This window comes from Brenneria sp. L3-3C-1 (genome assembly GCF_016456245.1).
Classification (GTDB): Bacteria; Pseudomonadota; Gammaproteobacteria; order Enterobacterales; family Enterobacteriaceae; genus Brenneria.
In genome coordinates, this window is the sequence record NZ_JAEMHF010000003.1 from 1 (window position 1) to 57671 (window position 57671).

Here is a 57671-nt window from a genome sequence, read left to right on the forward strand (position 1 = left end):
AAGTCAAGTGATTATTGCCTGACTCCTTACCGTCACCCCAACCGCGTAACCGCCGTTGCCGTGTCAGTGGAGGCGCATTATAGGCACTTCCCCGCGGCTTACAAGCGCTAAATGCAAAAAAGCGACCAACCGCCTACTATTTATCCATAACTGTATTAAAGCGGCAGTTTTTCCAGCGAATAAAAACCATAACGCTGTAATACCGGCCAAAGCGTGGCGACATTAGGCGTGATCTTCAGACAATACACTAGGTTCTTTTCTGTCGAGAGCGGCGGCTGTTCAAGATTCGCCACCAGCCATACGGTTCTTCTCGCAATCGCTGCGCCTGAATCCACAAACCGGGTGCCGTCAGGTAAAGCTAGTTGCAGTTCATTCGTTAATAACGGGAAATGTGTACAGCCGAGCACAACCGTATCGGGAGGCTCCGGTAAACGCAGCCACGGACGCAGGGTTTTCCGCAACTCTTCTATCGGGATCATTTCCCCTTGCAGCTTAGCTTCAGCCAGTTCAACCAGTTCGGAAGACCCAAGTAAAAGTATCTGGCAGTCATTGGCGAATCGAGCGATAAGCTCATGCGTATAAGACCGTTGCACAGTGGCCCGCGTAGCCAGCAGACCAACAATACCGTTACGCGTCAGTTTGGCGGCAGGCTTAACGGCAGGCACCACGCCGACGACCGGAAAAGCGAATCGCTCCCGCAAGGCCGGGAGAGAAATGGTGCTGGCGGTATTACAGGCAATGACTACCAGCGCCAGCTGGTGACGTTGCTGAACCGCGGTAACAATTTCAACGACGCGTTCGATAATGAACTGCTGCGGTTTTTCGCCGTAGGGAAACGCTTCATTGTCGAATGCGTAGATATAGTGGAGATCCGGCAACAACTGCCGAATCTCATTGTAAACAGACAACCCGCCCACACCGGAGTCAAATACCAGAATAGTGGGACGGGCTGGCAGGTCAGAAAGTATAGCTTCCGGTGAGATAATATTCTCGTCCTGCCGTTCGGTAGCCATATGCCGTCTCATAATCTTTATCAAACAGGTTGGCGATTCTACCACGAACCGTTAGCTGAGAGGTGACGGGATATGAGGCGGCGAGATCCCACGTGCTATACCCGCCCAGCGTTATGGGTTGAGCGGGAAAAACATCATAATTGGTATCGGGACGCGAACCTTGATATATCCATGTCAGAGACCAATTTACCTTGTCCAGCGTAGTGGAAAGCTCGTATTTCGCTTTCTTGTGAGCCCGTCGGGCCAACGCTTTGTTGGTGGTTTTATCCTTGGCGTCCAAATATTCCAGAGTGACGCTATGCGACAACCACCCTGTATCGTAGGCAGCGGTAAATTCCGCTCCCGTCATCACCGCCTTGCCAATATTGTCGTATGTGCCCGTTGTCGCGCTGATGGAGCGATAGTTGATGAGATTATCAACTTCATTACGATATCCGGAAACGCGCCAGTTCACAGGACCGCTCAGCCCCTCCAGCCCAATTTCCCACTGTTTGCTTTCTTCAGGCGATAAATTGGCGTTTCCTTGCGAGTACGCCGTGTCATATATCTTGTCAAACGTTGGCGCTTTAAACGCCGTGCCGTAAGAGCCGATAACCCGATAGCCTTCAATAAATTCCCATGCCGCGCCTGTCTGCCAGGTACCGTGTCGGCCATACTGTTGATTGTCATCGCCCCGAACCGAGCCTTCCAGCGTTACGGAACCAAACTGTTGCTGAGTAGTAAGGTATATACCGGTGTTATCGCGGCTCTGGGCTTGCGTATATGCGGACGTGCCACCCGGTTGAGCCCGTTCATTACGCCAGTCGGCCCCGACGCTCAGGCTGCCGTTTCCGAGATTAAACACGTTACCCCACTGCAGGCTACGCTGTTCAATCTGCGTAATCGTGCCGTTATATTTCCCGATTAAATCGTTGAAATTCAGATCGTCGTACGTTTGGTAACTGGCGATTAACTGACTGGAATATATTCCCTCGTTGAATTTCAATCCGGCATCATAATTTCGCGTATTCAAATAGCGCTTATCATTACCCGGATAGGCGGAGGCGAGGTCATAATCCGTGTTGTTATCATAGCCATAAGCACGGAAAAAGCCGGAGGCGTTCTCGGAAAAACGCTGTTCAAGCATGCCCCAGAAGGATTTGCTGCGATAGCCATCGTCATCCCTATCAATTGTCGACGGCGAGGAAGGATACACATTGAATCCATGGGTCGCTTCATAACTTCCCGCCACGCTGACGATAGTATCGTCGCCCACATGTCCGCGCACGGCGCCGTCATAGTTCTGGTAAGCATGTGAACCATAGCCCGCGTTTAACCTTCCGCCGTCCTGACCGTGTTCGGTAATAATGTTGATGACTCCCCCGATGGCGTCAGAACCATAAACGGCTGAGCGAGGTCCGCGGATATACTCGATACGCTGGATCAGCGACATCGGAATCTGATTGAAATCCACACTACCGGTAACCCCCGGAGAAGACATGCGAATACCATCAATCAAGACAAGTACATGGCTTGAATTGGTTCCGCGGATAAATATTGAACTTGACTGCCCCCGCCCCCCATTTTGCGCAATATCCACCCCGGGCAGACGACGCATTACGTCAGTCAGGCTTTTCGCCTGCCAACGCTCGATATCGTCACGGGTAACGATATCGATTGGCGCGAGAACGGAGGAAACAGGTTGAGGGAACCGGTTCGCCGTAACGACCAGTTCTTCGGCATTCTCTTGCGGTGAATTATTGTCTTGCGCCCAGGCGGAAAAAGCTGTAACAGAGAGCGCCGTCAGCAGCATGGTTTTATTAAACATGAATCGAGCATCCAACCATAGATAAGGATGCCGCATTACCATGATGAATAGCACGCGATGATCATGGTCACTGCGACGTATACCGGCAGGTCTTCGGGCTTGGGGCCGTTGTTACCATGATGCAAAACAGACATGGTGGAACAACAAAGAGCGATGACTTCCCATCTTCAAAAGACAGTGTCTGCATAAATGCTATCGTTCAGGCTACCCTTACCGCTGCGCGTCAGCTCCAGATTCACACTGGATTCCCTTTTAACTCAGATTGCGAGGCCGGACGACCATGCTATGATCGCCTTACGCAGATGTCTAGACTTCCATTTCACGACCAACCGTTCGCGCGACAAAACTGGACATCCCGACCGGATTCCCTACAATTCCGGCCAATAAAACCCTTTTAGATGCCGTTCAGACGAGAAAACCATGACGCCAGAAACCCTGCCCATCGATCAGTACGACGACCAACTCACACAAAAAACGGAACGTCTGTGCGGGATGATGGCGCAGTTTGATGCGCCGGCGCCGGCCGTTTTCCGTTCCCCAACCAGCCATTACCGGATGCGCGCCGAGTTTCGTATCTGGCATGATGGTGACGATCTCTACCACATTATGTTCGATCAGCAGACCAAGCAGCGTATCCGGGTCGATCAATTTCCTGCGGCCAGCGAGTTGATTAACCGACTGATGCCGCTGCTGATTGCCGCATTACGGCCCAATCCGATCCTGCGCCAGAAGCTGTTTCAGATTGACTATCTTTCCACATTAAGCGGCGAAGTGGTGGTTTCCCTGTTATATCACCGGGCGTTGAATGACGAATGGCGACAGCATGCCAGCACGCTGCGGGACGCGTTACGCTCACAGGGTTTTCAGCTCCAGCTTATTGGGCGAGCGACAAAAACCAAAATTTGTCTGGATCGGGATTATGTAGACGAATGTCTGCCCGTCGCAGGACGGAATATGGTTTATCGCCAGGTGGAAAACAGCTTCACCCAGCCTAACGCGGCGATGAATATTCAAATGCTGGAATGGGCGTTGAAAGCCACTGAAGGCGCAACCGGTGATTTGCTGGAGTTGTACTGCGGTAACGGGAACTTCTCACTGGCGCTGGCGCGCAATTTTGATCGCGTTCTGGCGACCGAAATCGCCAAGCCTTCGGTGGCTGCGGCGCAATATAACATTGCCGCCAATCATATTGATAACGTGCAGATTATCCGCATGGCGGCGGAAGAATTTACGCAAGCGATGAACGGAGTGCGTCAGTTTAAGCGTTTACAAGGCATTGATCTGACGGGCTATCGCTGCGAAACCATTTTCGTCGACCCGCCGCGCAGCGGGCTGGATACAGAAACGGTCAAACTGGTACAAGCTTATCCGCGTATTCTCTACATTTCCTGCAACCCGGAAACGTTGTGCCAAAATCTGGAGACGCTGACTGAAACCCATAAAATCAGCCAGTTATCGCTGTTTGACCAATTCCCCTACACCCACCACATGGAGTGCGGCGTGCTGTTGGAGCAACGCCGGTAATCGTTGTCATGCAGGCGGTCTCAACCGCCTGTGTTCATAATTCGGGCGGCTCGCGCTCTTCGGCTGATTTACGGCCCCTCAGCTTAAGACCAATCCAGAATACCAACGCCACGCAAAGAATCGAGGGAACAAAGTTTGAGCCGATGGCGGGGTACTCAACACGTACAATCGCGCTATAGAGTAACAATCCTAACAAGAAACAGGCGGCCGCCAGCATAGGAATACCTTCCGGCATGCTGTGGTGCATATAACGCTGGTGCAGACAATATACGGATAAGACCAGCGCAATCAGGGGGAATATCGAAAAAGGAACGAGGGTGCTGAACAACGCCGCAAATGAGCCGTTAACCGACAAACCGGCGACCAGCGCCAGAAGCAGCGTACCTTTTTCCCGATGATGATGAGGTTGTTCTGTCATGGCCTTTCCTTTCTCATGCCTGTCTACACCTAAAATTTACGACGTACCGGATGTGTTGTCCTGCTCTTTGCGATACCAGTAGTAAGCGCCTTTAGAAATCATACGCAGTTGCAATACCAACCGCTCCTCCAACTGCCTCCGCTGTTCCAGGCCGACATCCAGCGCCTCCGCCCCGGCGCTGAAAACAATGGTGACCATCGCTTCCGACTGCGCTTCCGCAAAACTACGCGGGATATGATTTTCGACTTCCAGATAGTCCGCCAGTTCAGCGATAAAATGCTGGATCTCACGGGCCACCGCCGCACGAAATGCGGCGGAAGTTCCCGAGCGCTCACGTAATAACAGCCTGAAAGCATTTGGGTTATTACCAATGAACTCCATAAAGGTTGAAACGGATGTTTTTATTACGCTGCCGCTTTTGGCAATCCGCTGCCGTGCCTGACGCATCAACTGACGCAACATGAGCCCGCTTTCATCCACCATCGTCAGCCCCAGCTCATCCACGTCACGGAAGTGACGGTAGAAAGAGGTGGGCGCGATACCGGCTTCACGCGCGACTTCGCGTAAACTCAGGCTGGCAAAACTGCGTTCAGCGCTTAACTGGCTGAACGCCGCCTCAATAAGGGAACGACGAGTCCGTTCTTTTTGTTGTGCTCTGACACCCATTATCCTGCCTAAATCATCTGCTTTCCTTTCCAGAAAGGCACTATAGCAAACTTTATTGTCAGCATACTGAGACAAAGTTTGTCATATTAAAAATGTGATAACCGCTTTCCATAATAACAATAAGGATGATTGGGTTCCTTTACGGCAGATGTTACAATTACGTTATTGTTTTGTATAACCCAGGTTTCCCCTACTATGACTATGCAACAGCAATTCGATTATGACGCCATCGTTATCGGTTCCGGGCCCGGCGGTGAAGGCGCCGCCATGGGGTTAGCCAAACAGGGCGCAAAAATAGCGGTGATTGAACGGCACTATAATGTCGGCGGCGGTTGCACCCATTGGGGAACGATTCCCTCCAAAGCGCTGCGCCATGCCGTCAGCCGTATTATTGAATTCAACCAAAACCCGCTATACAGCGATAACGCCCGCGTTATCAGCTCTTCATTCGCCGACATTCTTCGCCACGCAGACAGCGTTATCGGCCAACAAACCCAAATGCGTCAGGGATTTTACGAACGTAATCAGTGCGACCTGTTCTCTGGCGAGGCGCGGTTTATTGATGCGCATACCCTTGCCATTCATTACCCGGACAATACCCACGATACGCTGACCGCGGCCAATATCATTATTGCCACAGGTTCGCGCCCCTACCATCCGGCAGAAGTCGACTTCAACCACGCCCGAATCTACGACAGCGATTCCATACTGCAACTCGATCACGAACCTCGGCACGTCATCATCTACGGGGCGGGGGTAATTGGCTGTGAGTACGCGTCCATTTTCCGTGGTCTTAACGTCAAAGTTGATCTGATCAATACCCGCGATCGCCTGCTGGCCTTTCTCGATCAGGAGATGTCGGACGCTCTGTCTTATCATTTCTGGAACAACGGCGTGGTGATCCGCCATAACGAAGAATTTGAAAACATTGAGGGCGTGGATAACGGGGTCGTCGTTAACCTCAAGTCAGGTAAAAAGATGAAGGCCGATTGCCTGTTGTACGCCAACGGTCGCACCGGCAACACCGAAACACTCGGTCTGGAACAAATCGGCCTGAGCACCGACAGCCGCGGGCAACTCAGCGTCAACAGCATGTATCAGACCGGGCTGGCGCACATTTACGCCGTCGGCGACGTCATCGGCTATCCCAGTCTGGCCTCCGCTGCTTACGATCAAGGTCGCCTTGCCGCCCAGGCCATCATCAAAGGCGATGCCAGCGCCCATTTGATTGAAGATATTCCCACCGGGATTTATACCATTCCTGAAATCAGTTCCGTGGGGAAAACCGAGCAGCAGCTCACGGCAATGAAAGTACCTTATGAAGTAGGCCGCGCGCAGTTCAAGCATCTGGCGCGCGCGCAGATTGTCGGAATGAACGTGGGAAGCCTGAAGATCTTATTTCATCGGGAAACGAAAAAAATACTGGGGATCCACTGCTTTGGCGAGCGAGCGGCGGAAATTATTCATATCGGGCAGGCGATTATGGAACAGAAAGGTGAAGGTAATACTATCGAATACTTCGTTAATACTACCTTCAATTATCCAACCATGGCAGAAGCCTACCGGGTTGCGGCGCTAAACGGGTTAAACCGCCTGTTTTGACACGGATTCCATATAAACTTGCATATGCTCGCGGATGGTATCGGCCAATTGTTCATAGCGTCCGCGCAGCGGCGAGCCGGGGCGATAAACCAGTGCAATGGTGCGCTTCGGCTCGGGTTTATAGCAGGTCAAATAGCAAACGCCGTCGCGCTCGCGCTCATGCGGCACCGATAGCGATGGCAACAGCGTGATCCCGCTGCCTGCCGCCACCATGTTGCGCAGCGTTTCCAGGCTGGTCGCGCGGAAATGCGTATCTTCGTCGGCGCCGGCCTGAAAACAGAACCCCATTGCCTGATCGCGCAGACAATGCCCGTCCTCCAGCATCAGTAGTTTTTCACCGGCCAGATCGGCCATCGCCACCCGTTCCCGATTCGCCCAGGGGTGATCCTGATAAATGGCCAGCTTCATCGGCTCATCAAACAAGGGCACTTCGATAAAGGCTTCGGACTCTTTCACCAGCGCCAATATGGCGCAATCCAGCTTGCCGCTGTCCAGTTGCGCCAAAAGCTGATGGGTCTGTGCTTCATGCAGATACATTTCGAGCTTGGGGAACGTACGGTGCAACATCGGAATGATTTGCGGCAGCAGGTAGGGGCCGACTGTCGGGATCAGGCCGATATGCAACGGCCCCGACATCGTTTCGCCCTGCTGGCTGGCCATCTCTTTCAATACTTTCACCTCGCGTAATACGGTGCGAGCCTGTTCAACCAGCAATAAACCGGCCTGGGTAAACAGGACTTTTCTACTGGTTCGTTCCAGCAGCATAACCCCTAATTCATCTTCCAACTTACGGATTTGTCCACTGAGTGTTGGCTGACTAACGTGGCAAGAATCCGCGGCACGTCGAAAATGACGATGTTCTGCTAACGCCACCAAATACTCTAAATCCCGAATATTCATTTATTATTCTCCTTATCATGATAGCAAACAACGATAGATAGAGTGGCAACGAGAGATTATCCCTATCAATATCTAAAGTAAATAATACCTTCCATCGAAGCATATCTATTTATTTCTACCTAAATAAAACAATATTTTACTATTAATAGGTCGAGTCCGTGTCTATCAGTCAGGAACCGCCGCCAATGACTTCCTAAGCGTCAGAGCGCTCAATGAAATGCGGTCAGAACAGCGAGTTGTTCAGTAATAAACCGTCATGGTTTTCGATTCATCGGCCAACGCTTCCCGCTATCCGTCACGCTATAACGAGTTAGCAGACGTATTCAAGCAATTTGGCATTGATAGCATTTTGTGTATTTCGATTAACAACGCATTTGTGATGAATGCCGGGAAAACAGGCCAACATGCGCATATATCGCATTCATGCGCGACGAAAAAGTGAACTCAATAATGGCATGAATATGCCGATGGTAAAAACCAACTTTGGATTTTTACTCGGTGAAAGGAGGTATTATCCGGGGTGGAGCGCGAAAGGACGGTTCAGTGCAAGCAGGATGGAGCCAGGGAGATTTTTCAGCGGCGTGAAACCCTGCCGCCGCAGGGTTTTCATTCATCCCGTTCAGGCGATAGCGGGGCGCACGCCCAACGTATGACAAATCGCGTAGCTCAATTCAGCGCGATTGAGGGTATAGAAGTGGAAATCTTTTACTCCTTCACGGCTCAGGATTTTCACCATATCCATAGCTATGGATGCGCCGACCATTTTACGGGTCTCAGGATCATTATCCAGACCGTCAAACATCGCCGTCATCCAGTTCGGCACACGAACGTTAGTCAGGGTGGCGAAGCGCTGTAACTGCTTGAAGTTGGATACGGGCAGGATACCGGGCACGATCTCGACATCAATGCCGGTGGAAACGCAGCGGTCACGAAAACGGAGGTAGCTTTCCACATCAAAAAAGAACTGGGTGATCGCCCGATTAGCGCCGGCGTCGATTTTACGCTTCAGATTGATCAGGTCAGCCTGAGCGCTTTTGGCCTCTGGGTGTACTTCCGGGTAGGCCGCAACGGAAATATCAAAGTCGCCGACTTCTTTTAGCAGCGAGACTAAATCGGCAGCATACATTTTCGGTTTGCCGCCGCCTTCAGGTAAATCTCCGCGCAACGCCACGATATGTCGAATACCGCTCTGCCAGTAATCTTGCGCGATTTCACGCAGATGGTCGCGAGATGCGTCAATGCAGGTAAGATGCGGCGCCGCTTCCAGACCCGTGCGTTCTTTAATCGTCTTAATGATGCTATGAGTACGGTCACGCTCACCAGAATTCGCTCCGTAGGTGACGGAAACAAACTTCGGCTTGAGGCTGCTCAGACGGTCAATGGAATTCCACAGCGTTTTTTCCATTTCATTGGTGCGCGGTGGGAAAAACTCAAATGAAACATTAATTTGTCCCTGTAGTTCCGCGAGACTTTGATTCAGCGCTTCCCGCTGGTTTGCGTGAAAAAAACTCATCCTGCCACCCCATCAACCGTTGCCGTGATTATTATTTGCAAACGTCTATACGTTTAGACGTCTATATAGAAAATGACGCAATCTGCCTAAAGAGTCAATGCTTTTAATCGGGATAGACGGTGATGATTACTCATGTAACGTGAAGGATATTCATGATGGCGCGCGACGGCGGCAACGAACGGCGAGTCGCTCGTTACCGCCGTGATCATTGGCCTTAAAGCAGCTGCGCCAGACGATTTAAATCCGACTGGATAGCCCCGGCCGTTACATCCCGTCCGGCGCCCGGGCCGCGGATTACCAGCGGATTATCCCGATACCAGCGGCTTTCAATGGCAAATACGTTATCGCACGGCAACAACGACGCCAGCGGGTGATCGGGTCTTACCGCCTCAACGCCGACGCGGGCCTTACCGTTGCTGTCAAAGCGGGCGACATGACGCAAGACCAGCCCCATTTCCTGCGCCGCCTCCAATCGTTGCAGCATCTGCTCATTCAGCGATTCGCCATTCTCAAAGAATTGATCGACGGAACCTTGCTCTCCCCCCGCCGGAACCAGTGATTCAACACGAACCTGGCTCGGTTCAATTTCATATCCGGCCTCACGCGCCAGGATCACCAGCTTACGCATGACATCCTGACCTGACAGGTCGACGCGCGGATCGGGTTCCGTCAATCCTTGCTGACAGGCCTGATCGACCAGCTCGGTGAACGGCACTGAACCATCAAATTGCAGGAATAGCCACGACAGCGTGCCAGAGAAAATGCCGCTGATCGCCAGAATACTATCGCCGCTTTCCCGCAGATCCCTGACGGCAAAGTTCACCGGCAAGCCCGCGCCGACAGTGGCGTTGTATAACCAGTGGCGGCCGGTTTTGGCGAAAGCATCCCGGATCTGGCGATAATTATTGCCGCCGGAAGCGCCCGCCAGCTTATTCGCGCTGATCACATGGAAACCGTAGCTGGCGAAATCAAGGTATAAATCGGCAACCGACTCGCTGGCGGTCACATCCAGCACCACTAAATCGTCAAACGGATGCGCGCGCATCCACAGGAACAGATCTTCGCCATCATGCTCCCGCGCTTCATTCTCAAAAAAGGCTAATACCCGGCTGGCATCCAGACCGTCGTAATTCAACAAACTGCGGGTACTGTCCACCACGCCGGCGAGAATAAACTCAAACCCGGTGCGGGCGGAAATATTGGTCTGCTCGCGGGCGAACAGCTCCAGCCAGCGGGAACCGATATTTCCCTTGCCGAACAATACCAGACCAATGCGCTTTTCCGCCCGGAACAACGAATGATGCAGCCCGCGGATCAGGTGTTCTGTCGGCCCGACGCGCAGCACAGCCACCAGACTGATGCCATCTTCCGACTGCCAGATAAACTCGGTCGGCTGATCTTTCAATTGCTGGTAAAAGCGGTGACTATGCAAAGGATTTTTGCAGACGCCGGCGCCCACCATCGCCACCAGCGCCAACCCTTCGCGCATCGTTAATCGCGCGGGCGCCGCAGCCTGGTTGAGTAACCGCCAGGCGCTATCGACCACCTCAGAGGTGTAGCACAGTTGCAGCAGGTTGCGATCGTGATGGATCCCCGTCGCCAACGGTTTTATCTGCGCGCGATTCAGTAGCTGTTCAATCTCTTTTTGTATCAGAGAGAAGTCATGTTCCGTCGGCACCTGAACTTCAATCAGACAAACGTCATCATGGCTGGTGACGATTTTGGCCCCCGTACCGGAGGCCAGTACGCGCTCGATACGGGTAGAACCCTGTTCCGGCTGGTAACTGCAACGCAGTTGCAGATCGATATCGCTGCCGGATACCGGCTGTAACGTGCGGGTATGCAGCACCGGCGCGGCCAATCGCGCCAGTTCGCTGACCTCATCCAGCCGCAGCAGCGGCAGCAGACAGGCATCCTTAACTTTTCGCGGATCCGCGCTGTAAACCCCGGCGACATCACTCCAGATGGTCACACGTTCAACGCCGGCCAACGCACCGATTTGCGTCGCGGAATAGTCGCTGCCATTGCGTCCCAGCAATACCGTTTCACCGGCATCGTTACGACAGATAAACCCGGTAACCACCAGACGCTGCCCCACATGCTGGGTCAGACGCTGTTGCAGCAAAGGCCAGGAACGCCCTTCATCCACCTGCGGCTGCGCCGCTCGCTCCGCACGCAGAAAGTCACGCGCGTCCAGCCAGGACGCTTGCATATCCAGATGGTTGAGCAGCGCGGACATCAGACGGGCCGACCAGATCTCGCCGTGCCCCACCACTTCGGCATACACGGCCTCGCTGATTTTGCCATCCAGAAGCGTCGCTAAACGCTCCAGATCGCGGATAAATTGGGTCGTCAGGGGGTTAGCCGCCTCGGGAGGTAATAACCCGGCGATCAGGTCGCTCTGATAGCGCCGCAACGCCTGCTGAACCTGATGCGCCGACAGTCGATCGCTTTGACTCAGCTTTAACCAGCTGATGAGCTGGTTAGTGGTGCCGCCGGCGGCGGAAACCACCATTAAATCGCCGGGCCGGCTGTATTCGGCCATAATACCGGCGACGCGCTGATAACACTTCACATCAGCCAGGCTACTTCCACCAAACTTATGCAGTTGCCGGCCAGTTACCGTTCCCGCTACTCCTGATGCACTCATTCTTACCTCTTCGCTGCGGCCTGAAATGCACGATCCAGATCGGCAACAAGATCATCACCGTCTTCAATACCGGTTGAAATACGCAATAACGTTTCGGAAATCCCCGCAGCGGCGCGCGCTTCCGGCGCCATACCGGCATGGGTCATCGTCGCGGCATGGGAAATAAGGCTTTCCACCCCACCCAGCGACTCGGCCAGCGTGAAGAACTCCAGCGATTCAAGGAAACGACGCAGAGTGTCTTCATCGCCGTCCAGTTCAAAACTGAGCATCGCGCCAAACCCGGATTGCTGACGACAGGCTATCTCGTGGCCGGGATTCTGCGGCAGTGAGGGATGATATAATTTTTTCACCAGCGGCTGTTGCTGTAAATACTCAACCAACTGTAGCGCATTTTTCTGCGCCGCCGCCACACGCGGAGACAACGTCCGCAGGCCGCGCAGCAGAAGATAACTATCAAACGCGGCGCCGGTTACGCCAATATTGTTGGCCCACCAGGCAAGTTCGGTTACCGTTTCCGGATCGCGGGCAATCACCGCTCCCGCCACCACGTCGGAATGACCGTTCAGGTATTTAGTGCAGGAGTGCACCACCAAATCCGCCCCCAGAGCCAGCGGCTGCTGCAACGCGGGACTCAGGAAGGTGTTATCCACCAGACTGATGGCGCCCGCGGCGCGCGCCGCCTGGCAAATAGCGGCGATATCCACCACGCGCAGCAGGGGATTGCTGGGACTTTCCACCAGCACCAGTTTTGGCTTCTCTTCCAACGCCGCGTTGAGGGCCGCTTCATCTCCCTGATCGACAAACTTGACGCGGAAAGCGCCCCGTTTGTCTAAACTGTCGAACAGGCGATAGCTGCCGCCATAGCAATCATGCGGCGCGACAAGCAGGTCGCCGGGACGCAGAAAAACCGTACATACCAGCATAATGGCCGACATGCCGCTGCTGGTCATGACCGCACCCGCACCGCCTTCCAGTTCGGCCAGCGCGCGCTGAACGACATCGCGGGTAGGATTGCCCCGGCGAGAGTAATCATGCGTTCTTGGCTGATTAAACCCGGTAAAGTTATAGGTGCTGGAAAGATGAATGGGGGGAACAACGCAGCCATACTGTTCATCGTTATTTAATCCGCTGCGAACTGCGATCGTTGCCTGTTTACGCGTCATCTGCTCTTTTCCTGGCTGGAGGCTGAAGATAGGAACTCAAGAGTAAACTCAGTTGACTTGGACGTCAATACATCTAGACTTCTAAACTTCTTTGCGTATAGATTGAGCATAAGCGTAATAACCGCTAGAATCGTGGTATTTCATGACAGATGCTACACCCAATAGATTTCAGGATGCGGAAAGCCCACGCGCCGTCAATCTGAAAGATAACGGGTATATCTCCATTACGACTAATTTTTAAGGTATCCCATGGCTGAGTGGAACGGCGAGTATGTCAGCCCCTACGCTGAACACGGTAAAAAAAGCGAACAGGTGAAGAAAATCACCGTATCTATTCCGCTGAAAGTATTAAAGATACTAACCGATGAGCGGACCCGGCGTCAGGTTAACAACCTGCGTCACGCAACCAACAGCGAGCTGCTGTGTGAAGCCTTTTTACACGCCTTCACCGGCCAGCCGCTGCCCAACGATGAGGATCTGCGTAAAGAACGTAGTGATGAAATTCCAGAAGAAGCCAAAATCATCATGCGGGAAATGGGGATCAACCCGGATACCTGGGAATACTGAGCGGCGACGTAGACGTAAATGATTACACCGGGCGCATTGGCGGTGTTTTTTGGTATTGGAATGACTGATTAAAACAGACGGATGAGAAACAACAAAGGCACCCCGAGGTGCCTTTGTTATCTTTACCGCTCGCCGGGTAAAAAACTTATTTTTTGGCGCCCGGTACGCTGAAACGCTTGTTGAAGCGCTCAACACGACCACCGGTGTCAACAACGCGTTGTTTGCCGGTATAGAACGGGTGGCAAGCGCCACAAACGTCCAGGTTCAGGTCGTGGCCCACGGTAGAGTGGGTTTTGATGACGTTACCGCAAGAGCATGTTGCCGTAACTTCAACATAATTCGGGTGAATACCTTTTTTCATGGGAAACCTCTGTTAAGGCCGTGTCGCTATCCAGCCCTGTTCCGCCAGACACCACACGAAAGTTGAGTAAGAAGTCGAATGCTTCAACCATTATACAATGCAGTATAATGGCGGCGAATCATACAGAAACTAACCACCCGATGCAATCGCATCCACACATTATCCTGCGCAACATGTACACTAGCGCTTTGCGCTATTTCACGCCTATGCCGCGGTTGGTTAAAATCGCCATATTCTGATCCCAGCCGGAGAAGTCATGACTGTCGCTCAGGTCGCACTCGCCGTGCCGTTAGCACGTACATTCGATTATATCCTCCCCGCGGGCGTTGCCCCCCAGGCGGGCGTACGCGTTAGCGTGTCTTTCGGAAACCGCAGGACGATCGGCATTATCGTCGCACTCAGCGAGTCCAGCGAGTTGCCGATGGAACAGCTCAAACCGCTGCACGCCATTCTCGACCAGCAACCGCTGTTTCCGCCCAGCCTGTGGCGCATTTTACTGTGGGCGGCGGACTACTATCACTACCCGATCGGGGAAGTGTTGTTTCATGCTTTACCCATTCTGCTGCGTCAGGGAAAGCCGGCGCACCGCGCGCCGCTGTGGCAATGGTTCGCCACGGAACAGGGTAAAGCGACGCCGCTGGATACGCTGAAACGCGCGCCGAAACAGCAACAGGCGATGGCGGCATTATTTCAGGCTCCGCTTTATCGCCATCAGGTCAGCGAAACCGACCTGACGGAAACGGCGTTACAGGCTTTGCGTAAAAAGGGACTGTGCGATTTAAAAGCCGCCGAACAAGCGGTGCGCGACTGGCGTGAAAATTTCAGCATTTCGGGCGAGCGCCTGCGTCTGAATACCGAACAGGCCACCGCCGTGGGAGCGATCCGCAGTGAAGATAACCATTTTGCCGCCTGGCTGCTGGCGGGGATTACCGGTTCAGGGAAAACGGAGGTTTATCTCAGCGTGCTGGAAAACGTGCTGGCGGAGGGAAAACAGGCATTGGTGCTGGTTCCGGAAATCGGCCTGACGCCGCAGACCATTGCCCGCTTTCGCGAACGCTTCAATGCGCCGGTCGACGTGTTGCATTCCGGTCTGAATGACAGCGAGCGGCTTGCCGTCTGGCTGAACGCCCGCTCGGGCGAGACGGCCATCGTCATCGGCACCCGCTCCGCCCTGTTTACGCCCTTTGCCCGCCTGGGCCTGATCGTGATCGATGAAGAGCATGACAGTTCCTACAAACAGCAGGAAGGCTGGCGTTACCATGCACGCGATCTGGCCGTATTCCGCGCCAGAGAAGAAAATATTCCGATAGTCATGGGCACCGCCACGCCGGCGCTGGAAACGCTGTATAACGTACAGATGGGTAAATACCGGCAGTTGACGCTCAGCAAACGGCCGGGGAACGCCAGACTGGCCAGCCAGCATATTCTTGATTTAAAAGGCCAGCCGCTTACCGCCGGACTGTCACAGCCGTTAATCACCCGCATCCGGCATCATCTGGCTCAGGATAACCAGGTGATTTTATTTCTGAACCGGCGCGGTTTCGCCCCGGTGGTGATGTGCCATGAGTGCGGCTGGATTGCGGAATGCCCGCGTTGCGATCACTATTACACGCTGCATCAGCAGCAGCATATACTGAGCTGCCATCATTGCGATAGCCACCGCCCGGTGCCGGATCAGTGCCCGCAGTGCGGTTCAACCAATCTGGTTCCGGTCGGTATGGGAACCGAACGGCTGGAACAGGTGCTGACGCCGTTGTTTCCGCAAATACCGATTACGCGTATCGATCGCGACACCACCAGCCGCAAAGGCGCGCTCGAACAACAGTTGTCACAGGTGAGGCAAGGCGGCGCCCGCATCCTTATCGGTACGCAGATGCTGGCAAAAGGCCACCATTTTCCCAATGTGACACTGGTTGCGCTGCTGGATGTGGACAGCTCGCTGTTTTCCGCCGACTTTCGCGCCGCCGAGCGTTTCGCCCAACTCTATACGCAGGTTTCAGGGCGCGCGGGCCGGGCGGGGAAAGCGGGAGAAGTGGTGTTGCAGACCCATCATCCGGAACATCCTTTGCTGCAAATCCTGCTGCAACAAGGCTATGACGCCTTTGCCGGTCAAACGTTGAAAGAGAGACAGAGCGTTTTTCTGCCGCCATTCACCAACCATATTTTGTTTCGCGCCGCCGATCATGATAATCAGCAGGCGGCGCTGTTCCTGCAACAGCTGAGGAATCTGCTGGAAAGCAGCCCGCTGCGGGATGAATCACTCTGGTTGCTCGGCCCGGTGCCGGCATTACAACCCAAACGCGCAGGCCGCTTTCGCTGGCAGTTGCTGTTGCAACATCCCTCACGGTCTCTGTTACAACGCCTGGTAAGAACATCAATCCCGTTAATCAACACGCTGCCGCAGTCACGTAAAGTGAAGTGGGTGCTGGATGTCGACCCAACGGACAGTTAGCGTGTCCAACGCTGCCGCTATTGCGAACCGCATCGAGAAACTGACATCTGTCACATTTTCTATGCAAATTAAGCAATGAAAATTGCGCTCAATCTGTTAAGACTGTTCGCGAAAGCAGTATGCTGACAAGAATGGCAACAATAAATACGAAACATAACGAGCGCTGTCATTGATGAATGATGGTTAGTCACCACAGCTGAAGGGGAAACAGACAACCCGGGCTGATAGCGCCAGTTTACGCTGACGCAAGGAGAAAAGCGTTGGAGCAGAAGAGAACCGTTACCACCGCGACGATGAAAGACGTGGCGGATAAGGCCGGCGTGTCAACGGCAACCGTATCCCGTACGTTGATGAATCCGGAAAAAGTATCCGCAACAACACGAAAAAAAGTAGAACACGCGGTTATTGCCGTGGGATATTCTCCCCATTCGTTGGCGCGAAACCTTAAGCGCAATGAATCACGCACCATTTTGACCATTGTACCGGACATCTGCGATCCTTATTTTTCAGAGATATTCAGAGGAATCGAAGAAACCGCGGCCGAACACGGCTATCTGGTGCTGATAGGCGATTGCGCCCACCAGCGCCAGAAAGAGAAAACCTTTGTCGACTTAATCATTACCAAACAGATTGACGGTATGCTGCTGCTGGGCTCCAACCTACCGTTCGATGCGGGCAAAGAAGAGCAGCGGAACCTGCCGCCGATGGTGATGGCCAATGAGTTTTCGCCTGAGTTGGAATTGCCGACCGTACATATTGATAATCTGACGGCCGCCTTTGAGGCTGTGCACTATTTGCATCAATTGGGTCATCAACGCATCGCCTGTATTGCCGGGCCAGAGCATATGCACCTGAGCCAATACCGCTTGCAAGGTTATGTGCAGGCATTGCGTCGCAGCGGCATAACCATTGATAATCAATATATTATCCGGGGCGATTTTAGTTATGAAACCGGGGTGAACGGCTTAATCGCGCTGATGAAGCACCCTCTGCCCCCCAGCGCTATTTTTTGTCATAGCGACATCATGGCGCTTGGCGTACTGTCGCAGGCGAAAAAAATGGGACTGGATATACCGCATGATATCTCCGTGGTCGGTTTTGATGATATCGAGCAAGCGCTATATTGCTCGCCGCCGTTAACCACAGTGGCGCAACCACGTTATCAGATCGGACGCGAAGCAATGCTGCTACTATTAGAGCAACTCCACGGGCACAGGGTTCATACCGGCTCCCGACTGCTGGCCAGCGAGCTGGTGATACGCGAGAGCACCGCGGCGCTGAATTATTCCCGTAGCCGGCTTTAAGACTTCTGGTGCTGGTCAAATATTTTAGGGTTCAGTAACATGGCCTCCTAATTACTTTATTCAATATTCAATTCACAGCGAAACGACAGTGGCACAAAGAGACTATGTCAGCCGGGGGCGCTCAGGCACGCGCCGGAAAAAGACGACCGGCCGGAGAAAGAGCAACACGTCAGGAACGTCCAAAATCATGATAGCTCTCGCTGTCGCCGTTTTGGTCACCTTTGCGGGCGGGTTGTATTTTATCGCCCATAATAAACCGGAAGAGTCGCCGGTATTGCCACATCAAAGTATGGGGAAAGGGAACGGATTGCCTCCCAAGCCGGAGGAGCGTTGGCGTTACATTAAAGAGCTGGAAAACCGCCAGCTTGGCGTTCCTTCCCCCACCGAACCCTCCGCCGGAGGAGAGGTTCAGTCGCCGGTACAGTTGACTGACGAACAGCGCCAACTGCTGGAGCAGATGCAGTCCGATATGCGCCGCCAGCCGACGCAGCTCTCTGAGGTGCCTTATAACGATCAGATCCAGGTGCCGCGTTCACAGGTAATCATCAAACCGCCGACGGAAACACCGGCGCCGGTTTCACGCGCGCCGGTCGCGGCGACGCCGATCGCACCGGTCGCGCCGAAGCAGGAAGCCGTAAAACAACCTGAGACGCCTAAGCCGGAAAAAACGCAACGCTGGATTGTGCAGTGCGGCTCATTCAAAAGCATGGAGCCTGCCGAGTCGGTAAGAGCGCAATTGGCTTTTGCCGGCATTGAAAGCCGGATCGCCTCCAACGGCGGATGGAACCGGATCATGCTGGGCCCCTATAATAATCGTGCGGCCGCCGACAAAATGATCCAGCGTCTTAAGGATGCCGGGACGTCCAGCTGTATCCCGCTTGCCAGCGGGGGTTGAAAAATCCCGCCCCCTCCCCCATCTATAAATTCAATACGCCCCGCCAACCGCGGGGGTCTTTTTATTCGGTAACGGGGATTTACTCGTGACAACAATTGTAAGTGTACGCCGCAACGGCCACGTGGTCATCGGCGGCGATGGGCAGGCCACGCTGGGAAACACCGTGATGAAAGGCAACGTGCGAAAAGTGCGGCGTCTTTATAACGATCGCGTTATCGCCGGTTTTGCCGGCGGTACGGCAGACGCATTTACCCTATTCGAACTTTTTGAGCGCAAGCTGGAAATGCATCAGGGGCATCTTGTGAAAGCCGCCGTAGAACTGGCGAAAGATTGGCGTACCGATCGTATGCTGCGCCGGCTGGAAGCGTTGCTGGCCGTGGCGGATGAAAATGCATCACTGATTATTACCGGTAATGGCGATGTCGTACAGCCGGAAAATGATTTGATCGCCATCGGTTCCGGCGGTCCCTATGCGCAGGCTGCCGCTCGCGCGTTACTGGAAAATACGGAGTTAGGTGCGCGGGATATTGTCGAGAAATCGTTAAGTATTGCCGGCGATATCTGTATCTATACCAACCAGTTCCACACGATTGAAGAATTAGCCTCAAAGGCGTAAGGATCAACTATGTCTGAAATGACCCCGCGCGAAATAGTCAGCGAACTTGATAGCTATATCATCGGTCAACACAAAGCCAAGCGTGCCGTGGCGATTGCGTTGCGTAACCGCTGGCGGCGTATGCAGTTGGAAGAAGTGCTGCGCCACGAAGTCACGCCCAAAAATATCCTGATGATCGGCCCTACCGGGGTGGGTAAAACCGAAATCGCCCGTCGTCTGGCCAAGCTGGCCAACGCGCCGTTCATCAAGGTAGAAGCCACCAAATTCACCGAAGTCGGCTATGTCGGTAAGGAAGTCGACTCGATCATCCGTGATTTAACGGATTCAGCGATAAAAATGGTGCGTCAGCAATCCATTGAGAAGAACCGTCACCGCGCCGAAGAGTTGGCGGAAGAACGTATTCTTGACGTGCTGATCCCCCCGGCTAAAAACAACTGGGGGCAACCGGAAGAGAATGCCGAGCCATCGGCGACGCGTCAGACGTTTCGCAAGAAACTGCGCGAAGGCCAACTGGACGACAGAGAGATTGAAATCGATCTGGCCGCCGCGCCGGTCGGCGTCGAGATCATGGCGCCGCCGGGCATGGAAGAAATGACCAACCAGTTGCAATCCATGTTTCAGAATCTGGCGGGTCAGAAGCAGAAAGCCCGTAAAGTGAAAATCAAGGAGGCCTTCAAGCTGCTGATCGAGGAAGAAGCCGCCAAACTGGTTAACCCGGAAGAGCTGAAGCAGCAGGCGATCGAAGCCGTCGAGCAGCACGGTATCGTGTTTATCGATGAGATCGACAAAATCTGTAAGCGAGGTGAGAGTTCCGGCCCGGACGTGTCCCGCGAAGGCGTACAGCGCGACCTGTTGCCGCTGGTGGAAGGCTGCACCGTCTCCACCAAACACGGTATGGTCAAAACCGACCACATCCTGTTTATCGCATCTGGCGCATTTCAGGTTGCCAGCCCGTCGGATCTGATCCCCGAATTGCAGGGGCGCTTACCCATTCGCGTTGAATTACAGGCGCTGACGACGGAAGATTTTGAGCGTATCCTGACGGAGCCAAGCGCATCATTGACCGAGCAATACAAAGCATTGATGGCAACAGAAGGCGTCGGCATTGAATTCTCCACAGACGGTATCCGCCGCATTGCGGAAGCCGCGTGGCAGGTCAACGAGCGTACAGAGAATATCGGCGCGCGTCGTCTGCATACCGTACTGGAGCGTTTGATTGAAGATATCTCTTACGATGCCAGCGAAATGCACGGTCAAAACGTTACCATTGACGCAGATTACGTACGTAGTCACCTGGATGAATTAGTAGCAGATGAAGATCTGAGCCGATTTATCTTATAATCCGTTTTCACGGATCGTCCTGTTAACTGTCAAGTGGGAGGCCAAGGCCTCCCACTTGTGTTTATAGCACTGTCGTTACAGCAATTTTTTATAAACAGCCATATTCATATTATGGAAATTGAAGCACACCATGACCTCATCAATCCGTAGCAGCAAGACCAAAGCCTGGCTGGACAGTTTACGTCCTAAAACATTGCCATTAGCTTTCGCTTCTATCGTCACCGGCTCGGCGATTGCAAGCTGGCATAGCAGTTTTAAACCGGGAATTGCATTACTGGCGCTGCTGACGGCCGGATTACTGCAAATTCTTTCCAATCTGGCGAATGACTATGGGGATGCGATAAAAGGCAGCGACACCGAAGAGCGTATTGGTCCATTGCGCGGTATCCAGACCGGCGTCATTACACTGCCGCAGCTACGCAATGCGCTGATCGTCACCATCGCCCTGACCATTATTTCCGGCGTCTCGCTGGTGATTGCCGCCTGTGAGAAACCAACCGACATCATCGGTTTTCTGGTGCTGGGGCTGCTGGCTATTCTGGCCGCCATCACCTATACCGTCGGGAACAAACCCTACGGTTATATCGGGCTGGGCGATATCTCAGTGCTGATCTTTTTCGGCTGGCTGAGCGTCGCCGGCTCCTACTATCTGCAAACCGGCCATTTCGACAGCATCGTCATGCTGCCGGCGACCGCCTGCGGGCTGTTGGCGACAGCCGTTTTAAATATCAATAACCTACGCGACATCGACAATGACCGCATCAGCGGGAAAAATACGCTGGCGGTGCGTCTCGGCGCGCAAAAAGCCCGCTGCTATCACACCGTATTGCTGCTGCTGGCGCCGGTTTGCCTCGGCCTGTTTGCCCTACTCTATCTGCATAGCCTGGCGGGCTGGCTGTTCATCCTGACGCTGCCTTTGCTGCTCAAACAGGCTATCTATGTTCTGCGCGAAACCAGCGCCTTCAGCATGCGTCCAATGCTGGAAAAAACCGTCAAGGGCGCGCTGCTGACCAATATTCTGTTTGCCGTGGGCGTTATGCTGAGCTGATAGCGGAAGTGAACGGTACGCAACAGTTTACTGATGCGTATCAAGTTAACATTTGATGATTTTGCCAACATCCGTCAGAAAGGGATATACTCATTACCCCAGCGGCAAACTGACGTAAATCCTATGAAATACGATACTTCCGAACTGTGCGATATTTATCACGAAGAGGTGAATGTTGTTGAACCTCTGTTCTCCAATTTTGGCGGGCGTACTTCATTTGGTGGGAAAATCACCACGGTGAAATGTTTTGAGGATAACGGCCTGCTTTATGACCTGCTGGAAGAAAACGGCAGCGGGCGCGTACTCCTGATCGACGGCGGCGGCTCGGTGCGCCGGGCGTTAATCAACGCGGAGCTGGCGAGGCTGGCGACCCAGAACGAATGGGAAGGCATTGTCATCTACGGCGCGGTACGTCAGGTAGACGATCTGGCCGAGTTGGATATCGGTATCCAGGCGATGGCGGCGATCCCGGCCGGCGCAGCCAGCGAAGGGATTGGCGAAAGCGATATCCGCGTTAATTTTGGCGGCGTCACTTTCTTCTCCGGCGATCATCTTTACGCTGACAACACCGGGATTATTCTGGCGGAAGATCCGCTGGATATTGAATAATCTGGTTCTACCGCCAAACGTATTGAACGGCGAAAAGGGCGAAAGGCCGCCCTTTTCTGAAAGCGTCAGACTTCTTCCATTTTCCCTAACAGGGCCCGCAGGCGCTCCTGCCATACCGTCTGTTCTTCTTTCAACTGCTCGTTCTCGCGCACCAGCGCTTCACGGGAACTGGCGGCAGCCTGCACGTCCTGCGACAAGGCGTTGTTCTTCTCTTTCAGCTCTTCAATTTCCATTTGTAACAGCGTAATCGTATCAATCGCTTGCTGAACTTTCGCTTCCAGCTTTTCAAATACTTCAAATGACATTCTTCAAACCCCTTTTAATCGCAAGGCATAAATTCAGTTAACGCTGACCCACAGCGTCCGCGCGGTCGCTACACGACGACACGCCTGACGCGGTTGCCTGTTTAATACGCCCCTGGACGTAATCCGATGGTGGACCTGACAACAGGTTGACCATAACAGAATTGTATGTAGCCAATGTATCCCTGTCTAGCAGACATCCCACACAACCGAGAGTGTGACACCTTTTATTTACCACCACTATCAGCACAAACTGAAAAAGAACCTTAACCGCTTGCCGCCTGATTGCTTATGTTAAGAAATTTAACCTGGCGCTTAACATGAGACATGCGTTACCAACCATAAAAGGCTAGCGAACTAAGCGAATACGCTCATTTTCTTGACGAACAACACACATTTTAATTTCGATATTTCTCGTTTTCGAACATTAACGATAAATTCACACTATAAATACATCAAAGCAGGGAGCGCTGTATTCAATGTCCCCCTGTAAACCCACCACTCTGTACTCTAGCCAGTAGGAAAATAATTATGAGTCAACTAAAAAGTTCTACCCTCAAAGGCCAGTGTATCGCCGAATTTTTGGGCACCGGTCTGCTGATTTTCTTCGGCGTCGGCTGCGTCGCCGCCTTGGTATTGACAGGGGCCAGCTTCGGGCAATGGGAAATCAGCATCATCTGGGGTCTTGGGGTGGCGATGGCTATCTACCTGACCGCCGCGATTTCCGGCGCTCACCTCAACCCGGCCGTCACCATCGCCCTTTGGCTGTTTGCCTGTTTCGATCGCCGGAAAGTCGTGCCCTATATTCTGTCGCAGATCGCCGGCGCCTTCTGCGCCGCGGCGCTGGTCTACGGCCTGTATCACAACCTGTTCGTCGATTTTGAGCAGACGCATAACATGGTGCGCGGCAGCACGGAAAGCCTGAACCTTGCCGGTATATTCTCGACTTACCCCAATCCCCACATTTCCGTCGGGCAGGCGTTTTTGGTTGAAACCGTGATTACCGCCATCTTGATGTGTCTGATTCTGGCGCTGACCGACGATGGCAACGGTATTCCGCGCGGGCCGCTGGCTCCCTTGTTGATCGGTATTTTAATCGCGGTCATCGGCGCCTCCATGGGGCCGCTCACCGGGTTTGCGTTGAACCCGGCGCGTGACTTCGGCCCGAAATTGTTCGCCTTCCTGGCGGGCTGGGGAGAGGTCGCCTTTACCGGTGGACGCGATATCCCTTACTTCCTGGTGCCGATTTTTGGTCCGCTGGTCGGCGCCTGCCTCGGCGCGTTCGGCTATCGCGCTTTGATTGGCCGTCATCTGCCATGCGATGTGTGTCAGACCGACAGCGAAACGATGACACATACGGAAACCCGCTAAATTTAGCGTTACAGCGATCCTCCTTTTACGGTTAACCATTACAGGATTTGATTTATGAACCCGGAAAAAAAATATATCGTCGCTATCGATCAGGGTACGACCAGCTCCCGTGCCGTGGTACTGGATCACGATGCCAATATCGTCAGCGTCTCACAGCGTGAGTTCAGCCAAATTTATCCGAAAGCCGGCTGGGTAGAGCACGATCCGATGGAAATTTGGGCTTCGCAAAGCTCCACCCTGGTGGAGGTGCTGGCCAAGGCCGGCATCAATGCGGATGAAGTTGCCGGCATCGGTATCACCAACCAGCGCGAAACCGCCATCGTATGGGAAAAAGAGACCGGTAAACCCATCTACAACGCCATTGTCTGGCAGTGTCGCCGGACGGCGGAGATCTGCGAAAAACTGAAGAAGGACGGGCTGGAAGAATACGTTCGCAATACCACCGGACTGGTCGTCGACCCGTACTTCTCCGGCACCAAAGTGAAATGGATTCTGGATCACGTGGAAGGCTCGCGTGAACGCGCTCAGCGCGGCGAATTGTTGTTCGGTACGGTCGACACCTGGCTGATTTGGAAAATGACGCAGGGACGCGTTCACGTAACGGATTATACCAACGCATCCCGCACCATGCTGTTCAACATCCACACCCTGGAATGGGATGAGCGTATGTTGCAGGCGCTGGATATTCCACGTGCCATGCTGCCCGAGGTGCGTAGCTCTTCCGAAGTTTACGGGCAAACCAATATCGGCGGTAAAGGCGGCACGCGTATTCCGATTGCCGGTATCGCGGGCGACCAGCAGGCGGCGCTGTACGGACAGCTTTGCGTTCACCCGGGCATGGCGAAAAACACTTACGGCACCGGTTGCTTCCTGTTGATGAATACCGGCACCGACGCCGTGTTGTCGAAACACGGACTGTTAACCACCATCGCCTGCGGGCCGCGCGGCGAGGTCAACTATGCCCTGGAAGGTTCCGTTTTCGTCGGCGGCGCCTCCATTCAGTGGCTGCGTGATGAACTGAAGCTGATTGGCGAGTCGATGGATTCGGAATATTTCGCCACCAAAGTCAAAGACACCAACGGCGTTTATGTCGTTCCCGCCTTTACCGGACTGGGCGCGCCCTACTGGGATCCCTATGCCCGCGGCGCCATCTTCGGCCTGACCCGCGGCGTCAATGCGAATCACATTATCCGCGCAACGCTGGAATCGATCGCTTACCAAACCCGTGACGTACTGGATGCCATGCAGGCCGATGCTAATACCCATCTGAAAGCCCTGCGTGTAGACGGCGGCGCCGTCGCCAACAACTTCCTGATGCAATTCCAGTCCGATATTCTCGGCACGCGCGTTGAGCGCCCGGAAATCCGGGAAGTCACCGCGCTGGGCGCGGCGTTCCTGGCGGGTCTGGCAACCGGCTTCTGGAACGATCTCGATGAGGTGAAAAGCAAAGCCACGATTGAGCGTGAGTTCCGCCCCGGTATAGAAACGGTCGAACGTAACTACCGCTACAGCGGCTGGAAAAAAGCCGTCGCGCGCGCCCGTAACTGGGAAGAACACGACGAATAATCATTTGCGGGCGCGCCTGGCGCGCCCATTTTACCTCGGTGGAGCAGGGCCTTAGAAACCCAACCGACCGGAGAGAAGATCGCAACGACGAGCGTCGTCCGGGATGTTACAGCAAGCTGTTACCGCTTTCGTGATCGCACTCATGTCGATACGGAGGCAATTCGTCGCCGGAAATAATTCATGCAACAAAAGCCATGCAATCCGCAAAAATCGTACCGATAGGATAAACCGCCATACAATGGCGTATTGAAAAAACCAACTGTCATTTCACCAAGAATGTTACTTTCGTCGCCTGTCGGTAACAGGCTTCACATTTCATCGCTCTACGGTGCATAATCCCACTTTATTGTTACGCTATTCCTTCAGGTCGCTCCCTGCATGAAAAATCAACGCGTCACGTTACAGGACATCGCACAATTGTCCGGCGTCACCAAGATGACGGTTAGCCGTTACCTTCGCACGCCGGATAAAGTTGCGCCTGAAACCGCCAAACGCATTGCCCAGGTGATGGTCGAGGTCAATTACAGCGACGAGAATCAGAAAGAAAGTAAGCCGCCCGTCCTTGCGCCCCGTCTTGGCATACTGGTTCCTTCCTTTAATAACCAAATATTTTCCGATCTGCTGGCAGGGATCGAATCGGTAACGTCGGCCAATGGTTATCAAACGTTAGTCGTGAACTATGACTACGACAAAAACCGTGAAGAAGAGCAGATTATCAGCCTGTTATCGTGTCAAATTTCCGGTTTGATTCTGACCGACTCTGAACATACGCTGCGCGCCAACAAATTTTTGGATTCGGCGGAAATTCCGGTTGCTCAGGTTATGGATCTGGAACCGCTTGCCGGTCGCATTGTGGTGGGATTTAACAACTATCAAGCGGCGTATGATATGACAGGCGCGCTTTTAGCCAGCGGGAAACGTCATATCGTTTACTTCGGCTCCATGTCGGATATTCGCGACCGCAAGCGCTATCAGGGTTATAGCCAGGCGATGCAGGATGCGGGTCTGTCCCCGATGCAAATCACCCCGAATAAGGTTTCCTCGGTGTCGATCGGCTCCGGCATGCTGGCGCTGGTGCGCCAGATGTATCCACAGGTGGACGCGATTTTCTGTACCAATGATGATATTGCCGTTGGCGTGTTACAGGAATGCCTGCGCCTGTCTATTGCGGTTCCGGCACAGATGGCGATATCCGGTTTTCATGGTCTGGACATCGGCCAGGCCACAACGCCGGCCATTGCCAGCGTCGTCACCCCGCGCTTTGAAATGGGTAAAGTGGCGACGGACATTTTAATTAAAAAAATCAATAAACTCCCCACCATAGAGTACGTCGATCTCCATTATCGGCTTTCTCTTGGCGGAACGCTCTGAACCGACTGCAAAGCAATCGCCGGCGGTGGCCGCTCCCCCTTTCCATGATTTTTTCTGTCTGATGGCGACGCGCTGTAAGAATAATTGCAGCGCCGATCACGTTACCGGTAACATCTTTTTTTAACATTATTTACAGTGATCCGAATCACAAACCTGAAACCGAAAAACAGGTCTCATATTTGCATCGGTCAACAACAGAGTATTGCGTTATTTTTTGACGAATAAAAGAGATCATTAACAGCACATCAGGGTAGCGGTTATTTACTACCTTAATTAAAAAAGAACATTATTTCTGAAAATAAAATCAGAGGATAACATGTGGATTTTAATTTTAAAAATCCGCCGTTCTTTTTTTATCTGAAATGCAACGCATATTTGAAAATATTATTTTAAATTAAACAGGTAACCATGATGACAATTAAAAAATTGGCGGTCCGACGTTGGTGGTATTTAATGCCCATCATATTTATTACCTATAGTCTGGCCTATCTCGATCGGGCTAATTATGGATTTGCGGCGGCTTCCGGCATTGAAGTCGATTTAGGCATTACAAAAGGAACGTCCTCTTTAATTGGCGCGCTTTTTTTCCTGGGCTATTTTTTCTTTCAGGTGCCGGGGGCAATATATGCGGTAAAGCGAAGCGTGCGGAAATTAATTTTCTTCAGTCTGATCTTATGGGGAGTTTGCGCGGCCGCTACCGGTCTGGTCAGTAATATTCCGATGCTGATGGTGATCCGTTTTATCCTCGGCGTGGTGGAAGCCGCGGTTATGCCGGCGATGCTGATTTATATCAGTACCTGGTTTACCAAAGCCGAACGTTCTCGCGCCAATACCTTCCTGATTTTGGGAAATCCGGTTACGGTTCTGTGGATGTCAATTGTCTCAGGATACCTGATCAACGCCTACGGCTGGCGCGAAATGTTCATCATTGAAGGCGCGCCGGCTATTATCTGGGCCTTCTGCTGGTGGATTCTGGTACGGGATAAACCCGCCGACGTGTCATGGTTGAGCGCACAGGAAAAAGCCGATTTACAGGCGGTGATGGACAGCGAGCAGAAAAATATCAAACCCGTGCGTAACTATGGCGAAGCGCTGCGTTCACGCAATGTCATTATGCTCTGCGCCGTACACGCTTTATGGAGTATTGGTGTTTATGGTTTCATGATGTGGATGCCATCGATTATCAAATCCGCCGCGTCGATGGATATCGTTTCAGTTGGCTGGCTGTCGGCGCTGCCTTATTTTGCCGCCATTGTCACGATGCTGACCGTTTCGTGGCTGTCGGATAAAATGCAGAACCGCAAATTGTACATCTGGCCGTTGTTGCTGATTGCCTCCGCGGCTTTCTTTACCTCCTACTCAATAGGCAATCACCATTTCTGGCTTTCCTATGCGTTGCTGGTTATCGCCGCAGCCTGTATGTATGCCCCATACGGCCCGTTCTTTGCCCTGATTCCCGAATTGCTGCCGAAAAACGTCTCTGGCGTATCCATCGGATTGATTAATAGTTTCGGCGCACTGGGCGCTTTCCTGGGCGCCTGGCTGGTGGGCTATCTGAATGGCCTTACCGGCAATCCGAGCATGTCATACAGTTTTATGGCCGTCGCGCTCTTGCTTTCGGTGGTGATCATGACCAAAGTTCGTGCGCCCGCTCAGGAAAATCCCGCGATGCCCGTTACAAAGGAAAGCCTTACCCAACGTTAATCGCCGCTATCCGTGCCGTTCCGGCGGCACGGACAACGCCTGGTTCGCCCGCACGGCAGATAGCCGCGCGGCCGCCCGGATCTGTCCGCTGCTTGTCATTTTACGCTTCCCGCCATCGGGTGTGATAAAATCTTCGCCCACCAACTCCCTTCCCCGATTAACAACAGACAGGTATCCATGAAACGTGAATTAGCCATCGAATTCTCACGCGTCACTGAAGCGGCCGCGCTGGCAGGCTATAAATGGTTAGGCCGCGGCGACAAAAACGCCGCCGACAATGCGGCGGTACAGGCAATGCGTATTATGCTCAATCAGGTCAATATCAATGGTCGGATTGTCATTGGCGAAGGCGAAATTGATGAAGCGCCGATGCTATTTATCGGCGAGCAGGTCGGCACCGGTCAGGGCGATACGGTAGATATCGCCGTCGATCCGATTGAAGGCACGCGCATGACCGCCATGGGGCAGGCTAATGCGCTGGCGGTGCTGGCCGTTGGCGAAAAAGGGGCTTTTCTGCATGCGCCCGACATGTATATGGAAAAACTGATTGTCGGCCCTGAAGCCAAAGGCGTGATTGATTTGGCGCTTCCGCTGGCGGACAACCTGCGCAATGTAGCCCGAAAAATGAATAAACCGCTCAGCCGGTTAACGGTCATCACGCTGGCCAAACCACGTCATGACGCGATAATCGCCGAGATGCAGCAGTTAGGGGTAAAAGTCTTCGCCATCCCGGACGGGGACGTTGCCGCCTCCATTCTGACCTGCATGCCGGACAGCGAAGTCGATGTGCTGTACGGCATTGGCGGCGCGCCGGAAGGCGTTATCTCCGCAGCGGTGATTAGAGCGCTCGACGGCGACATGCAGGGCCGCCTGTTGCCTCGCCATCAGGTTAAAGGCGACAGCGAAGAGAACCGCCGTATCGGTATCGACGAGCTGGCGCGCTGCCAACAAATGGGGATTGAAGCCGGAAAAGTGTTGCAACTCAGCGATATGGCGCGCAATGACAACGTGGTCTTCTCCGCCACCGGCATCACCAAGGGCGATCTGTTGGAAGGCATCTCGCGCAAAGGCAATATCGCCACCACCGAAACGCTGCTGATCCGCGGTAAATCACGCACCATCCGCCGTATCCAATCCACGCATTATCTCGATCGTAAAGATCAGGCGTTGCATGATTTTCTGCTTTAAGGCGATGGTGAACGCCTCCGCATCAACCGGCTGAATTGTTTCACAGTTGTTAATAAATAGCGTATCTTAGTGGCGGCCAATTACTGGCCGCGCTGACGCGACGTAGATATCGTCAGACGCTGTAATTCACAGTACCGCCATAGAGACAGGAGCACAGAACGATGGCTGAATGGGTGACAGGCAAGGTTATTCAGGTGGAAAATTGGACAGAGAGCCTGTTCAGTATCCGGGTTCATGCCCCCACCGCGCCCTTCACTGCCGGGCAGTATGCCAAACTGGCGCTGGATGTAGAGGGCGAGCGCGTTCAGCGCGCCTATTCCTATGTCAACGCGCCCAGCGACCATAATCTTGAGTTCTATCTGGTTAACGTCCCTGAAGGGAAATTAAGCCCTCGTTTACACGCACTGCAACCCGGGGCCGACATCATGATAACCAAAGAGGCCGCGGGCTTTTTTGTGCTGGATGAGATCCCGCCGTGCGAAACCCTGTGGATGCTGGCAACCGGCACCGCCATTGGCCCTTTTCTTTCCATTTTGCAGGAAGGCAAAGATCTGGCGCGCTTTAAAAACATTGTGCTGGTTCATGCCGCCCGCTTTGCCCGTGACTTAAGCTATCTGCCGCTGATGCAGCAGTTGCAACAGCGCTACAACGGTCAACTGCATATTCAAACGGTAGTCAGCCGCGAGGAAGAAACCGGTTCGTTGACCGGCCGCATCCCTGCCCTGATCGCCAACGGCACGCTTGAATCCGCCGTGGGTTTATCCATGGATGCGCAGACCGGTCACGTCATGCTGTGCGGTAATCCGCAAATGGTGCGCGATACCCAGCAAATATTGAAAGAAGAACGGCAAATGACCAAACATCTGCGTCGCCGGCCCGGCCATATCACCAGCGAACACTACTGGTAATGACTCTTCAGCGGCGGAATCTTAACGGTTCCGCTTGCGGCCCAAAACGATTGTCGCCGGCGGTGCCGGCAAAAACGCCGCAGTCGAGAAACACCATCACGCAAATTAACGTGGGAATAAAACGGCCGATGCCCCACTGCCAGATAGATGGCAGCATCGACCAGTTACCGGCGGCCAGGATCCATGCCACTATCAACAATAGCGCCCACCAGCCGCTTTTATTACGATCGTGCAGGCGTTTTACCACTATCGCCGACGTTGGCCACAGCAACGCCACGATAGCGAACGCGGTGGATTGCGTATCCAGCCAGTTCTGTCCGGCCAACGTAAACAGCACCATCAACAGCGCCAGCCAGACGCCAAGCCAAATCCAGAAATCACGGCGGCCAATCCGGCCTTTAAATGAGAAACACCATTGTTGTAGCGTCATTAAATACAGAACCCTGAATTGCCATTTAAGCTTCGCCGAGTTTACCCTAACAGGGCGCAACGCCAGCAATCTTTATGTGAATTTTGACAAGCGCTCACGAATACCGCTTTAATCTGACGTATCGTCGTTACCGCCACTGTTGGCCCAATTTAAAATTCACCTGATAAAATGTATCCATGATAAGAAAAAGCCTCGTCTCCCTGTTTATCCTGCCCGCACTGGCGCTGTCTCCTCCCGGCGCATGGTCTGATCCGATTTTTCCGCCGAAAACGCCGGTTGCCGCGCCTTATCTGTTGGTGGGCGCGCCGACCTTCGACCAGACGATTGTGCAGTTTCGCACGCGTTATAACCTGAGTAACCCGACGCTGCCGATTGGCGAGTTTCGGGTGGTCGATACCGGCCACCACTCCACGCTGCTGACCCGTGCCGCCAGTAAAATCAACGATCGCCTGTATGCGTCAACTGCATTGGAGAGAGGAACGGGTAAAATCAAAACGCTGCAAATCACCTGGCTGCCGCAGCCGGAGGATACGGAAACAGAAGCCCGGCGAACGCAGGCCGTTCATTATATGGCGGCGCTGTCGCGGGCTTTTGTGCCTTCGCTGACGGAAGAACAGAGCATCAAAAAAATCAACGAACTGCTGGCGGAAGGTAAAGGGCAGCGTTTTTACCAGCAAACGGAAGGCGCTTTGCGCTATGTCGTGGCGGACAACCAAGAAAAGGGGCTAACTTTTGCTGTTGAACCGATTAAGCTAACGCTATCCGAACCGTGATCGACAGAGGAATTAATGACGAAAAACCGAGCCACGGCAACATTTCGTCTTTATACTGTTGCTAGTTCAAACTGCCGTCCGGCAGTAAAATTTTGATTCATTCGCTATTCCGCCTGGAGGAAAAAAAATGCGACATCCATTAGTTATGGGTAACTGGAAACTGAACGGTAGTACCGACATGGTCATTGAACTGATTGCCGGCCTGCGTCATGAATTGAGCGCGGTTGACGGCTGCGGCGTCGCCATCGCCCCACCGGCAATCTATCTGGATCAGGCCAATCACCAACTGGCCGGTAGCCGTATCGCGCTGGGCGCGCAAAACGTAGACGTGAATCTTTCCGGCGCCTTTACCGGTGAGACCTCTGCCGCCATGCTGAAAGATATCGGTGCGAAATACATTATCATCGGTCACTCGGAACGCCGTACTTATCACAAAGAAAGCGATGAGTTCATTGCTAAAAAATTCGGCGTCCTGAAGGAAACCGGTTTGATCCCCGTTCTGTGTATCGGTGAAAGCGAAGCTGAAAATGAAGCCGGTCAGACTGAAGCCGTCTGCGCCCGTCAACTGGACGCGGTGCTGAATACGCTGGGCGCCAAAGCGTTTGAAAACGCGGTGATCGCCTACGAACCTATCTGGGCTATCGGCACCGGCAAGTCCGCCACGCCGGCTCAGGCTCAGGCGGTTCACAAATTCATCCGCGATCACATCGCTAAACAGGATAAGGCGGTTGCTGAACAAGTTATTATTCAGTACGGCGGTTCCGTTAACGCGTCCAACGCGGCGGAGCTGTTTACCCAGCCGGATATCGATGGCGCGCTGGTTGGCGGCGCATCGCTGAAAGCGGACGCTTTCGCGGTGATCGTGAAAGCCGCGGCGGAAGCCAAACGCGGTTAACCCTATCCCCTAAAGCGTAAAAGGCTCCCTGCAACAGCAGGGAGCCTTTTTTATCGCCGTCGATATTATTCCCCGCGGATTGCGGGAATTTGCTGGGTAATGCAGTGAATGTTGCCGCCGCCCAGCAGGATTTCACGGGCCGGCACCCCGCTTATCGTATAGTCCGGGAACATTTGCTGTAACAGGTCGCGGGCAATACCATCGGTACGCGCATCCAGCAGCGGGAAGATAATTTGCTGGTTGCTGATCAGGAAGTTGACATAGGAACCGGCCAGACGCGCGCCGGCAAGACGTTCAACCGCATTGCCGATATCCACGCCCCGCGCTTCTTCCGGAGTCGTATACAACGGCCCCGGCGCCGGCAGTTTCCAGATTTTCAGTTGGCGGCCCTGGGCATCCTTAACGGCGGAAAGCACCTGCCAGGCAGCCTGTGAACGCGCATATTGCGGATCGTTTTCGTCATCCGTCCAGTGCAGCGCCACTTCGCCCGGCCGCACAAAGCAACACATATTGTCGATGTGGCCGTCGGTTTCGTCGTTATAAACCCCCTCCTCCAGCCAGATAATCGTCGAGACGCCGAGATAATCACGCATCAGTTGTTCGATCTGCGCCTTACTCAGCTGCGGGTTGCGGTTGGGATTCAACAGACACTCCGCCGTGGTCAGCAATGTCCCTTCGCCGTCGGTATGAATCGAGCCGCCCTCCAGAATCAGAGGGGCTTCATAACGCGCGTCTTGATGATAAGCCAGCACCTGCGCGGCAACCTTTTCATCCTGGCGCCAGTCTTCATACAGACCGCCGAGTTCACCGCCCCAGGCGTTGAACCGCCAGTCGATGCCCCGCCGTTCTCCGGCCTGATTCAGCACCATCGTCGGGCCGGTATCGCGCATCCAGGCGTCGTCGCTTTCCATTTCAACCAGCGTGACGTTAGCGGGCATGATACGTTTGGCGTCATCCCTATAACGGGCAGGCACGCCCATGATCACCGGCGTTTTCCGCGCAATGGTTTCTGCTACCTGCGCAAAGGTTTTCTGCGCCGGCAGAGCATCATCCCGCCAGTTATCCCGGCGATAAGGCCACAGCATCCACACGGCATCCTGTGGCGCCCATTCGGCCGGCATGACAAAACCGTCCTGATACGGCGTGGTCAATTGTGACATCAATTATCTCCGCGTCTTGCCGTCGGAACTGGCGATGGCGCCGTACATGTCCGGGCGACGATCGCGAAACAGTCCCCATGACGCGCGCTGCGCGGCAATGGCGTCTAAATCAAAGGTATGCACCAGTACGGTTTCATCGGTTTTGTTGGCTTGTTCCACCAGCGCGCCGGTTTGATCGGCGATGAAAGAGGAGCCGTAAAACGTCATTTCCAGGCCGTCGATGTATTTACTGGCTTCGGTGCCAATCCGGTTGGAGGCAATCACCGGCACCAGATTGGCGGCGGCGTGACCCTGCTGAACGCGAGTCCAGTGCGGTTGGCTGTCGATATCCGGATACGCCGGTTCCGAGCCGATGGCGGTTGGGTAGAAAATCAGCTCGGCGCCCTGCAACGCCAGGCAACGCGCGGTTTCCGGGAACCATTGATCCCAGCAGATGCCGACGCCGATTTTCGCATAGCGCGTCTGCCAGACTTTAAAACCGCTATCGCCGGGGATAAAGAACTGCTTCTCCTGATACGCCGGCCCATTGGGAATATGGGTTTTACGGTACAGATCGAGCACCGAACCGTCGGCGTCGATCACCACCAGCGAGTTGTAGTAAGCATTATTGGCGCGTTCGAAAAAGCTCAACGGCAGAACCACTTCCAGCTCGGCCGCCAGCGCGGAGAAATGTTTAATCAGCGGGCTGGTTTCCAGTTCCTGCGCCAGAGCATAGTGTTCCGGGCTCTGGTCGATACAGAAATAGGGCGCGGCGAACAGCTCCTGAATCAGGATCACCTGCGCCCCTTTGGCATGGGCTTGCCGCACCAGCTTTTCGGCATTCTCAATATTCCTCGGCAAATCCCAGGAACACGCCATTTGTGTGGCGGCAACGGTAACTTTTGTCATGCGAAAACCTCAATAATAGCTATTTATACCCGCCGTCTTTTACCAGGCGGATATCAGCAGTTAGCACTATCACGCAGTTGCACCCAACGGGCGCGACCATAACGAGTTTAGGTCAACAAGCCTTCTAATGCGCGGACGGAAACACCTAGTCAGCGATTCACCGAAATGACACGCGCATTATGCCAGTTAAGGGCGTTTGCGTGCTATCTCAATGAACCTTCAGTTCCAGAAGAATCAATTGATCCGGCTTCCCCAATCCCGACGTGGTGTCGCCGGTCTGCGATCGTTAAAAAAAACCCCCGTAAAAACGGGGGTCGGTCGACAAACGGTAATTTCACCTTGCAGGCGGGACAGGCAGCGTCCGGCGCAGGCGAACTCAGGCTGTGGGCTTAGAACAGCTTCTTAGCCGTTTCCAGCCAGTCGCCCTTGAAAGGACGCTTCATATTCTCGATGGCATCGACGATGTCGTGGTGCACCAGCTTTTCATTCTGGATACCGACACAGCGGCCGCCGTAGCCTTGCAGCAGCAGGTCAATGGAATACGCGCCCATGCGGGAAGCCAGAATACGATCGTAGGCGACCGGAGAACCGCCGCGCTGAATATGCCCCAGCACCGTGGCGCGCGTTTCGCGACCGGTTTCTTTCTCAATATATTTCGACAGTTCGTCAATGTTGCAAATGTGCTCGGTAATCGCCACGATAGCGTGTTTTTTACCCTTCTCGATCCCAACCTTGATTTCCTGAACCAGATCTTCCGGGCTAAATTCCACTTCCGGCAGGACGATAAACTCACAACCGCCGGCAATCGCCGCGGCCAGCGTTAAATCGCCGCAATGACGCCCCATCACTTCGACAATGGAAATACGCTGGTGTGATGAAGAGGTATCACGCAGGCGGTCAATCGCCTCCAGCACCGTTTCCAGCGCGGTGAAGTAACCAATGGTGTAGTCAGTACCCGCGACGTCGTTATCGATCGTGCCGGGTAAACCGATGCAAGGAAAACCCATTTCCGTCAGACGCTTGGCACCCATGTAGGAACCATCGCCACCGATAACCACCAGTGCGTCAATCCCCCGGGCTTTCATATTCTGAATGGCGACTTCACGCACTTTTTCATCGCGGAATTCAGGGAAACGCGCCGATCCGAGGAAAGTACCGCCGCGGTTGATCATGTCTGATACGCTATAGCGATCCAACTGAACCATCCGATTCTCATACAACCCCAGATAGCCATCATAGATACCAAAAACTTCCAACCCTTCTGTCAGTGCACAACGAACCACGCCACGAATCGCCGCATTCATGCCTGGGGCATCACCACCGCTCGTCAACACTCCAATTCTTTTAATCATGACAACCTCTGGACTTGTAGATGTAATTTCGCAGGATTTTTCTATCACATATCGGCCGTCGCCTTTTAGTCGACGGCAACCCTAATCTTTTGTAGGCATATTATATCAAATACCCATAGCTGAATTGATTCAGGTCAGACTAAATTGCGCAATAATTTTTCACAGCCATCACGTTTTAAGCATAAATTGACCAAAAGCAATATCAGTCAATCACCGGGCTATATATTCAATAGCCCTCGCTGCGTTTCCGGCACCGTCGAAACCGGATCCTGATGGATAATAATATCGGAACCGGGAAACCGACTGAGCAGCGCTCGCTCTATGTCGTCGGCAATCTGATGCGATTCAACCAGCGGCAATGAATCGTCCATTTCCAGGTGCAACTGGATAAACCGGGTAGGCCCGGAGCGACGGGTGCGTAAATCGTGCGCGCCACGGATGCCCGGCCAACCCGATATAATCTTGACGATCGCCTCGCGCTCCTCATTGGGCAACGCGCGATCCAGCAAAGACTGCACCGCTTCGTATCCCATACGTAACGCACTGTACAGAATATAGATACCGATGCCCAACGCAAACAGCGCATCCGCATGGGTGATGCCTTTCCAGCTTAACACCAGCGCCAGCAGAATCGCCCCATTCATCAACAGGTCGGACTGGTAGTGAAGCATATCCGCCCGCACCGCCTGACTATAGGTTCGTTTGACCACCCAGCGCTGAAATGACACCAGTAACAAGGTCGACACTAAAGCAATAACGGTTACGCCTATCCCCACCTCCGGCGCATGCAGCGTCTGAGGCGCGAGAGTATGTTGCAATCCCATCAAAATAAGGAACACGGCGGAACCGGAAATGAACATACTCTGCGCCAGCGCAGCCAGCGACTCCGCTTTTCCGTGACCGAAAGTATGTTCGGGATCGGCGGGCTGAAGCGAATAACGAACCACCAGAAGATTCACCAGCGATGCGCCGATATCGACCAATGAGTCCACCAGCGATGCCAGTAAACTTACCGAACCGGTGTACCACCAGGCAAACATTTTCATTATAAACAACAGAAGCGCTACGGTTGTCGCGCCAAACGCCGCCATCGTCACCAAACGTGCATACTGTGAACTCATCACGATCTCACTTAACACAAGAACATATCAGTTCATCACGGTATTGTTTAAAGCCTGAGCGTAACGCCTGAAGATAAAAACACACCACGCCAGCGCAATCAACGCCAGCACCGCGCCGATAAACCCGATTTCCGTCAGATTCAGGCGGGTAATCACCTGATTGCCGAGCAACGCGCCAGCGCCGATGCCAATATTATAAATACCGGAAAACAGCGACATGGCGACATCGGTCGCATCGGGGGCCAACGTCAGGACTTTGACCTGCATACTCAGCCCTATCGCCATGATCGCCGCGCCCCAGGCGCAACATACCAGCGACAGGCTGGCGCTGCTGAATGACAGCGGCAACAGCAGCAGCAGGCATAGCGACAACAGCGCGATAGCCGAAATCATAAAACCCGAAGGATATTTGTTGCTGTATTGGCTGAATAGTATGCTGCCGATAATCCCGGCGCCACCGAATAAAAGCAACAGTGCGGTAATAAATTCATCGCTCATCAACGCCACCTTTTGCACAAAGGGTTCGATGTAGCTGTAAGCGGTAAAATGCGCGGTGACAACCACGACGGTTAAACCATAAACGCAGAGCAGCGCGGGCCGTTTAAGCAGCTCAGGCAGGCTTTTTAACGATCCGGCGTGACTGCTGGGGAGTTCAGGCAACAGTTTCATCATGACCAGCATAATTACGCCGGCGACAACGCCAATCAGCGCAAACGTGATCCGCCACCCCAAATACTGACCAATCACCCGCCCTAGCGGCAGGCCCAGAACCATAGCCAGCGCGGTTCCGGTAGCCAGCAAACTCAACGCCTGCGCCTTTTTATCCTTGGGCGCCAGACGCACCGCTAAAGACGCCGTGATCGACCAGAAAACCGCGTGAGCCAACGCCACGCCAATGCGGGAGATCACCAGGATCCAAAAATTCCACGCCAAAGCGGATAGCAGATTACTGACCGCAAACAGAATAAAAATTTTAATCAGCAGGCGCCTGCGTTCCATATTGCTGGAAAGCAACATACAGGGCAACGACATCAGCCCGACGACCCAGGCATAGATAGTAATGATGAGTCCCACCTGCGCAGCGTTCATCGAAAAGCTGGCGGCGATATCGGACAGCAAGGCGACGGGGGCAAATTCGGCGGTATTGAAAATGAATGCAGCCAGGGAAAGGCTGACAACTCGCAACCAAGCGATCGATCTGGGAGAACGGGTCATTTATGTTGATATCGAAAGTTAAAATAAAAGAATGCGCAAATCGGCTCGGTGAGGGGATTACGCGGAGCGCCAAGACTAATGGGAAAGTATGACGCTAAGGTGCAAAAGTGTAAAACTGAAATCCACCGTCGGTTTTTCCTAACTATCCAAACACTGCGCCCCAGACGCGAGATACCCGCGTCTGGGGCCTCATATTACTGTAGTTTCAACGTATGAATGATGCTTTCCGCTTCACTCTGGGCCTGCTGCTGGTTATCCGCCGGGAGCGTAATTTGCAGCGTCAACAGATGATCGGCCACCTTACCCAGCACAACGGACGAATAGGCCTGCTGGCCGCTACTGGTAATGATGCTGTCCAACTGCTGCAATTTCTGCCCGTCCACCTCAATGGTTTTATTGGTCACCACCTGAAGATTGGCGTCGCGCGTACGCTGCTGGTCTTCCAGACGCTGGGTCAGCACGGTCAGCTCTTCAGTGGTATTGTCGCCCAAAATCACGATCGCCGCTTTTTGCCCGCTCTCATTGGCATAAACGTGCATATTATTGGTCTGTGTACCCAGCTTACCGCTTTGGTCTTTCATATCGGCCGGCAGGGTAAAGGTGACCTTGCCGGACAGCAGTTCGATGTGCTGACCGGCTGATGCTTCCGCCGCCGGCGTGTCCTGTGCCGGTGTTTTCGCGACGTCTTCCGTTTTGCCGTCACAGGCGGCGAGCATGACAACCAACGCACTCATTGCGAGGTATTTCACTACATTCGGCATAGGGTTCCCTTTCTCTTTGGTTAGAACAGATGAAAAACATTATCGCACGCTATTCGGTCGGCAAAACAAGCAGTTTGTTGTCACAAGCCATAAACCCGACCATACGGAACAGTGGCGACAAAATACCTAGCGACGGCTTGCCGCGGACTGATAAGCGCCGCCGAGCGGCAGTTCACTCAGGCGTTTCAGCACCATATTCAGCATAATCCCATACATAGGCAGGAAGAAAAGCAAGCTGATCAACAGCTTGAAAGTATAGTCCACCAGCGCGATTTCAACCCAGTTCGCGGCCATAAAGGGATCGGTGCTGCGGTAAAATGCAATAAAGAAAAAGGCCAGCGTATCACTGAAGTTGCCAAATACGGTGGATACCGCCGGCGCCACCCACCAGGCGTTGCGCTGACGCAACCGGTTGAAAACGTGAACATCCAGAATCTGCCCCAATACGTACGCCATAAAGCTGGCGCAGGCGATGCGGGCCACCACGATATTGAGCTGCCCGAGCGAAGCGAATGACTGCCACTCTCCCTGATAAAACAGGGCTGAAACCCAATAGGAAATCAGCAATGCGGGCACCATTACGGTCAGAATGATACGACGCGCCAGCGGCGCGCCGAAAATCCGCACGGTCAGATCGGTCGCCAGAAAAATAAACGGAAAGGTGAAAGCCCCCCAGGTGGTATGAAAACCGAAAATCGATACCGGGAGCTGCACCAGATAATTACTGGAAGTAATGATCAGAATGTGGAATAACGAAAGCCAAACCAGCGCCGTCAGCCGCTGTCGGGGAGTAAAACGATACATAATGTGACCTTTTTGGTTATTGGGGTGAGGGAACCCAAAAAATAACGTTGAAAAACGCTCCTGGCGTTTTTTTATGGCGGGCTATCCCTGCCCGCCACCCATGAGGGCCGCCGCAAGCGGCGTTGAAAAACGCTCCTGGCGTTTTTTTATGGCAGGCTATCCCTGCCCGCCACCCATAGGGCCGCCGCAAGCGGCGTTGAAAAACGCTCCTGGCGTTTTTTTATGCGGCGCGGGCGCATAATACGCATTTATGCCGGCAATGCAATGGTTGTTTTTTGCGCAAACGTTGTCGTGACTTGCGTCGGGAAATCCCCAGCGTAAACTAAGGCGGTTTTCCTTATTGCCATTCATTACAGAGAACGTTGATGACCGATCCTTTTGCCAATCCCGATAAAACCCTTGATGCCCAGGGACTGCGCTGCCCCGAACCGGTGATGATGGTGCGCAAAACGGTACGCCAGATGGAAACCGGACAAACGTTACTGGTTATTGCCGACGATCCCGCAACGCTGCGTGATATTCCCGGTTTCTGCCGCTATATGGAACATGATCTCTTAGCGCAGGTGACCGGGCAGTTACCCTATCGTTATTTACTGCGCAAAGGCGGTAACGCATAACGCCCCGCCGGCAGGGCGTCAGATCCTGATTAATCCTGCCTTCTGAGCAACCGGAGCGCATTGAGCGTGACCAGCGCCGTGGCGCCGGAGTCCGCCAACACCGCCAGCCACAGGCCGGTAATCCCCATGATGCTGGTGATCAGAAACAACGCTTTCAGCCCCAGAGCGAGAGCAATGTTCTGGCGAATATTATGATATGTCGCCCTCGACAGCCGGATCATGACCGCCAATCCGTCCAGACGACTGTGGGTTAGCGCGGCGTCGGCCGTTTCCAGCGCCACGTCAGTGCCGCTGCCCATGGCAATACCGATGGTCGCCGCTTTCATCGCCGGCGCATCGTTGATGCCATCCCCCACCATCGCCGTTGGCTGCTGCCGATTAAGTTCGCTGACCGCCCTGACCTTATCGGCAGGCAGCAAACCGGCCCGGTAATCAATCCCCAACTCGCCGGCGATAGCGGCCGCCGCCCTGGGGTTGTCGCCCGTCAGCATAATGCAACGGATATTCAGCGCCTGTAGTCTGCCCAGCGCGGATACGGCATCATGGCGCAGCGTATCCCGCAGCGCCAGCAAACCAAGCACGCTGCCGTCTTGCTGCACAACCACCACGGTTTTTCCTTCCTGCTCCAATGCGTCAACGCGTTGTTGCCAGTCCGTATTCAGCGTCCCCGCCGCCAGCTTGGCCGGCGAACTGACCTGAAGACGTTTACCCGCAATCATGCCCTCGACGCCGACGCCCGCCAGCGTCCGGCGGTTGTCCGCGACGGGCAGAAACGCGCTCGCCGCCAGCGCCCGTTGCACGATGGCTTTCGCCAGCGGATGGTGCGATCCTGATTCCACGGCTGCGGTACGCGCCAGCAATGACGTCTCGCTGATGCCTGTCGCGGGTAAAATATCGGTAACCTGCGGCCTGCCTTCGGTTAAGGTGCCGGTTTTATCAAAAGCGACGGTACGGATGCCGCCCAGCGATTCCAACGCCGCGCCGCCCTTAATCAGCGCCCCCTGACGGGTAGCCGCCGCCAAACCGGAGGTGATCGCGGCCGGCGTGGAAATCACCAGCGCGCAGGGACAGCCAATCAGCAACAGCGTCAACCCGCGGTAAATCCACTCCTGCCAGGGTTGCGCCAGTAATAAGGGCGGTATCAGAATAACCAGCAACGACAGCAGCATGATGGCCGGGGTGTAATAACGGCTGAAACGGTCGAGGAAACGCTCTATCGACGCCCGACGCTCTTCCGCTTCTTCTATCAATTGCAAAATGCGGTCAATCGCGCTATTGCCCGGCTGAGAAACCACCCGCAACTGCGCCATCCGGTCGACACACAGGCTACCCGCCGCCACCTTATCGCCCTGCTCCCGTTCAACGGGAATCGACTCCCCGGTCAACGCACTTTCATCAAAACTGGCTTCCGATGTGAGCAGTTGCGCATCGGCCGGCAGCCGACCGCCGGGAGCGACTTCAATCACATCGCCGGGAGACAGGCTGGCGACGGACACCCGAACACGCCGTTCATTTCTGATCACCGTGGCGTCTTCGGGGAGCAGCGCCATTAGCGCGGTCACGCCGCGCCGCGCACGGTTGGCCGCATAAGATTCCAACTGTTCGCCCAGCATAAACAGCAACAAAATAACCGTGGCTTCCGTGGTGGCGCCGATCAGCAACGCGCCGACAGAGGCCACGCTCATTAATGTTTCAATCGCGAAAGGCGTACCCGAGCGGATAAGCTGTAGCGCTTTTTTCAGGATCGGAATGAGTCCGACCACGGTGGTGGCGATAAACGCAATTTGGCCGCCTGACACGCTCACCAGCGAGAGACCCCAACTGGCCGCCGTCAGCGATGCAAAAAGCGCCAGAAAGCCGTACTCATCGACAAAACGACGTGAATCAGGAGAAAGGGGAGTTTGCGGCGCGATATCCTGCAAAGTAAAGCCGATCTGACCAACGGCATGTCGTACCTGTGTCCGGACATCGTCACGGGCATCGACAACCAGTTTTTCGGTTGCGAACAGCACTCTGGCCTGCTCTATTCCGGTAAGTTTTCTTACTGCGTTTTCAATTTTACGCGCGCACCCGGGGCAGTCCATTCCGCTGATTTTCCAGCTAAACCGCTGATGCAACGAAGGTCGGTCGCCGTCGGGGTCGTCGGAATCGGCATTATCGCCACTTTCCGACAGGCTTTGATCCGGGCCGCGGCCGGTATCGGCGACGGCAGCCGCAGTATGTTTTACCGAACAGCAGTTTTTTTCCGCGCCTGATGATTGACGGGCATGTTCATGGCAGCAGGCGGCTTTCCCCGCGCTGGGATGATGGTGCTGATGAGAATGCATATCTTCCTCCCGTGTTGATGATAGTGATTCTCATCGGAAACTTTACACCGTCATATCAGGCTAATCCAGCGTTTCACCTACCCGCCGGCATTAAAAATACAGCGAACGAACGATTAAGAAATGGCCGCCGAAATAACAGGCCGCCACAATGGCCTGATGGGCGCGAAAATTAATGCGGTAATGGTGAATAAGCCAGGCCGCATGGGCGATAAACAGCAACGCGCTGCCCGCCAGCAACGAGAAGTTATAGTCCGTTCCGAGAGCAAAATAACGCTCGCCGGCAATCCAGACCATCAGGGCGGTCATAATGATAAACGCGCATACCGGCCAGCGCTGCGCGTCCAGGCGGCTCCAGATAATCACCATCAACACGGCGGCCAGAATGATCAGCGCCAGCGCCAGCGGCCAGAAAAACGTGAGCGTCATCTGGCCGGTGAAAAAACTCACCGTATACAGCAGATGAGAGAGAAAGTAGGCGCCGAACGCATAGAGGATCCGCTGTGTCGGCAAGAGCAGCAAGGTATCGGCAACCAGCGAGGCCAGCAGCCCGATAACGATCAGATAGCCCGGCGCACTCAGTATCGGCGTTTGCCAGGCCAGCGCCAGCAGTAACAACAGGGTAACGGGTTTGAACAGCCAGCGCTGCCACACCGGCCCACGGTAGCTGGCGTCAACGTACAGCCAGCCGGAAAAGAGCACGGCAATAAACGACCAAAGCATAAATTGTCCTTATTTTGTAGTAGACAAGCCGGAACCAGGCGTCCCGGAATCAATGTTATCTCTTCCTGAGTAATTCATTCTGTCGCCGCGTCCATGCCTTTATTCATTCAGTGTAGGAGATTGTCATGGGGATAAACAACATCGGGCCGGACTGATGCGCATACCGGTGCTTCATGCTATGTTATCGACCCGTTTGAACCGCTGATTGGCGCACGTGATTATCTTGAAGGAGAGTTTGGTCGAATGAGCAATGAATCCGCACTTTATCGTATTCAGTTCATGAATAACGGTAAAAACTATCAGCTTTATGTGCGTGAGTTGGTGCCAAGCAACCTGTTTGGTTTTATTGAAATTGCTGACTTCGTATTCGATAGCCAATCAACGTTACTGGTCGACCCTTCCACAGAAAAACTGAAAACCGAATTTTCAGGCGTCAGCCGCAGCTTTATTCCTTTGCAAGCGGTGATCCGTATTGACGCGGTAACGGAAAAGGGCAGCGCCCGCATTTCCGAGCTGGGCGATAACGTCACGCATTTTCCTTACCTTCCGGGCAAAAAAACCTGACGAATGCGTGAACTCCCGCCGCTTCTGCTGCTGGCCGTCGCGCTGATCCTGACGCTGGCATGGCGCCAATATCGGCGCCAGCGCAATCAGGAGGCATTGAATGATGCCGCGCCGCTGCGAACTCTGTTGACGGAGGTGAAAACCAAACGTGAATTTCTTCGCTCCCGCAGCCGTTCCCGTGAACATCAGGTGATGATGCCGGAAGCGTGGCGTTATGAGGCCACGTTTCGTCCGCTACAGGGTGGCGCCGACATCACGCTCCGGCTCAGCGCGTCGGACTATCATCAGTTGGATAAAGGCATGCGGGGCATGTTGCAGGTAAAAGGCACCCGCTTCGTCGGCTTTACGCCCCGTCTGACATAACGATTATTTCCCGGACGGTTTAGGCTGTTTTTTCTGCCAGGCGAGCAGTTCAAATACGCCAAATAGGAAAATACGCGCCTGAAGGGCGGGACTCAACGGCGGATTTCCCTTCGGCTGGCTGGACTTCAACAGCAGCAGTTGAAAACCATGCATCAGGATGGTGAACACCATCGCCACCGTCATAAAAATATTCAGCGGCCGGGGGAAAGGATGGAACAGATTAAGTACCAGAAATCCCCACACGCCCAGCATCAATAATCGGCCCAGATTAATCCATATCACTGCGTTCCCCTTGTTTTCTCTTGGCGGATATATAAACGATACGCTACCTGACCGGCGATTTTTTCGCGGTGCGGCAGCCAGTTGTCCGGGATCGCCAACTGCCTGTTTTCCGCCTCGGTTTCCACATAGATCCACGCCTCCGGCGCGAGCCATCCTTGCTGTTCCAGCAGCGATAACGCGTCATTCAATAAATCCTTGCGGAACGGCGGATCGAGAAAGACCACGTCAAACGGCTCCCCCGCCTGAGCCAGCCAGCGCAGGGTATCAGTATTAACCACCTGCGCATTTTCTGCCCGGAGCAACGTCAGATTTTGCGTTAATTGCCGCGCCACGCCGCGCTCGGCCTCCAACAGCGTGGCATGGGCGGCATAACGCGATAACGCCTCCAACCCCAAAGCCCCGCTGCCCGCAAAGCAGTCGAGGCAGCGGGACTCCTGGATAACCGGCGCCAGCCAGTTGAACAGCGTTTCGCGCACCCGATCGGCGGTGGGCCGCAAGCCCGGGCTATCGGGAACCGGAAGTTTTCTGCCGCGCCACTGACCACCGATGATTCGGATCTGTCCGGCGGCTGACGATGCGTTTTTTTTAGCCATAGCTCACGTTTTAATTGCCGTGCCGGACAACCTGTCGGCACTTTCGGGGAAATTTAGGCGCTATTCTAACGGCGGTTCAGTACGGAGGGAATGTCAAACATGGCGCCGACATGCCGCGGGGGCGCAAATTGCCGCTTTGACATACCTGGTTACCGAGATGTCCTCGCCGGCCGCGTGTTGCTGTCGACAGGAAAGTGGTAAACTCGTGGTTTATGGGTAACCTGTTTATAATCACAAAGTTTCTTTGATTTCCAATATTTATTCGCCGCAGCAGACGGCGTGGAGCGCGATTGCAACATGACAAAAGAAAAGAAGCGCGGTTTTTTTTCCTGGCTGGGGTTAGGCCGACAGGAAGAAGAACCAAAAGAGCAACCGCAAGATAAATCTGAAATGCCGGATACGTCAGCGGCGGATCCGGTCGCCGATACCGCAGCACATCAGGGCGTTGACCGCGAAACGGCATCCGGTGAAGCGCCCATTCCGCCCGCCGAAATACCTACCGTGCGGGAATTGCCGGAAGAGGCGCCTGCGGAAGCGGAAGAACTGACGCTGGAAACCGCGCCGGCGGCGGAGACGGTAACGAATACCGAACCGTTGGGAGTTGAAGCGATCGCCGCGCAGCCCGATCGGTTGGTTGAAGCCGAGCCGGATGAGCTTCAGTCCGATGACGCCGCGCCGGTGACGCACGAACAGGAGCGTCCGACCAAAGAAGGCTTCTTTGCCCGCCTGAAACGCAGCCTGGTGAAAACCCGCCAGAATCTGGGTTCCGGATTTATCGGATTGTTTCGTGGCAAGAAAATCGACGACGATCTGTTTGAGGAACTGGAAGAACAGTTGCTGATTGCCGACGTCGGCGTCGAAACCTCGCGAAAGATCATTGCCAGCCTGACGGAACACGCCAACCGCAGACAGCTGAAAGATGCTGAAACGCTGGTTGTTAAGCTGAAAGAAGAAATGGCGGCCATCCTTGCCAAGGTTGATGAACCGCTGAATATCGAAGGCAAAACGCCTTACGTGATCCTGATGGTCGGCGTCAACGGCGTGGGTAAAACCACGACGATTGGCAAAATGGCGCGGCAGTTTCAGGCTCAGGGCAAATCGGTCATGCTGGCGGCGGGCGATACCTTCCGCGCCGCGGCGGTCGAACAGCTTCAGGTGTGGGGCCAGCGCAACAATGTGACGGTGGTGGCGCAACATACCGGGGCCGACTCGGCGTCGGTGATTTTCGACGCCATCCAGGCCGCCAAGTCCCGCGGCGTGGATGTGTTGATTGCGGACACCGCCGGCCGTTTGCAGAACAAAGCCCATTTGATGGAAGAATTGAAGAAAATCGTCCGCGTGATGAAAAAGCTGGACAACGATGCGCCGCATGAAGTGATGCTGACGCTGGACGCCAGCACCGGACAGAACGCGGTGAGTCAGGCTAAGCTGTTCAACGAGGCCGTCGGGCTGACGGGGATCGCGCTGACCAAACTTGATGGCACCGCAAAAGGCGGGGTGATTTTCGCCATCGCCGACCAGTTTGGTATTCCTATCCGCTATATTGGGGTAGGTGAAGGTATCGAAGATTTACGGCCATTTAAAGCCGACGATTTTATTGAGGCACTTTTTGCCCGAGAGGATTAAAACGGATGATTCGTTTTGAACAAGTCAGTAAAGCCTATCTCGGTGGACGTCAAGCCTTGCAGGGGGTGGATTTTCATCTGCGCCCGGCAGAGATGGCCTTTCTGACCGGTCATTCTGGCGCGGGGAAAAGCACCCTGCTGAAACTGATTTGCGGCATTGAACGTCCCAGCGCAGGGCAGATTCTGTTTGGCGGGCACAATATCAGTCGCTTAAAAAAGCGTGAAGTGCCCTTTCTGCGCCGCCAGATCGGCATGATCTTTCAGGATCACCATCTGCTGATGGAACGCACCGTTTATGACAATGTGGCGATGCCGCTGATCATCGCCGGCGCCAGCAGCGAAGATATCCGCCGTCGGGTGTCGGCGGCGCTGGACAAAGTCGGTCTGTTGGATAAAGCCAGAAACTATCCCATCCAGCTTTCCGGCGGTGAGCAGCAGCGAGTCGGCATTGCGCGGGCGGTGGTCAATAAACCCGCCGTTTTGCTGGCGGATGAGCCAACCGGTAATCTGGATGACGTGTTGTCCGAAGGTATTTTGCGCCTGTTTGAAGAGTTCAACCGGGTGGGGGTAACGGTATTGATGGCAACCCATGACACCGGGCTGATATCCCGGCGTAATTACCGGGTCCTGACGCTGTCCGATGGACGCATGATTGGGGGAAACCATCATGGCGAATAACAGCCGTAATGTGAAAAAACCCGGTTCGAAAGCCAAGTCGTTGCGCGGCGGCTGGCAGGAACAGTGGCGTTACGCCTGGATGAATACGCTGGCCGATATGCTGCGTCAGCCGCTGGCGACGCTGTTGACCGTGATGGTGATTGCGATTTCCCTGGCGTTGCCGAGCATTTGCTATCTGGTGTGGAAAAACGTCAATCAGGCCGCAGCGCAATGGTATCCCACACCGCAGTTAACCGTCTATCTGGATAAATCCCTGGATGACAATGCCGCCCAGGCGGTGATCGTCCAGCTTCAGTCGGAAGACGGGGTCGAAAAGGTTAATTATCTGTCGCGCAATGAGGCGATGGGCGAGTTCCGTAACTGGTCTGGCTTTGGCGGCGCGCTGGATATGCTGGAAGAGAATCCGTTGCCGGCGGTTGCCATTATCACCCCGAAAATGAACTTCCAGAGCGCCGACACGCTTACCACGCTGCGCGATCGGGTTGCGGCCACGCAAGGCGTGGATGAAGTGCGCATGGACGACAGTTGGTTTGCACGGCTGGTGGCGTTAACCAGTCTGGTCGGGCAAATTTCGGCGACCATCGGCATCCTGATGATCATCGCGGTCTTCCTGGTGATCGGCAACAGCGTCCGGCTGAATATTTTCAGCCGCCGGGAAACCATTAACGTCATGAAGCTGATTGGCGCGACGGATGGTTTTATCCTGCGGCCGTTTCTGAATGGCGGCGCGGTCATGGGATTTGGCGGCGCGGTACTGTCGCTGATTCTGTCGCAGGCGCTGGTGTGGAAACTCAGTTCGGTCGTCACTCAGGTGGCGTCGGTGTTCGGCACCACGTTTACGGTAAAAGGGTTGAGTTGGGATGAGTCCCTGCTGCTGTTGCTTATCGCGGCGATGATTGGCTGGCTGGCCGCCTGGCTGGCAACGGTTCAACATTTACGCCGTTTTACACCACAGTAATCTTTTTTTGCTATACTCTTCCCCTGTGATTCAGGCTGTGAGCACAGGGGAAAAACCCTCAGCCGCTACGTTTCTTTCACCGCCGTCGTCACAGGTTTTCCTCTGTTATTCGTCTTGATATGTTAAATAAAATGGATAAAAATAGAGGAACTTGTGAACGAAATCACAGTCTGAATAAAGAAGGTTATTTTGCCGGGTTGCCGAAATAACGGCAGCCTGAGGCGATGTTAATATCGCGATTTATCTGTGACTATCGCATGAGCGGTCTTCTTCGGAAGCATCGCATACAGAGCAGTAATGAGAGGGGTTGAATGACCAAAGATATGCAAACTTTCACCTTAGTTTCCCAAGGCAGTCTGGAAGGTTACATTAGAGCCGCCAATGCCTATCCGATGCTGACGGCGGAGGAAGAGCGGGCTCTGGCTGAACGACTGCATTATCAGAGCGACCTGGACGCTGCCAAGCAGCTTATTCTTTCGCATCTGCGTTTTGTTATTCATGTTGCCCGTAATTATTCCGGCTACGGCCTGCCTCAGGCGGACCTGATTCAGGAAGGGAACATCGGCCTGATGAAGGCGGTGCGTCGCTTTAACCCTGAAGTGGGCGTTCGTCTGGTTTCCTTTGCCGTGCACTGGATTAAAGCCGAAATTCACGAATATGTGCTGCGTAACTGGCGTATTGTGAAAGTCGCGACCACCAAAGCTCAGCGTAAATTGTTCTTTAACCTGAGAAAATCGAAAAAACGCCTTGGCTGGTTTAATCAGGACGAAGTCGAACTGGTGGCGCGTGAGCTTGGGGTAACCAGCAAAGACGTGCGTGAGATGGAATCCCGCATGGCGGCGCAGGATATGACTTTTGATCCGACGCCGGATGAGGACACTCATGATGGCAAAGCCATGTCGCCGATGCTTTATTTGCAGGATAAATCGTCCGACTTTGCCGATGGCATTGAAGAAGATAACTGGGAAAACCATGCGGCGGATAAGCTCACCTATGCGCTGGAAGGATTGGATGAGCGCAGCCAGCACATTATTCGCGCACGCTGGCTGGACGATGACAACAAGTCAACGTTGCAGGAATTGGCTGACCAGTATGGCGTATCCGCAGAACGGGTACGGCAGTTGGAAAAGAATGCGATGAAAAAGCTGCGCGTGGCGATTGAAGCCTAAGCGAAAGCAGCAACATTTCCACGGCCGGGCATTGCCCGGCCGTTTTGTTTTTACGTTGAAAATTTCTCTCGGAAATTTTTTAATTCTGCTTGCGGATATAGCGCCAGCCGCCGGATACCGGTGAGAAACCGCAGCTAATCATGAATCTCCCCAGCACCGACTCATTAACCGTGGCATGATCGGCGGTTGCCAGCCAACACTCGTTGATATCGGGTAATTGCCTGAGCACCTCTTCGATGAGATATAGCCCCACCCCGCGTCGCCGGGTCTCTACGCGCACCACAAGATCGCTCAGTTGAGCGTATTCCCCTTTGATTTCCACCATTACCCCCGCCAGCAGCCGATCGTTAAAGCGGGCGGCAAATAAACGACGATCCGGCGCCAGTTCCGCTTGCAGCAGATCGAGGTTCTGATGCGGCCAGATTTTAGCCAGATCAATTTTATCCTGGTGGCTGAATTCTGTAAGACACTCAACGGTCAGTTTCATTTACTAGCACTCCATCAAATGAGTGAAGAATAATGTAACAGGGAAAATGTTTTTCTCTTCACTTATTTCCCGAGTAATACATCAACAATTAAGGCGTAAAGCAGCATAACTGACTATATATAAATTAAACACTGACTTTTAAGGCTAGTGTTTTATGCTGACCACATCGTTTGTTTCTGACAATGGAAGTTGATTTGCAGCATAATATTCCTGTTTAATAATATGAAAAATAAAGCCTTATTAGAATTCATTACTAATAATAAACCTAAGCTGTTCTTATGTATAAGAAAAAAGCTTGGTATGACACTGGGCGGTCAATTTTCGGCAATATCCATAATGAAAAATGGGGTAACACGAATGAAATTTAGTAAAGGTAAAGTATTGCTGATGGGATGCATGGCTATCGCCTTGAGCCAGACAGCGAACGCCGCGGATATCAAGGTGGCGGTTGTCGGCGCGATGTCCGGCCCGGTAGCGCAGTATGGCGATATGGAGTTCATCGGCGCGCGCCAGGCCATTGCCGATATCAATGCCAAAGGCGGCGTGAACGGCAATAAATTGGTTGGCGTTGAATATGATGACGCATGCGACCCGAAACAGGCCGTTGCCGTCGCCAACAAGGTCATTAACGACGGTATTCGTTATGTGATTGGTCATCTTTGTTCTTCCTCCACGCAGCCCGCATCCGATATTTACGAAGAAGAAGGCGTGATTATGATTACGCCCGCCGCCACCAACGCCGACCTGACCACACGCGGCTACAATATGGTGCTGCGTACCACAGGACTGGATTCCGATCAGGGTCCCACCGCGGCGAAATACATTGTCGAAACCATCAAACCCCAGCGTATCGCCGTTGTGCATGATAAACAGCAATACGGCGAAGGACTGGCTCGCTCCGTTCAGGATAGCCTGAAACAAGCAGGCGCGAATATTGTTCTGTTTGAAGGTGTGACGGCGGGCGACAAAGATTTCTCAACCCTGGTTGCCCGGTTGAAGAAAGAAAACGTGGACTTCGTTTATTTCGGCGGATACTACCCGGAAATGGGACAGATTCTGCGTCAGGCACGTCAGGCCGGCATGACCACCAAATTTATGGGGCCGGAGGGGGTAGGCAACTCTTCGCTGTCCAATATCGCGGGCGGCGCATCGGAAGGCATGCTGGTCACGCTGCCCAAGCGCTACGATCAGGTGCCGGCCAACCAGCCGGTTGTTGATGCGCTGAAGGCGAAAAAGCTGGATCCGACAGGCCCGTTCGTCTGGACGACCTATGCCGCATTGCAGTCGCTGACGACCGCCATGCAGCGCAGCGGCAGCATGGAACCGGAAGAACTGGTGAGCGATCTGAAAGCAAAACCCGTTGATACCGTTATGGGACCATTAAGCTGGGACGCAAAAGGCGACCTGAAAGGGTTTGAGTTTGGCGTATTTGAGTGGCATGCAGACGGTACTTCCAGCGTCGTGAAGTAATCCCTGCATCTGTATTAATCCCTCAATACCGTTGCCCCCGCGATCGCAAGACGCGGGGGCGGCATTTAAGGTTAAGGTATGTCCGAGCAGTTCCTCTATTTCTCTCAGCAGATGTTCAACGGTCTGACGTTGGGCAGCACGTATGCGCTGATCGCCATTGGCTACACCATGGTTTACGGCATTATCGGCATGATTAACTTTGCCCACGGCGAAGTTTATATGATCGGTAGCTATGTCTCTTTTATCGTTATCGCCGCCCTGATGATGATGGGTATTGATGCGGGCTGGTTATTAATCGGCGTGGCCTTTATCGCCGCCGTGGTGATTTCCAGCGCCTATGGCTGGAGCATCGAACGCGTCGCCTATCGGCCGGTGCGAACCTCCAAACGCCTTATCGCCCTGATTTCCGCCATTGGGATGTCTATTTTCCTGCAAAACTACGTCAGCCTGAATCAGGGTTCACGCGACGTAGCGCTGCCCAGTCTGGTCACCGGGCAATGGACGCTGGGCGAAAGCAACGGCTTTGCCGCGACGATCGGCGCCATGCAGTTGATTATCTGGATCGTGACTTTCCTCGCCATGTTGGCGCTGACGCTGTTTATTCGTTATTCCCGCATGGGGCGCGCCTGTCGCGCCTGCGCCGAAGATCTGAAAATGGCCAGCCTGCTGGGCATCAGCACTGACCGGGTGATTTCCCTGACCTTTGTGATCGGCGCGCTGATGGCGGCGGTCGCCGGGGTGCTGCTGGGGCAGTTCTATGGCGTGATTAACCCCTACATCGGCTTTATGGCGGGCATGAAAGCCTTTACGGCGGCGGTGCTGGGCGGCATCGGCAGCATTCCCGGCGCCATGATCGGCGGGCTGATTCTGGGCGTGGCGGAAGCGCTGACCTCGGCTTATCTGAGCACGGAATACAAAGATGCGGTGTCGTTCGCATTATTGATCGTGGTGCTGCTGGTGATGCCTACCGGCATTCTGGGTCGTCCGGAGGTTGAGAAGGTATGAAGCAGCTCAATCTTATCAATGCATTCGTCTCGGCGTTTATGCTGCTGGTGTTGGCCGCCTTTATCATGGGCATGCAACTGGAGCTGGATGGCACCAGGCTGGTGGTTCGCGGAGCCGATCAGGTTCGCTGGTATTGGATCGGCGCGGGCTGCGTGGTGGTGTTCTTCTTCCAGCTTATCCGCCCGTTCTTCCAGCAAAGTCTGAAAAAATTTTCCGGCCCGTCCTTGGTGTTGCCGAGCTTCGACGGCAGTACGCCGCGGCAAAAATTGCTGGCGGCGGCATTGATTATCGCCGCCGTCTCCTGGCCGTTTCTGGTGTCGCGCGGAACGGTGGATATTGCCACTCTTACGTTGATCTACGTGATGCTGGGGCTGGGGCTTAACGTGGTGGTCGGGCTGTCCGGCCTGCTGGTTTTGGGCTATGGCGGCTTTTACGCCATCGGCGCCTATACCTACGCTTTGCTGAACCACTATTACGGTTTAGGTTTCTGGGAAAGCCTGCCGCTGGCCGGCATGACGGCCGCCCTGTCCGGCTTCCTGCTTGGCTTCCCGGTGTTGCGCCTGCGGGGTGATTATCTGGCGATTGTTACGCTGGGGTTTGGCGAAATTGTCCGAATTCTGCTGCTGAACAATACCGAAATCACCGGTGGTCCGAACGGCATCAGCCAAATTCCAAAACCGACGCTCTTTGGCCTGGAGTTCAGCCGCAGCGCGCGCGACGGCTGGGATACCTTCCATAACTTCTTCGGTCTGAAATACGACCCCAGCGATCGCATCATTTTCCTTTATCTGGTGGCGCTGCTGCTGGTGGTATTAACGCTGTTTGTGATTAACCGCCTGTTGCGTATGCCGCTGGGGCGGGCCTGGGAAGCGTTGCGCGATGATGAAATCGCCTGCCGTTCGCTGGGCCTGAGCCCGACCAGAATCAAACTGACGGCGTTTACCATCAGCGCCGCGTTCGCCGGGTTTGCCGGTACGCTGTTCGCCGCGCGTCAGGGGTTTGTCAGCCCGGAATCATTTACCTTCGTGGAGTCGGCCTTTGTGCTGGCGATTGTGGTGCTGGGCGGCATGGGATCGCAATTTGCGGTGATCCTGGCGGCGATACTGTTGGTGGTTTCCCGGGAGCTGATGCGCGATCTGAATGAATACAGCATGTTGCTGCTGGGCGCGCTGATGGTGTTAATGATGATTTGGCGTCCGCAAGGTTTGCTGCCGATGAAGCGTCCGCAGATGAAACTGAAAGTCAGTAAAAAGGAAGAGCAGGCATGAGTACGCAGCCATTATTATCGGTCAGAGGCCTGATGATGCGTTTCGGCGGCCTGCTGGCGGTCAACAACGTTGAACTGGATATTCATGCGGGCGAAATCGTTTCTCTGATCGGCCCGAACGGGGCGGGGAAAACCACGGTATTCAACTGCCTTACCGGATTTTATCGTCCCACGGGCGGCACGATCATGCTGCGCGATCGGCATCTGGAAGGATTGTCCGGACAAAAAATCGCCCGTATGGGGGTAGTGCGGACCTTTCAGCACGTGCGTTTATTCCGTGAAATGACGGTGATAGAAAACCTGCTGGTCGCCCAGCATCAGCACCTTAAAAGCGGCGTATTCGCCGGGTTGCTGAAGACGCCGGCGTTCCGCCGCGCGGAAGCCGATGCGCAGGATCGCGCCGCGGTCTGGCTGGAGCGTGTGGGTTTGCTTGAACTGGCGAATCGTCAGGCCGGCAACCTGGCCTACGGTCAACAGCGTCGGCTGGAAATCGCCCGCTGCATGGTCACCCGGCCCGAACTGCTGATGCTGGATGAACCCGCCGCCGGTCTGAATCCAAAAGAAACCGAAGAGCTAGACCTGTTGATCGCCGAACTGCGCGATAGTCATCAGGTTTCGGTGTTGTTGATTGAGCATGACATGAAGCTGGTGATGGGGATTTCCGATCGGATTTACGTCGTCAATCAAGGCACCCCGCTGGCTCACGGAACCCCGGCTGAAATTCGTAATAACCCGGATGTTATCCGTGCGTATCTGGGGGAAGGATAAGGTTATGTTGTCATTAAATCAGGTTTCGGCCCATTACGGTAAAATTCAGGCGCTGCATCAGGTTAGCCTGCATATTGAGCAAGGCGAAATCGTTACGCTTATCGGCGCCAACGGCGCCGGTAAAACCACGCTGCTGGGTACGCTATGCGGCGATCCGCGCGCGACGGAAGGCACCATCACCTTTGATGGGAAAGACATCACCCACTGGCAAACCGCGCAGATTATGCGTGAGGCGATCGCCATTGTTCCCGAAGGCCGCCGCGTATTTTCCCGCATGACGGTGGAAGAGAACCTGGCGATGGGCGGATTTTTTGCCGCGCGTGACCAGTATCAGCAAAGAATCGAACGGGTCTACGAACTGTTTCCGCGCCTATTCGAGCGTCGCGCTCAGCGGGCCGGCACCATGTCCGGCGGCGAGCAGCAGATGCTGGCGATCGGCCGGGCGCTGATGAGTCAGCCGCGTTTATTGCTGCTGGACGAACCATCGCTGGGGCTGGCGCCGATTATCATCCTGCAAATTTTTGACACCATCGCGCAGTTGCGTGAAGAAGGCATGACCATTTTCCTGGTGGAGCAAAACGCCAATCAGGCATTGCGGCTGGCCGATCGCGGTTATGTGCTGGAAAACGGCCATGTGGTGCTGGAAGATACCGGTGCGGCATTACTGGCGAATGAAGCGGTACGTTCAGCCTATCTGGGCGGTTGATGGCTAGCAGGCCGATGAACCCGGCCTGCTCAATAAAGGTATAAGAAGATAAATGGCTACTGAAGGGTTACTGGCGCAACGCATCGCGCAGTTGAAAAGCTCCGCTATTCGCGAATTGCTTAAGCATAGCAAGATGGACAATATTATCTCGCTGGCGGGCGGCATCCCGTCCGACGCGCTGTTTGATTTCGACGGCCTGAATCAGGCGACGCAGTTGGCCATTACCGAGCAGCCGAAAACGGCTTTCCAGTATGGATTAACCGAAGGCAGCCACCTATTGCGTGAACGCATTGCCGATCTTTGCGCGGCGCGCGGCGTGAAAACGCAGGCGCAAGACATGGTGGTGACGGCGGGTTCACAGCAGGCGCTGGATTTAATCATGCGTGCGATGATCGATCCCGGCGACGTCTTTGTCGTTGAGCGCCCTACCTACCTTGCCGCTTTGCAAACGCTTGAGCTGGCGCAGGCGCAGGTGATGTCGGTGGCCTCGGACGAACACGGCATGGTGGTGGATGAACTGGAAGCCTTGTTGCAGAAACAGCGCATCAAAGGCGTGTATATCGTGCCGAATTTCGGTAATCCCAGCGGCGTCACCCTGAGCTACGCGCGCCGTAAACAGCTGATCGCGCTGGCGGAGCGTTATGGTTTCGTCATTATCGAAGACGACCCGTACGGCGAATTACGCTTTACCGAAGAACGCCACCCAACGCTGTTCCAACTGGCTCAGGAGGAGCTTGGCAGCACGGAATACGTGCTTTACACCTCGACGTTTTCAAAGATCCTGGCGCCCGGCCTGCGCCTCGGCTGGGCGATCCTGCCGGACTGGCTGTTGCACAAGGTGGCGATTATTAAACAGGCCGCGGATCTGCACGCCAGTTCGCTGTCGCAGACCGTGGCGGAATGTTATCTGGGGTTGGGGCGTCTGGATGCGCAGATTGAAAAAATCCGCCATGCCTACAAGGAAAAAAGCGAGCTGTTGTCCAGCCTGGTGGCGGCGGAGTTGGGCGAGGTGATGACCTTTAACCCGCCCAAGGGCGGGATGTTCCTGTGGGCGAAATTTCGCCACACCTTCAATACCACCGACTGGCTGGAGCAGACGCTGAAACAGGGCGTGGTGTTCGTGCCGGGCGAGTTCTTCTTCCCTGACGCGCCGGACTATTCGACGCTGCGCTTCTCCTTTGCGACCGCGACGCCAGAGCAGATGCATGAGGCGATAGCACGGCTGCGCCGCGCGCTGTAACGGCGACGCGCCCCGCATCCGCCGGATCAACGGCGGATGCGGGAAACGGCGCGATCAGATAATCAGCCACAGCGCCCAGGTAAAGATAAAACCGGCCAGACCGAGCACGGTCGTCAGCACCGTCCAGGTTCTCAGCCCGTCGGCAACGGACAGGCCAAGATATTTGGTCACAATCCAGAAGCCGGAATCATTGACGTGCGAGAGTCCCAACCCGCCGAAACAGGCCGACAGCGTCACCAGCACCAGTTGCATCTGGCTTAATCCGCTGACGGCTTCGCTCAGCAGGCCGCAGGTGGTGAGAATGGCGACAGTGGCCGACCCCTGTGAGGCGCGCAGCGCCAGCGAAAGAATGAATGCGGCCGGCACCAGCGGCAAGTGGATGCTGGTCAGGGTATCCGCCAGCGCTTTGCCGATGCCGGATTCCACCAGCACTTTACCGAAAACTCCGCCCGCGCCGGTCACCATGATGACCATCGCCGCGGCAGGCATGGCGTCGCCCATGACACCGCTGGCTTTTTCCAGCGACCAGCCGCGACGCAGGGCAATCAGCCAGAAGGCCAGCGCCAGCGCAATC

At 54.3% G+C, this 57671-nt stretch carries 55 protein-coding genes and 1 riboswitch (1 of these 56 running past the window's edge); of the genes, 31 read left to right on the forward strand and 24 right to left on the reverse strand.

Features of this window, described 5'->3' with window-relative positions:
* Positions 1-155: 155 nt before the first annotated feature.
* Both murI and btuB read right to left on the reverse strand, forming a co-directional pair.
* Positions 156-1013 carry a glutamate racemase gene (murI, locus tag JG725_RS09300; protein ID WP_199377748.1) on the reverse strand — a complete coding sequence of 286 codons (858 nt, stop codon included), beginning with the start codon at positions 1011-1013 and terminating at the stop codon, positions 156-158.
* Positions 958-2820, reverse strand: coding sequence for a TonB-dependent vitamin B12 receptor BtuB (btuB, locus tag JG725_RS09305; protein ID WP_199377750.1), 1863 nt, complete (start codon positions 2818-2820; stop codon positions 958-960). The genes murI and btuB overlap by 56 nt, the downstream gene beginning before the upstream one ends.
* A 66-nt stretch (positions 2821-2886) precedes the next feature.
* Positions 2887-3110: riboswitch (cobalamin riboswitch) on the reverse strand.
* 130 nt (positions 3111-3240) lie between these two features.
* On the opposite strand from btuB, the gene trmA reads away from it, so the two are divergent.
* Complete coding sequence (trmA, locus tag JG725_RS09310) at positions 3241-4344, forward strand: tRNA (uridine(54)-C5)-methyltransferase TrmA (protein WP_199377752.1); 1104 nt, start codon at positions 3241-3243, stop codon at positions 4342-4344.
* A gap of 34 nt (positions 4345-4378) precedes the next feature.
* Here trmA and JG725_RS09315 read toward each other — a convergent pair whose 3' ends face one another.
* Positions 4379-4762 carry a YijD family membrane protein gene (locus tag JG725_RS09315; protein WP_172290437.1) on the reverse strand — a complete coding sequence of 128 codons (384 nt, stop codon included), beginning with the start codon at positions 4760-4762 and terminating at the stop codon, positions 4379-4381.
* Between the two features lie 36 nt (positions 4763-4798).
* Complete coding sequence (fabR, locus tag JG725_RS09320; RefSeq protein WP_172290653.1) at positions 4799-5431, reverse strand: HTH-type transcriptional repressor FabR; 633 nt, start codon at positions 5429-5431, stop codon at positions 4799-4801.
* 198 nt (positions 5432-5629) lie between these two features.
* Between fabR and sthA the strand changes: the two genes are divergently transcribed.
* Positions 5630-7030: a Si-specific NAD(P)(+) transhydrogenase gene (gene sthA / locus JG725_RS09325; protein ID WP_172290654.1), complete on the forward strand. Its 1401-nt coding sequence runs from the start codon at positions 5630-5632 to the stop codon at positions 7028-7030.
* Here sthA and oxyR read toward each other — a convergent pair.
* From oxyR to metB, 4 genes are all read right to left on the reverse strand, one after another.
* The gene (gene oxyR / locus JG725_RS09330) at positions 7013-7930 is read right to left on the reverse strand and encodes a DNA-binding transcriptional regulator OxyR (RefSeq protein ID WP_172290438.1); all 918 of its coding nucleotides are present in this window, start codon (positions 7928-7930) and stop codon (positions 7013-7015) included. The two genes, sthA and oxyR, sit on opposite strands and share 18 nt — an antisense overlap.
* A gap of 619 nt (positions 7931-8549) precedes the next feature.
* On the reverse strand, positions 8550-9443 hold the full coding sequence (gene metF / locus JG725_RS09335; protein ID WP_172290439.1) for a methylenetetrahydrofolate reductase: 894 nt from the start codon (positions 9441-9443) through the stop codon (positions 8550-8552).
* Between the two features lie 214 nt (positions 9444-9657).
* Entirely contained in the window at positions 9658-12093 is a 2436-nt protein-coding gene (locus JG725_RS09340) for a bifunctional aspartate kinase/homoserine dehydrogenase II (protein ID WP_199377754.1), read from the reverse strand.
* Between the two features lie 2 nt (positions 12094-12095).
* Complete coding sequence (gene metB / locus JG725_RS09345) at positions 12096-13256, reverse strand: cystathionine gamma-synthase (RefSeq protein ID WP_172290441.1); 1161 nt, start codon at positions 13254-13256, stop codon at positions 12096-12098.
* A 249-nt stretch (positions 13257-13505) separates the two neighbouring features.
* On the opposite strand from metB, the gene metJ reads away from it, so the two are divergent.
* Complete coding sequence (metJ, locus tag JG725_RS09350) at positions 13506-13823, forward strand: met regulon transcriptional regulator MetJ (RefSeq protein WP_121574058.1); 318 nt, start codon at positions 13506-13508, stop codon at positions 13821-13823.
* 145 nt (positions 13824-13968) lie between these two features.
* Here the strand turns inward: metJ and rpmE are convergent, their stop codons facing one another.
* Positions 13969-14184: a 50S ribosomal protein L31 gene (gene rpmE, locus JG725_RS09355; RefSeq protein ID WP_172290442.1), complete on the reverse strand. Its 216-nt coding sequence runs from the start codon at positions 14182-14184 to the stop codon at positions 13969-13971.
* 256 nt (positions 14185-14440) lie between these two features.
* Between rpmE and priA the strand changes: the two genes are divergently transcribed.
* The 7 genes from priA to rraA all read left to right on the forward strand — a co-directional run bounded on the left by priA (position 14441) and on the right by rraA (position 22449).
* Positions 14441-16636 carry a primosomal protein N' gene (gene priA / locus JG725_RS09360; RefSeq protein ID WP_172290443.1) on the forward strand — a complete coding sequence of 732 codons (2196 nt, stop codon included), beginning with the start codon at positions 14441-14443 and terminating at the stop codon, positions 16634-16636.
* Positions 16637-16929: 293 nt separating this feature from the next.
* Positions 16930-17940, forward strand: coding sequence for a DNA-binding transcriptional regulator CytR (cytR, locus tag JG725_RS09365; RefSeq protein WP_370541637.1), 1011 nt, complete (start codon positions 16930-16932; stop codon positions 17938-17940).
* An 88-nt stretch (positions 17941-18028) separates the two neighbouring features.
* Positions 18029-18835 carry a cell division protein FtsN gene (gene ftsN / locus JG725_RS09370; RefSeq protein ID WP_199377756.1) on the forward strand — a complete coding sequence of 269 codons (807 nt, stop codon included), beginning with the start codon at positions 18029-18031 and terminating at the stop codon, positions 18833-18835.
* An 85-nt stretch (positions 18836-18920) separates the two neighbouring features.
* Positions 18921-19451, forward strand: a complete 531-nt coding sequence (gene hslV, locus JG725_RS09375; protein WP_172290446.1) for an ATP-dependent protease subunit HslV — start codon at positions 18921-18923, stop codon at positions 19449-19451.
* 9 nt (positions 19452-19460) lie between these two features.
* A complete protein-coding gene (hslU, locus tag JG725_RS09380) occupies positions 19461-20792 on the forward strand; it encodes an HslU--HslV peptidase ATPase subunit (protein ID WP_172290447.1) in 1332 nt (443 codons plus the stop codon).
* Positions 20793-20922: 130 nt separating this feature from the next.
* Positions 20923-21840 carry a 1,4-dihydroxy-2-naphthoate polyprenyltransferase gene (locus tag JG725_RS09385; protein ID WP_172290448.1) on the forward strand — a complete coding sequence of 306 codons (918 nt, stop codon included), beginning with the start codon at positions 20923-20925 and terminating at the stop codon, positions 21838-21840.
* A 123-nt stretch (positions 21841-21963) separates the two neighbouring features.
* Positions 21964-22449 (forward strand): ribonuclease E activity regulator RraA, encoded by a 486-nt coding sequence (gene rraA, locus JG725_RS09390; RefSeq protein WP_172290449.1) that lies wholly within the window; start codon positions 21964-21966, stop codon positions 22447-22449.
* A 65-nt stretch (positions 22450-22514) separates the two neighbouring features.
* Here the strand turns inward: rraA and zapB are convergent, their stop codons facing one another.
* Positions 22515-22754: a septal ring assembly protein ZapB gene (gene zapB / locus JG725_RS09395; RefSeq protein WP_172290450.1), complete on the reverse strand. Its 240-nt coding sequence runs from the start codon at positions 22752-22754 to the stop codon at positions 22515-22517.
* Between the two features lie 528 nt (positions 22755-23282).
* On the opposite strand from zapB, the gene JG725_RS09400 reads away from it, so the two are divergent.
* The 6 genes from JG725_RS09400 (at position 23283) to fpr (ending at position 30859) form a co-directional block, all read left to right on the forward strand.
* Complete coding sequence (locus JG725_RS09400) at positions 23283-24122, forward strand: MIP/aquaporin family protein (RefSeq protein ID WP_172290451.1); 840 nt, start codon at positions 23283-23285, stop codon at positions 24120-24122.
* A 54-nt stretch (positions 24123-24176) separates the two neighbouring features.
* Entirely contained in the window at positions 24177-25688 is a 1512-nt protein-coding gene (glpK, locus tag JG725_RS09405) for a glycerol kinase GlpK (RefSeq protein ID WP_172290452.1), read from the forward strand.
* Between the two features lie 378 nt (positions 25689-26066).
* Complete coding sequence (locus tag JG725_RS09410; protein ID WP_172290453.1) at positions 26067-27059, forward strand: LacI family DNA-binding transcriptional regulator; 993 nt, start codon at positions 26067-26069, stop codon at positions 27057-27059.
* Positions 27060-27467: 408 nt separating this feature from the next.
* On the forward strand, positions 27468-28763 hold the full coding sequence (locus tag JG725_RS09415) for an MFS transporter (RefSeq protein WP_199377758.1): 1296 nt from the start codon (positions 27468-27470) through the stop codon (positions 28761-28763).
* A gap of 177 nt (positions 28764-28940) precedes the next feature.
* Positions 28941-29951, forward strand: a complete 1011-nt coding sequence (glpX, locus tag JG725_RS09420) for a class II fructose-bisphosphatase (RefSeq protein ID WP_172290455.1) — start codon at positions 28941-28943, stop codon at positions 29949-29951.
* A gap of 161 nt (positions 29952-30112) precedes the next feature.
* A complete protein-coding gene (gene fpr / locus JG725_RS09425) occupies positions 30113-30859 on the forward strand; it encodes a ferredoxin--NADP(+) reductase (RefSeq protein WP_172290456.1) in 747 nt (248 codons plus the stop codon).
* A gap of 7 nt (positions 30860-30866) precedes the next feature.
* On the opposite strand, the gene JG725_RS09430 is transcribed toward fpr, so the two are convergent.
* Positions 30867-31289, reverse strand: a complete 423-nt coding sequence (locus JG725_RS09430; protein ID WP_172290457.1) for a DUF805 domain-containing protein — start codon at positions 31287-31289, stop codon at positions 30867-30869.
* A 176-nt stretch (positions 31290-31465) separates the two neighbouring features.
* Between JG725_RS09430 and JG725_RS09435 the strand changes: the two genes are divergently transcribed.
* Both JG725_RS09435 and tpiA read left to right on the forward strand, forming a co-directional pair.
* Positions 31466-32062 (forward strand): DUF1454 family protein, encoded by a 597-nt coding sequence (locus JG725_RS09435; RefSeq protein WP_172290458.1) that lies wholly within the window; start codon positions 31466-31468, stop codon positions 32060-32062.
* A gap of 127 nt (positions 32063-32189) precedes the next feature.
* Entirely contained in the window at positions 32190-32957 is a 768-nt protein-coding gene (gene tpiA / locus JG725_RS09440; RefSeq protein ID WP_172290459.1) for a triose-phosphate isomerase, read from the forward strand.
* Positions 32958-33022: 65 nt separating this feature from the next.
* Here the strand turns inward: tpiA and aguA are convergent, their stop codons facing one another.
* The 7 genes from aguA to JG725_RS09475 all read right to left on the reverse strand — a co-directional run bounded on the left by aguA (position 33023) and on the right by JG725_RS09475 (position 40258).
* On the reverse strand, positions 33023-34117 hold the full coding sequence (aguA, locus tag JG725_RS09445) for an agmatine deiminase (RefSeq protein WP_199377760.1): 1095 nt from the start codon (positions 34115-34117) through the stop codon (positions 33023-33025).
* A 3-nt stretch (positions 34118-34120) separates the two neighbouring features.
* Positions 34121-35005, reverse strand: coding sequence for an N-carbamoylputrescine amidase (gene aguB, locus JG725_RS09450; RefSeq protein ID WP_172290461.1), 885 nt, complete (start codon positions 35003-35005; stop codon positions 34121-34123).
* Between the two features lie 389 nt (positions 35006-35394).
* Positions 35395-36357, reverse strand: coding sequence for a 6-phosphofructokinase (gene pfkA, locus JG725_RS09455; RefSeq protein ID WP_172290462.1), 963 nt, complete (start codon positions 36355-36357; stop codon positions 35395-35397).
* A 218-nt stretch (positions 36358-36575) separates the two neighbouring features.
* Positions 36576-37478 (reverse strand): CDF family cation-efflux transporter FieF, encoded by a 903-nt coding sequence (fieF, locus tag JG725_RS09460; protein WP_172290463.1) that lies wholly within the window; start codon positions 37476-37478, stop codon positions 36576-36578.
* Positions 37479-37505: 27 nt separating this feature from the next.
* Positions 37506-38693, reverse strand: coding sequence for a sugar transporter (locus JG725_RS09465; protein WP_172290464.1), 1188 nt, complete (start codon positions 38691-38693; stop codon positions 37506-37508).
* A gap of 194 nt (positions 38694-38887) precedes the next feature.
* Positions 38888-39454 carry a DcrB family lipoprotein gene (locus tag JG725_RS09470; protein WP_172290465.1) on the reverse strand — a complete coding sequence of 189 codons (567 nt, stop codon included), beginning with the start codon at positions 39452-39454 and terminating at the stop codon, positions 38888-38890.
* A gap of 126 nt (positions 39455-39580) precedes the next feature.
* Positions 39581-40258 (reverse strand): 7-cyano-7-deazaguanine/7-aminomethyl-7-deazaguanine transporter, encoded by a 678-nt coding sequence (locus JG725_RS09475; protein WP_172290466.1) that lies wholly within the window; start codon positions 40256-40258, stop codon positions 39581-39583.
* 365 nt (positions 40259-40623) lie between these two features.
* Here JG725_RS09475 and tusA point away from each other — a divergent pair, with 365 nt between their 5' ends.
* Positions 40624-40875, forward strand: coding sequence for a sulfurtransferase TusA (gene tusA / locus JG725_RS09480; RefSeq protein WP_172290467.1), 252 nt, complete (start codon positions 40624-40626; stop codon positions 40873-40875).
* Positions 40876-40904: 29 nt separating this feature from the next.
* Here the strand turns inward: tusA and JG725_RS09485 are convergent, their stop codons facing one another.
* A complete protein-coding gene (locus JG725_RS09485; protein ID WP_199377762.1) occupies positions 40905-43202 on the reverse strand; it encodes a zinc/cadmium/mercury/lead-transporting ATPase in 2298 nt (765 codons plus the stop codon).
* Between the two features lie 90 nt (positions 43203-43292).
* Complete coding sequence (locus JG725_RS09490; protein ID WP_172290469.1) at positions 43293-43922, reverse strand: lysoplasmalogenase; 630 nt, start codon at positions 43920-43922, stop codon at positions 43293-43295.
* Positions 43923-44165: 243 nt separating this feature from the next.
* Here JG725_RS09490 and JG725_RS09495 point away from each other — a divergent pair, with 243 nt between their 5' ends.
* The gene (locus JG725_RS09495; protein WP_172290470.1) at positions 44166-44486 is read left to right on the forward strand and encodes a DUF1820 family protein; all 321 of its coding nucleotides are present in this window, start codon (positions 44166-44168) and stop codon (positions 44484-44486) included.
* Between the two features lie 3 nt (positions 44487-44489).
* Complete coding sequence (locus JG725_RS09500) at positions 44490-44849, forward strand: DUF2500 domain-containing protein (RefSeq protein ID WP_172290471.1); 360 nt, start codon at positions 44490-44492, stop codon at positions 44847-44849.
* 3 nt (positions 44850-44852) lie between these two features.
* Here the strand turns inward: JG725_RS09500 and JG725_RS09505 are convergent, their stop codons facing one another.
* Positions 44853-45128 (reverse strand): DUF1145 family protein, encoded by a 276-nt coding sequence (locus JG725_RS09505; RefSeq protein WP_172290655.1) that lies wholly within the window; start codon positions 45126-45128, stop codon positions 44853-44855.
* Positions 45128-45724 (reverse strand): 16S rRNA (guanine(966)-N(2))-methyltransferase, encoded by a 597-nt coding sequence (rsmD, locus tag JG725_RS09510; protein ID WP_172290472.1) that lies wholly within the window; start codon positions 45722-45724, stop codon positions 45128-45130. The genes JG725_RS09505 and rsmD overlap by 1 nt, the downstream gene beginning before the upstream one ends.
* 297 nt (positions 45725-46021) lie before the next feature.
* Between rsmD and ftsY the strand changes: the two genes are divergently transcribed.
* The 4 genes from ftsY (at position 46022) to rpoH (ending at position 50154) form a co-directional block, all read left to right on the forward strand.
* Positions 46022-47350: a signal recognition particle-docking protein FtsY gene (ftsY, locus tag JG725_RS09515; RefSeq protein WP_172290473.1), complete on the forward strand. Its 1329-nt coding sequence runs from the start codon at positions 46022-46024 to the stop codon at positions 47348-47350.
* 5 nt (positions 47351-47355) lie between these two features.
* A complete protein-coding gene (gene ftsE / locus JG725_RS09520; RefSeq protein WP_172290474.1) occupies positions 47356-48027 on the forward strand; it encodes a cell division ATP-binding protein FtsE in 672 nt (223 codons plus the stop codon).
* Positions 48017-48985 (forward strand): permease-like cell division protein FtsX, encoded by a 969-nt coding sequence (gene ftsX / locus JG725_RS09525; RefSeq protein ID WP_199377764.1) that lies wholly within the window; start codon positions 48017-48019, stop codon positions 48983-48985. The genes ftsE and ftsX overlap by 11 nt, the downstream gene beginning before the upstream one ends.
* A 311-nt stretch (positions 48986-49296) precedes the next feature.
* A complete protein-coding gene (gene rpoH, locus JG725_RS09530; RefSeq protein ID WP_172290476.1) occupies positions 49297-50154 on the forward strand; it encodes an RNA polymerase sigma factor RpoH in 858 nt (285 codons plus the stop codon).
* Between the two features lie 79 nt (positions 50155-50233).
* Here rpoH and panM read toward each other — a convergent pair whose 3' ends face one another.
* Complete coding sequence (gene panM, locus JG725_RS09535; protein ID WP_172290477.1) at positions 50234-50641, reverse strand: aspartate 1-decarboxylase autocleavage activator PanM; 408 nt, start codon at positions 50639-50641, stop codon at positions 50234-50236.
* A 357-nt stretch (positions 50642-50998) separates the two neighbouring features.
* On the opposite strand from panM, the gene JG725_RS09540 reads away from it, so the two are divergent.
* From JG725_RS09540 to JG725_RS09565, 6 genes are all read left to right on the forward strand, one after another.
* Positions 50999-52111, forward strand: coding sequence for a branched-chain amino acid ABC transporter substrate-binding protein (locus JG725_RS09540; protein ID WP_172290478.1), 1113 nt, complete (start codon positions 50999-51001; stop codon positions 52109-52111).
* Between the two features lie 78 nt (positions 52112-52189).
* A complete protein-coding gene (livH, locus tag JG725_RS09545; RefSeq protein ID WP_172290479.1) occupies positions 52190-53116 on the forward strand; it encodes a high-affinity branched-chain amino acid ABC transporter permease LivH in 927 nt (308 codons plus the stop codon).
* The gene (locus JG725_RS09550; protein WP_172290480.1) at positions 53113-54384 is read left to right on the forward strand and encodes a high-affinity branched-chain amino acid ABC transporter permease LivM; all 1272 of its coding nucleotides are present in this window, start codon (positions 53113-53115) and stop codon (positions 54382-54384) included. Before livH ends, JG725_RS09550 begins: the two co-directional genes overlap by 4 nt.
* Entirely contained in the window at positions 54381-55151 is a 771-nt protein-coding gene (livG, locus tag JG725_RS09555; protein ID WP_172290481.1) for a high-affinity branched-chain amino acid ABC transporter ATP-binding protein LivG, read from the forward strand. Before JG725_RS09550 ends, livG begins: the two co-directional genes overlap by 4 nt.
* Complete coding sequence (livF, locus tag JG725_RS09560) at positions 55120-55857, forward strand: high-affinity branched-chain amino acid ABC transporter ATP-binding protein LivF (protein ID WP_172290482.1); 738 nt, start codon at positions 55120-55122, stop codon at positions 55855-55857. Before livG ends, livF begins: the two co-directional genes overlap by 32 nt.
* Positions 55858-55909: 52 nt before the next feature.
* Complete coding sequence (locus JG725_RS09565) at positions 55910-57097, forward strand: PLP-dependent aminotransferase family protein (RefSeq protein WP_199377766.1); 1188 nt, start codon at positions 55910-55912, stop codon at positions 57095-57097.
* A 54-nt stretch (positions 57098-57151) separates the two neighbouring features.
* Here JG725_RS09565 and JG725_RS09570 read toward each other — a convergent pair whose 3' ends face one another.
* Positions 57152-57671, reverse strand: partial view of a GntP family transporter gene (locus JG725_RS09570; RefSeq protein WP_172290484.1) — the 3' end only. The gene runs 839 nt beyond the window's last position; only the last 520 of its 1359 coding nucleotides appear in the window; the start codon falls outside the window, past its right edge; the stop codon is at positions 57152-57154.

Bases quoted from the DNA above. Each gene is read 5' to 3' on its own strand.
- hslU (WP_172290447.1), top strand. From the start codon at position 19,461: ATGTCTGAAATGACCCCGCGCGAAATAGTCAGCGAACTTGATAGCTAT.
- rpmE (WP_172290442.1), bottom strand. From the start codon at position 14,184: ATGAAAAAAGGTATTCACCCGAATTATGTTGAAGTTACGGCAACATGC.
- JG725_RS09340 (WP_199377754.1), bottom strand. From the start codon at position 12,093: ATGAGTGCATCAGGAGTAGCGGGAACGGTAACTGGCCGGCAACTGCAT.
- JG725_RS09550 (WP_172290480.1), top strand. From the start codon at position 53,113: ATGAAGCAGCTCAATCTTATCAATGCATTCGTCTCGGCGTTTATGCTG.
- pfkA (WP_172290462.1), bottom strand. From the start codon at position 36,357: ATGATTAAAAGAATTGGAGTGTTGACGAGCGGTGGTGATGCCCCAGGC.
- aguA (WP_199377760.1), bottom strand. From the start codon at position 34,117: ATGTCACAATTGACCACGCCGTATCAGGACGGTTTTGTCATGCCGGCC.
- ftsX (WP_199377764.1), top strand. From the start codon at position 48,017: ATGGCGAATAACAGCCGTAATGTGAAAAAACCCGGTTCGAAAGCCAAG.
- trmA (WP_199377752.1), top strand. From the start codon at position 3,241: ATGACGCCAGAAACCCTGCCCATCGATCAGTACGACGACCAACTCACA.
- livH (WP_172290479.1), top strand. From the start codon at position 52,190: ATGTCCGAGCAGTTCCTCTATTTCTCTCAGCAGATGTTCAACGGTCTG.
- JG725_RS09315 (WP_172290437.1), bottom strand. From the start codon at position 4,762: ATGACAGAACAACCTCATCATCATCGGGAAAAAGGTACGCTGCTTCTG.
- JG725_RS09435 (WP_172290458.1), top strand. From the start codon at position 31,466: ATGATAAGAAAAAGCCTCGTCTCCCTGTTTATCCTGCCCGCACTGGCG.
- ftsY (WP_172290473.1), top strand. From the start codon at position 46,022: ATGACAAAAGAAAAGAAGCGCGGTTTTTTTTCCTGGCTGGGGTTAGGC.
- glpX (WP_172290455.1), top strand. From the start codon at position 28,941: ATGAAACGTGAATTAGCCATCGAATTCTCACGCGTCACTGAAGCGGCC.
- JG725_RS09415 (WP_199377758.1), top strand. From the start codon at position 27,468: ATGATGACAATTAAAAAATTGGCGGTCCGACGTTGGTGGTATTTAATG.
- rraA (WP_172290449.1), top strand. From the start codon at position 21,964: ATGAAATACGATACTTCCGAACTGTGCGATATTTATCACGAAGAGGTG.
- cytR (WP_370541637.1), top strand. From the start codon at position 16,930: ATGAAAGACGTGGCGGATAAGGCCGGCGTGTCAACGGCAACCGTATCC.
- fieF (WP_172290463.1), bottom strand. From the start codon at position 37,478: ATGAGTTCACAGTATGCACGTTTGGTGACGATGGCGGCGTTTGGCGCG.
- rpoH (WP_172290476.1), top strand. From the start codon at position 49,297: ATGACCAAAGATATGCAAACTTTCACCTTAGTTTCCCAAGGCAGTCTG.
- aguB (WP_172290461.1), bottom strand. From the start codon at position 35,005: ATGACAAAAGTTACCGTTGCCGCCACACAAATGGCGTGTTCCTGGGAT.
- priA (WP_172290443.1), top strand. From the start codon at position 14,441: ATGACTGTCGCTCAGGTCGCACTCGCCGTGCCGTTAGCACGTACATTC.
- oxyR (WP_172290438.1), bottom strand. From the start codon at position 7,930: ATGAATATTCGGGATTTAGAGTATTTGGTGGCGTTAGCAGAACATCGT.
- zapB (WP_172290450.1), bottom strand. From the start codon at position 22,754: ATGTCATTTGAAGTATTTGAAAAGCTGGAAGCGAAAGTTCAGCAAGCG.
- JG725_RS09500 (WP_172290471.1), top strand. From the start codon at position 44,490: ATGCGTGAACTCCCGCCGCTTCTGCTGCTGGCCGTCGCGCTGATCCTG.
- metB (WP_172290441.1), bottom strand. From the start codon at position 13,256: ATGACGCGTAAACAGGCAACGATCGCAGTTCGCAGCGGATTAAATAAC.
- metF (WP_172290439.1), bottom strand. From the start codon at position 9,443: ATGAGTTTTTTTCACGCAAACCAGCGGGAAGCGCTGAATCAAAGTCTC.
- sthA (WP_172290654.1), top strand. From the start codon at position 5,630: ATGCAACAGCAATTCGATTATGACGCCATCGTTATCGGTTCCGGGCCC.
- murI (WP_199377748.1), bottom strand. From the start codon at position 1,013: ATGGCTACCGAACGGCAGGACGAGAATATTATCTCACCGGAAGCTATA.
- btuB (WP_199377750.1), bottom strand. From the start codon at position 2,820: ATGTTTAATAAAACCATGCTGCTGACGGCGCTCTCTGTTACAGCTTTT.
- JG725_RS09400 (WP_172290451.1), top strand. From the start codon at position 23,283: ATGAGTCAACTAAAAAGTTCTACCCTCAAAGGCCAGTGTATCGCCGAA.
- metJ (WP_121574058.1), top strand. From the start codon at position 13,506: ATGGCTGAGTGGAACGGCGAGTATGTCAGCCCCTACGCTGAACACGGT.
- ftsE (WP_172290474.1), top strand. From the start codon at position 47,356: ATGATTCGTTTTGAACAAGTCAGTAAAGCCTATCTCGGTGGACGTCAA.
- livF (WP_172290482.1), top strand. From the start codon at position 55,120: ATGTTATCCGTGCGTATCTGGGGGAAGGATAAGGTTATGTTGTCATTA.
- JG725_RS09485 (WP_199377762.1), bottom strand. From the start codon at position 43,202: ATGCATTCTCATCAGCACCATCATCCCAGCGCGGGGAAAGCCGCCTGC.
- JG725_RS09385 (WP_172290448.1), top strand. From the start codon at position 20,923: ATGACCTCATCAATCCGTAGCAGCAAGACCAAAGCCTGGCTGGACAGT.
- JG725_RS09465 (WP_172290464.1), bottom strand. From the start codon at position 38,693: ATGACCCGTTCTCCCAGATCGATCGCTTGGTTGCGAGTTGTCAGCCTT.
- JG725_RS09490 (WP_172290469.1), bottom strand. From the start codon at position 43,922: ATGCTTTGGTCGTTTATTGCCGTGCTCTTTTCCGGCTGGCTGTACGTT.
- JG725_RS09475 (WP_172290466.1), bottom strand. From the start codon at position 40,258: ATGTATCGTTTTACTCCCCGACAGCGGCTGACGGCGCTGGTTTGGCTT.
- JG725_RS09565 (WP_199377766.1), top strand. From the start codon at position 55,910: ATGGCTACTGAAGGGTTACTGGCGCAACGCATCGCGCAGTTGAAAAGC.
- livG (WP_172290481.1), top strand. From the start codon at position 54,381: ATGAGTACGCAGCCATTATTATCGGTCAGAGGCCTGATGATGCGTTTC.
- panM (WP_172290477.1), bottom strand. From the start codon at position 50,641: ATGAAACTGACCGTTGAGTGTCTTACAGAATTCAGCCACCAGGATAAA.
- tpiA (WP_172290459.1), top strand. From the start codon at position 32,190: ATGCGACATCCATTAGTTATGGGTAACTGGAAACTGAACGGTAGTACC.
- JG725_RS09495 (WP_172290470.1), top strand. From the start codon at position 44,166: ATGAGCAATGAATCCGCACTTTATCGTATTCAGTTCATGAATAACGGT.
- JG725_RS09430 (WP_172290457.1), bottom strand. From the start codon at position 31,289: ATGACGCTACAACAATGGTGTTTCTCATTTAAAGGCCGGATTGGCCGC.
- JG725_RS09540 (WP_172290478.1), top strand. From the start codon at position 50,999: ATGAAATTTAGTAAAGGTAAAGTATTGCTGATGGGATGCATGGCTATC.
- rsmD (WP_172290472.1), bottom strand. From the start codon at position 45,724: ATGGCTAAAAAAAACGCATCGTCAGCCGCCGGACAGATCCGAATCATC.
- glpK (WP_172290452.1), top strand. From the start codon at position 24,177: ATGAACCCGGAAAAAAAATATATCGTCGCTATCGATCAGGGTACGACC.
- fpr (WP_172290456.1), top strand. From the start codon at position 30,113: ATGGCTGAATGGGTGACAGGCAAGGTTATTCAGGTGGAAAATTGGACA.
- JG725_RS09470 (WP_172290465.1), bottom strand. From the start codon at position 39,454: ATGCCGAATGTAGTGAAATACCTCGCAATGAGTGCGTTGGTTGTCATG.
- tusA (WP_172290467.1), top strand. From the start codon at position 40,624: ATGACCGATCCTTTTGCCAATCCCGATAAAACCCTTGATGCCCAGGGA.
- JG725_RS09410 (WP_172290453.1), top strand. From the start codon at position 26,067: ATGAAAAATCAACGCGTCACGTTACAGGACATCGCACAATTGTCCGGC.